Source organism: Pseudoalteromonas sp. Of7M-16 (genome assembly GCF_022347805.1).
In the GTDB taxonomy this organism is placed as follows: Bacteria; Pseudomonadota; Gammaproteobacteria; order Enterobacterales; family Alteromonadaceae; genus Pseudoalteromonas; species Pseudoalteromonas luteoviolacea_F.
The window spans coordinates 1-57,671 of the sequence record NZ_JAKRFY010000015.1 but is presented as its reverse complement, the minus strand read 5'-3'; the positions used below and the strand labels follow the sequence as shown (position 1 = coordinate 57,671).

Sequence of the window (57,671 nt, the reverse complement as noted above, 5' to 3'; positions counted from 1 at the left end):
TACACGCTCTGGGTGCGGCATCATGACTGTTGCACGACCATCCGTTGAGGTAATACCTGTAATACCTTCTGGTGAACCATTCGGGTTGTTCGGGTATTGCGTTGTAGGCTGACCAAAGTTATCAACGTATTGAACCGCCACTGTGCCAGACTCAAGTGCCGCCTTAACAGCTGCGTCGTTTGCAAACTCAGCGTGACCTTCACCGTGAGATACTGCGATTGGCATACGAGAGCCAGCCATTCCTTGGAAGAATACAGACGGGCTTTGTTGTACTTCAACAAGGCTGAAACGCGCTTCAAAACGCTCTGACTTGTTAGTTACAAAACGTGGCCAATGTTCAGTGCCAGGGATAAGCTCTTTCAACGTCGATAACATTTGACAGCCGTTACATACACCCAAGCTGAATGTGTCTTGACGCTCAAAGAATGTTTGGAACTGATCGCGTGCCATGTCGTTGAATAGGATTGATTTAGCCCAACCTTCACCGGCACCTAGTACGTCACCGTAAGAGAAGCCACCGCATGCTACAAGACCTTTGAACTCTTCTAGCGTTAGGCGACCTTCAAGGATATCGCTCATGTGTACGTCTACCGCTGCAAAACCTGCACGATTAAATGCGGCTGCCATTTCAACGTGTGAGTTAACACCTTGCTCACGTAGAATTGCCATCTTAGGCTTAGCACCTGTTGCGATATAAGGCGCTGCTACGTCTTCATTTAAGTCGAAGCTTAGTTTTACATTTAGACCTGGATCTTTTTCGTCAAACTTGGCGTCAAATTCTTGCTTAGCACACTCAGGGTTATCACGAAGTGCTTGCATCTTATAAGTCGTTTCAGCCCAGATAGTACGTAGTTCAGTACGTGTATTTGCAAGTACTGTTTCACCGCCACGGTTGAAGATAACTTTGTCTTCCGTGTTTAGTGCACCGATAGTGTGGCTGATAGCCGCAATGCCATTATCAGCTAACACAGCTTCAACTGCTGCAAGGTCGTCATTGCGAACCTGAATGACTGCACCCAGTTCTTCGTTATAAAGTGTTTCGATGTCAGACCCTGTTAAGCTATCAAGGTTTACTGTGACACCAGTGCGACCTGCAAATGCCATTTCAGCTACAGTTGTGAATAAACCACCGTCTGAACGGTCGTGGTAAGCAAGTAACTTCTCATCAGCCACTAGTGCTTGCATCGCGTTGTAGAAACCTTTTAATAACTCAGGGCTGTCAACGTCAGGTGTCTTATCACCAAGCTGCTTGTAAACCTGTGCAAGGCTTGATGCACCCATGCGGTTTTGACCAGCACCTAAATCAACTAAGATAAGGCTTGAGTCACCTTTGTCAGTACGAAGCTGAGGCGTTACTGTTTTACGAATGTCTTCTACACGGCCAAATGCAGTGATAACGAGTGAAAGAGGCGCTGTAACCGCTTTGTCTTCACCGTCGTCTTGCCATGTTGTCTTCATTGACATTGAGTCTTTACCAACTGGGATAGTTAGACCAAGTGCTGGACATAACTCTTCACCGACAGCTTTAACCGCTTCGTAAAGACCTGCATCTTCACCTGGGTGACCAGCTGCTGCCATCCAGTTTGCAGATAGCTTGATGTTTTCAAGACCGCCAATGTTTGCACCAGCAATGTTAGTTAACGCTTCTGCTACTGCTAAACGTGCAGAAGCACCATAGTTTAGAAGTGCCGCAGGTGTACGCTCACCCATTGACATTGCTTCACCGTGGTAAGTGTCAAACGCCGCTGCGGTTACAGCACAGTTTGCCACTGGTACCTGCCAAGGGCCAACCATTTGATCACGTGCCACCAAACCTGTAACCGTACGGTCACCGATAGTGATAAGGAATGTTTTCTCAGCGATTGTCGGTAGACGAAGTAAACGCTTAGCGGCATCGAGTACGTCGATGCTATCAGTGTTAAGTGCTTCACCAGATACTTTCTTTGACTCAACGTCACGGTGCATCTTAGGAGCTTTGCCAAGTAGTACTTCAAGTGGAAGATCTACTGGGTTGTTATCAAAGTGGCTATCCGCAACGGTTAAGTGACGCTCTTCTGTTGCCTCACCAATTACGGCGTATTGCGCGCGCTCACGCTTACAGATCTCTTCAAAACGGTCGAAATCTTCTGCCGCTACTGCAAGTACATAACGTTCTTGTGATTCGTTACACCAGATCTCGTGTGGTGCCATGCCCGGCTCATCATTCGGGATATTACGTAGTTGGAATTTACCACCACGACCACCGTCGTCTACCAATTCAGGGAATGCATTTGACAGACCACCCGCACCCACATCGTGGATAAATGCGATTGGGTTTTCGTCACCTAGCTGCCAACACTTGTCGATAACTTCCTGACAACGACGTTCCATCTCTGGGTTTTCACGCTGTACAGAAGCAAAATCTAAGTCTTCGTTTGACTGACCTGATGCCATTGATGATGCAGCACCACCACCTAGACCGATGTTCATTGCAGGACCGCCAAGTGCAACTAGCTTAGCACCTACTGGGATCTCACCTTTTTGTACATGCTCAGTACGGATGTTACCCAGACCACCTGCAAGCATAATTGGCTTGTGGTAACCACGTACTTCTTCACCGTTGTGGCTATTAACTTTTTCTTCGTAAGTACGGAAGTAACCAAGTAGGTTAGGACGGCCAAATTCGTTATTGAACGCCGCGCCACCTAGTGGGCCATCGATCATGATGTCTAGTGCATCAACAATACGACCTGGCTTGCCGAAGTTAGTTTCCCACGGCTGTTCAAAACCAGGAATGCGAAGGTTAGATACAGTAAAGCCAACTAGACCTGCTTTTGGTTTAGAACCACGACCTGTAGCTCCCTCGTCACGAATTTCACCACCAGACCCTGTCGATGCGCCTGAGAATGGTGCAATAGCAGTTGGGTGGTTATGCGTTTCAACCTTCATCAAGATTTCAATGTTTTCTTGATTGTAGCTGTACTCACCATCTTTATTTGGGAAGAAACGACCCGCTTTAGAACCCTTCATTACCGCTGCATTATCTTTATAAGCAGACAGTACGTTTTCTGGGTGCGTTTCGAATGTGTTCTTAATCATTTTGAACAGCGACTTAGGCTGCTCTTCACCGTCGATTGTCCAATCGGCGTTGAAAATCTTGTGACGACAGTGCTCTGAGTTCGCCTGAGCAAACATAAATAGTTCGATGTCGTTCGGGTTACGGCCTAGTTTTTGGAAGTTTTCAACTAGGTAATCTATTTCGTCGTCTGCCAATGCAAAACCTTGCTCTACGTTTGCAGTAACAAGTGCTTCACGGCCACCACCTAAAATGTCTACAGATGACATTGGACGAGGCTCTTCAACGCGGAATAACTGACCTGCATCCTCAAGGTTGCTGTGAACTGACTCAGTCATACGATCATGAAGTAACTTAGCTACATCAGCTAGCTGCTCAGCGCTTAGCTCGCCCTCAACGTAGTATGCAACACCACGCTCAACACGGTGAACTTTATCTAGACCACAGTTGTTTGCGATGTCAGTTGCTTTTGAAGCCCATGGAGAAATAGTACCAATGCGAGGCGTCACTAAAATAAGTGCACCCTCAGGCTTGTGCTCGACGGCGGTAGGCCCATACTTAAGAAGCTTGCTCAGTTTGTCTAACTCTGTCTCTGAGAGCTCAGCAGTTACATCAGCAAAATGCATAAATTCAGCATATACGCCAGTGACAGGTAACTCTGCATCCGCGCAGCTTTTAAGGATCTTTTGGACTTTAAAATCAGAAAGTGCTGGTGCACCACGTAGGATTAACATAGATATTTCATCCGGGGTTAGGGATTGAACGATATTTTGGGCCGCTATTATAGTCGAATTGGCGCACAGATTTAACTCAAAATTGTCAATTATCGAAAAAAACCCACTTCACAAATACATATATACTTGAGAGCATAGAGTTTAAAACGAAAATTTGAATTAATCGTCTTCAAACCTTGATTGTAAACACCCTGTTTTTTAAGAAAAAACTAACACATAAATCAGGCTCATTAGTGGAAAAGGCATGATAGAGAACAAGCTACATAGTGTACTAAGTTTATTGATGGCCTTGCTGTTACTCAGTGGTTGTGACAAAGCTCCACCAAGTCAGCTACAGCAAATAAAAAATAGCAATGTATTGCGAGTTGGGATCTTGGTCGGACCTGCAACCTACTACCAAGGCCATACTGACGAAGAGGGATTTGAATACGAGCTTGCAGGTATGTTTGCAAAGGAGCTTGGTGTCGAGTTAAAGGTTATTCCTTTTTTCAATCTAGACAAGCTATTTGAAAACCTTGAACGAGGTGATTTAGACATCGTAGCCTCTGGGATCAGCTATCATTCCAAGCGAACTAAAGCTTTTCGTTTTGGACCTTTTTATCGCGAAATTAGTCAAAAACTAGTCTATAAACAGGGTAAAAAACGCCCGCGGCACTATGGTCAATTATCAGGCCCGGTTACAGTGCTGGCTAATAGCCATCATTTACTTTCGCTACAAGCAGCCAAAAATGACTACCCCGAATTGCAATGGCAAACCACGCAGGCCCTCGACCAAGAAGAGTTACTCCAAGGAATTTTAGCTGGCGATATCGACTACACTATTGTCGACTCCCATTCCTTAGCTTTATTCCGTCGATACCACCCCAACCTGAGTATTGCGTTTTCTGTGACAAAATCTGACCCAATTGCCTGGGTGATGAAAAGACAAAATGATGACTCACTGTACGCATTGCTATTGCCATTTTTTGCAAATTTACAATCCAATAATCAACTTGCGACTTTAGAAGAAAAGTATTTTGGCCATGTAGAACAGTTTAATTATGTAAATACCGTCGCATTTGTAGAAGCCAGTAAAGAAGTACTTCCAAAATACGCACCTTGGTTTATCGAATATGCACAGGCGCAAAATTTGGATTGGCGGTTACTTGCTGCTCTGAGCTACCAAGAGTCCATGTGGAACCCGCGAGCCAAGTCACCTACGGGCGTGCGCGGGATCATGATGTTAACGCAAAGTACAGCCAAACGCGTTGGTGTGAAACACCGTCTCAGACCAGAGCAAAACATACGAGGAGGCGCTATATACCTCGCCAATTTAATTTCACGGATACCAGAAAGTGTCTCCGAACCGGATAGAACTTGGTTAGCTTTGGCTGCGTATAACGTAGGGATGGGGCATGTTAGAGATGCATTAAAACTGACAAAACAACAAGGTGGCGATCCCGATAGTTGGGCTGATGTTAAAAAACGACTACCACTACTGACTAAAAAGCGCTACTATCGAAGCACAAGATATGGATATGCGCGTGGCGATGTTGCTGTACATTATGTCGATAATATACGCCGCTACTTTGACGCTCTAGTCTGGTTGGACGAAAACAGAGCGCTCCCTTTCAGTTCCGGCATTTAACGGCATCCCAATCTCGTTGTCATAAGCCTGTCACATAAAGCAGGTATTTCTTTCACGCGTAAGTTTTTTCTCTCACACTAAGGAGGTTCAGATGTTAAGAAGACGTCGAACTCATCAATTCAAACGCAACACGCGAAATACGAATCCAAATCGTCGACGTGTTATGCTTAAAAACATTCATAAAAAAATACTGCTGCGCCGCCGGATATACTCTTTATTACAGCTAGCCGCAGATGCAAAAACGGCTCAATCTTGAGCCGCACTATCCCCTTGCAATTTCCGCGCTTTTTTAGCTGCCTTGTGCTCTTTTCTTCTTCGTCTAAAAAAGTTAGATAGCTTTTCGCTGCACTGTTCACCCAATACACCGGATGTCACTTCTGGCTGATGGTTTAATTGTGGTTCTTGCAATAAATTCATAATTGACCCCGCTGCGCCTGTTTTTGCATCACAGGCACCGTAAACGACACGTTTTACTCGGCTATGTACTAACAATCCGGCACACATAGGGCAAGGTTCAAGGGTTACATACAAGGTACAATCTACCAGACGATAATTTTGCACTTGTTTACCAGCTTCACGTATTGCCATCATTTCAGCATGTGCTGATGGGTCATGACAGCCGATTGAGCGATTCCAGCCAGCAGCGATGAGTTGTCCATCTCGGACAATCACTGCACCAACAGGGATTTCGTTTTCTGCTTCGGCTTTATCAGCATATGCGAGAGCTTGGCGCATCCAATATTCGTCGTGTTCTTGGTTATTCATACTAAAATTAGCAAAGTAAATATGTGGTTCAGTATACCAGCTTGCGAAACAGAAACCCCTTGGTTACAGAATTATTGCTAAAATTACCAAATTACCATGGCTCACCCACATAAAATTAGGCTATAATTCGCCGCTTTTTTTATTTAATGAGCTCAAAACACACGGGTAAAACATGAAATTTCCGGGACACCGTAGGCATAAGCATTATTTTCCGGTGGAAGATAAGGACCCACTTATCAACCACTTAAATGCTGAAGATCGCTTGAAGCGCAATTATATTTGCGGCATCGACCAAATTGTTGTCGACATCGAAGCTAAAGTTGACCAAGCTTTTTTGGATGAATTCCACCTCCAGCGTGGTATGTCACAAGTCATAGACAATGATGTCACCAATGCGCTCTATGAGCGTTTGAAACGTGATGACATGATTGACTACGAATTTGCTGGCGGCACCATTGGCAACACCATGCACAACTATTCAGTGTTAGCTGATGATCGTTCAGTCTTATTGGGCGTGATGAGTGAAAGCATTGAAATCGGTAGTTATGCATATAAGTTTTTATGTAATACATCAAGCCGCGTCGATCTTGATCATCTTCAACCCGTCGCAGGCCCAATTGGCCGCTGCTTCACACTGATAGATGACAGCGGAGAAAGAACCTTTGCGATCAGTGCAGGATTAATGAACTACTTGCGCCCAGAATCGATCAGTCAATCACTGATTGAAAATGCGTCGGCTCTTGTTATTAGCGCTTACCTTATGCGTACTAAAGGTGACGAAACAATGACGCAAGCCACCATGCAAGCGGTGGAGTATGCCAATAAGGCGGGTGTACCAGTAGTCCTGACTTTGGGCACCAAGTTCTTGATAGAGCAAGATCCGCAGTGGTGGGCCGAATTTGTTGAGAAACACGTCGACATTCTTGCAATGAATGAAGAAGAAGGCGAAGCCATTACAGGCTTTGATGATCCCTTATTGGCCGCAGGTAAAGCACTAGACTGGGTCGACTTAGTTATTTGCACCGCTGGGCCAACGGGCTTGTATATGGCAGGTTATGTCGACGATAGTATGAAGCGCGAAACCGAATACCCGCTACTTCCGGGTGCTATCCCTGAGTTTAATCGCTATGAGTTTTCTCGTGCAATGCGTAAGTCGCACTGTGAAAACCCTGTTCGAGTATATAGTCATACAGCACCGTATATGGGTGGCCCAGACACCATTAAAAATACCAATGGTGCTGGTGATTGCGCACTTGCCGCGGTACTGCATGATCTTTCAGCGAATGAATACCACCGTTTAAATGTGCCAAACTCAGCTAAGCACGAACAAGCTGCAATTACCTATTCTTCACTTGCTCAGATCAGCAAATATGCAAACCGCGCAAGCTTTGAAGTATTGGTCCAACACTCTCCTAGACTTTCTAGGGGCTTGCCTGAACGAGAAGACTCACTAGAGCAATCTTACTGGGACAAGTAAACAAATAGTTTTGCGCACACTATTTGTGCGCACAATATGCCGCGCTAGAAAATCGCTGTTCCGAGCTCTTCAGCAAGAAACTCTAGCGCAGCAATACCTGCCACTGAATTGCCCACTTTATCAAGCCCAGGTGACCAGACTGCAATAGTAAACCGGCCCGGCACAACTGCAATAATTGCACCTGACACACCGGATTTACCAGGCATCCCAACACGATATCCAAAGTCGCCAGCAGCATCATACAAACCACTGGTAAATAACAGGGAGTTAAGTTGCTTGATTTGCTTTGCGGGTAATACTTGTTGCTGGCTTTGTGTACATACACCACCATTCGATAGGTAGGAGAAACACTTTGCCAATTCCGACACATTCAGCTCAATTGCGCAAAAGTTAAAATATGACCACAACACCTCTTCGACTTCGTTATTAAAATTGCCAAAAGATTTCATTAAATACGCCATCGCCGCATTTCGATAACGGTGTTCATACTCGGACTGCGCAACAACTTTATTTACACCCAGTTTAGGGTTTCCAGTTTGCAATCGATAACTTTCTAGCATGGTATGGATTGGCGCACTCAGACGCGAGTATAGGGCGTCACAAGTAACAATTGCACCCGCATTGATAAAAGGGTTTCTCGGTATGCCATTTTCAAACTCTAACTGAGTCAATGAATTGAAAGCAGTGCCTGAGGGCTCTTTCCCTACTCGTTGCCACAAATCATCGCCATAGCGTTGCAATGCTAAGGTCAAAGTCATTACTTTTGATACTGACTGCACGGTAAATTTGGCATCACAAGCGCCCGCACCGTATGTCTCACCCGTTTGCGTTTGAATTGCTATCGCGAACTGACCTAATTGCTGTTCAGCTAACGCTGGAATGTAATCCGCTACTTTGCCATGGTGTAATATCGGCTGAACATGTTGCACAGTGCGTTCTAGAATTGATTGATAGTCTGTCATACAAAAAATGCATAAATCACAATGTGCGGAGTGTAACAAAAGCGCTGAATCGCGGCCATAAAAAAGCCGCCGAAAACCAAGCTTTCGGCGGCTTATAAATTACTAGCAACAGTTACTTTGCAAATAGTTCTTTGATATTTGCCAGATCTGATTTACCTGCAATCAATTCATCCGGCGTAAGCCCGGATAATTCATGCGGGAATACCAACCACTCATCAGACTCATGGATGTAGTAATCTGGTGTCATTGGCACTTTTTTGTTGGTTGGCTTGTAATAAGGACAGGCAACACGAATGTCTTTTGGTAGATTAAGACGCATTAACTCTTCTAGCTTCTCCCTTAATGCGTAAATACTACGGCCTGAATCAAACACGTCATCGACAATCAACAATGAATCACCTGCGTTCGCATTTTCAATGATGTAGTGAAGGCCGTGCACCTTAATTTCTTTCGATTGTTTACCGATGCCATAATAAGACGACGTACGCACTGCGATATGATCCGTCTCTATGCCCTTGTAGTCATAGTACTCTTGCACAGCAATGCCGATTGGCGCACCACCTCGCCAAATACCGATGATAAAATCTGGACGAAACCCATCTTCATAAACTTGAGCAGCCAGACGGAATGAATCCTCTAAAAGCTGTTGCGCTGTGATATAGCACTTATCAGACATATAAACCCCGTATTGTCAGTGCGAGTGCCACCTCGCTAGGTGTCACTCTGAACAAGAATAACTTATAACCGTGTATTCTAGCTGAGTCGGATAGAAATTGCTTGCGGTACATCAGGGTTTTTTACTGCATAATGACAGAAAAAAGATCACTTAATGAAGAATACAGTAAAGAATTACACAAAGGACTAGCTGGTAAGCGGGGCTTGCCCGCTCACCAGTTGGGGGCTACTCTTGAATATCGACTTCAATATCGTCTTGTTCGATTAATTCAATTTCAAAGTTATCAACACGTTGCAGACCTCTCGGTAACTTATTACCACGCCTGCCTCGCTCACCAGAATAATGCTCCAGATCTGCGCTCTTCAAAGTTAACTTACGCTTGCCTGCATAGAGCGTCACCGCTCTCCCTTCAGGCACAACAGCCAGTACTTTGACAAACTCTTCTCTAGATTGCACTTTCGCACTTGGAATAGAAATAATCTTGTTCCCTTTACCCTTAGCAAGTTTCGGTAAATCCCTGAGTGGGAATAACAGCATACGTCCTTCATTGGAAATAGCCATACAGCGATCTGTCGCTACATCGTTCACCGAAATAGGCGCGATTAACTCCGCCCCTTTAGGAATGCTTACGAGTGCTTTACCATTTTTGTTCTTACTAACTAAGTCGTTAAATTCCGCGATAAACCCGTAACCTGCATCCGTTGCCATCAGATATAACTCTTGCTCTTCTCCCATCACCACGTGCTCAAAGTTCACACCTGCTGCAAGGTTAAAGCGGCCTGTCATCGGCTCACCCTGGCTTCTAGCTGAAGGCAAACTATGTGCGTCTGTGGCAAATGCTCGGCCAGAGCTATCAAGGAAAACCGCAGGCTGATTACTTTTCCCTTTGGCTGATGCTTTATATTCATCTCCCGAGCGGTAATTCAGACCCTCCGCATCAATCTCATGGCCTTTGGCAAAGCGTGCCCATCCTTTTTCGGATAACACCACCGTCACAGCCTCAGATGGGATCAAATCTTTTTCACTGAGCGCTTTAGCTTCTTGGCGTTCAATCACCGGAGAACGTCTTTCATCACCATAAAGTTCCGCCGCTTCTTGAATCTCTTTTTTCATCAAAGTCGACATACGACGTTCTGAGCCAAGAGTCAGTTCAAGCTTGTCACGCTCTTTGCTTAATTCGTCCTGCTCACCACGGATCTTCATCTCTTCCAACTTGGCAAGATGACGAAGTTTCAGATCTAAAATGGCTTCGGCTTGAGTTTCGGATAAACCAAATCGCTTGATTAACTCAGCTTTTGGATCATCTTCATTTCTGATAATTTCTATCACTTCATCGATATTCAAAAAGGCTATCATCAAACCTTCTAGAATATGTAAACGTGCCAACACCTTATCTAATCGATACTGCAACCGTCTACGTACCGTTTCACGGCGGAAAATCAGCCATTCAGACAAAATCTGCTGTAGATCTTTAACCTGAGGACGACCATCAAGTCCGATCATATTGAGATTAACCCGGTAATTTTTCTCAAGATCTGTGGTAGCAAACAAGTGTGCCATTAACGGTTCTGATTTAACTCGATTGGAACGCGGAACGACCACAATGCGAGTTGGGTTTTCATGGTCTGATTCATCGCGCAGATCCGCAACCATTGGCAGTTTTTTCGCGGTCATTTGCGCAGCGATTTGCTCTAACACTTTGGCACCCGATGTTTGGTGCGGCAAAGCTGTGATAACAATTTCACCTTGCTCTTCATGAAACACCGCACGCATCTTAATCGAGCCGCGACCGGTTGTGTAAATCTTGCGGATATCATCTTTAGGCGTGATGATCTCAGCTTCTGTTGGGTAGTCTGGTGCTTGAACGACTTCGAGTAACTCCTCTAACGTCGTTTTCGGCTTATCCAACAGCATACAACATGCAGAGGCCAATTCGTTGACATTATGTGGTGGAATATCGGTCGCCATACCGACTGCGATACCGGTAACACCATTGAGTAGAATGTGTGGCAGGCGCGCAGGCAGAACCTCAGGCTCTTTCATGGTACCGTCAAAGTTTGGAACCCAATCAACCGTGCCTTGGCCAAGCTCTTTTAAAAGTACTTCTGAAAATTTAGATAAGCGCGCTTCGGTATAACGCATTGCAGCAAACGATTTGGGATCATCCGCAGCACCCCAGTTACCCTGTCCATCAACCAAGGGGTAACGATAAGAAAATGGCTGTGCCATTAGTACCATCGCTTCATAACAAGCGCTGTCACCGTGCGGGTGATATTTACCTAATACATCACCGACCGTACGGGCTGATTTTTTATATTTTGCGGCCGCAGATAAACCCAGCTCACTCATTGCATAGACAATGCGTCGCTGGACAGGCTTTAAGCCATCACCAATATGTGGCAAGGCCCTATCCATGATCACATACATGGAATAATTTAAGTAGGCGTCTTCGGTAAAGCGCCCCATTGGTAATTGTTCTATGCCCTGTAAAGAGAGGGCCTGTGGATCAGTCATGACACACCTTACTTCTTGTTATACCTCGGCTTTATCGCCATGTTGCTCTAACCAAGCCTTTCTATCACCAGAACGTTTTTTCGCTAACAGCATGTCCATCATCTCTAGTGTTTGCTCTTGCTCATCCAATGTTAGCTGTACTAAACGTCGTGTATTAGGGTCCATTGTCGTTTCCCGTAACTGCATTGGGTTCATTTCGCCTAACCCTTTGAAACGCTGTACATTAACTTTTCCGCGCTTTTTCTCAGCTTCTATCCGATCCAAAATGCCACGCTTTTCGTCTTCATCAAGGGCATAAAAAACTTCTTTACCGACATCAATCCTAAATAGTGGCGGCATAGCAACATAAACATGACCAGCTTTAACTAACGTGGGGAAATGTTTTACAAACAAAGCACACAATAACGTCGCGATGTGAAGACCATCAGAATCAGCATCCGCAAGAATACACACTTTTCCGTATCGCAGTGTCGATAAATCGCTTGAATCTGGGTCTATACCTAGTGCCACTGAGATATCATGCACTTCTTGTGACGCAAGGATCTGCCCAGAGTCCACTTCCCATGTATTCAAAATTTTACCACGTAGCGGCATGATCGCTTGAAACTCGCGATCTCGAGCCTGCTTAGCAGAGCCGCCCGCTGAGTCACCCTCAACAAGGAATATCTCAGAACGCTCTGTTTCACTGCCCGAGCAATCTGTTAATTTTCCAGGCAAGGCCGGGCCACTGGTGACTTTCTTGCGCACCACTTTTTTTGCTGCTCGGAGTCGTTTTTGTGCATTGCTGATACAAAGCTCAGCCAACAACTCGGCAGTCTCTGTATGTTCGTTTAACCATAAACTAAACGCATCTTTCACGATGCCAGAGACAAACGTTGCACAAGAGCGTGATGATAATTTCTCTTTGGTTTGACCAGCAAATTGTGGGTCTTGCATTTTTACAGATAAAACATAGCTACATTTATCCCAAACATCATCAGGCGTAAGCTTCACGCCTCTTGGCAATAAGTTGCGGAATTCGCAAAACTCGCGCATCGCCTCAAGTAGACCTTGCCTTAAACCGTTTACATGGGTGCCGCCTTGTGCTGTTGGGATCAAGTTTACATAACTTTCAGCAATCGACTCGCCACCTTCAGGCAGCCAGTGCAAAGCCCAGTCGACCCCTTCCGTTGAACCACTAAAGCTCCCGGTAAAAGGTGATTTAGGGAGAACTTCCAAATCCTTAGCACTGTCACTTAGATAATCTTCTAGGCCAGATTCGTAGTGCCACTCTTGGGTTTCTTTGGTTTGCTTGTTAATAAAGCGAATGCGCAAGCCAGGGCAAAGTACAGCCTTAGCTTTGAGCAAATGATTGAGCTTAGTCAGTGAAAAGTTAGCTGAGTCGAAATAGCTTGCATCAGGCCAAAACTGAACAGACGTTCCGGTATTGCGTTTGCCAACACTGCCCGTTACTTCCAAGTCTTGTACTTTATCACCGTTTTCAAAGGCTATTTCATATTGCTGAGCATCGCGCTTAACCGTTACTTCTACTCGTGTAGATAACGCGTTTACCACTGAAATACCGACACCATGCAAACCGCCCGAAAACTGGTAATTTTTATTTGAAAATTTACCACCTGCGTGCAGCTTAGTCAGGATCAATTCGACACCAGGGATCCCCTCTTCAGGGTGAACATCCACTGGCATGCCTCGACCATCATCAATCACTTGCAATGAGTTGTCTTCATGCAAAATAACGTCGATCTTACTCGCATGCCCAGCTAGCGCTTCATCCACACTGTTATCAATAACCTCTTGACCTAAGTGGTTGGGCCGGGTGGTGTCTGTGTACATCCCAGGACGGCGTTTCACCGGCTCTAAGCCATTCAACACCTCAATGGCTTCTGCGTTATAATTTTGCTGACTCATAAATGCTACTGACTAATTTTTAGTTCTAACTGTTTTATTTAATTTTAAGAAAGTTGGCAAGGCGATTAAAGTGCCTTTCAAAGCCAATGAAACTGTGATCACCGCCAAACTCAATGATTGACGGGCAGTCTCGATAATAATTCACAGCATCTTGATAAGGCAGTACCTCATCTGCTGTTTGTTGTAATAACAAAAGGTTGCTTGGCTTAGATAGCTTTTCAATATGCATACGCCGCAACGCCGTCATATGTTCTATTGTAAGTTCATAATTCAGATCTTGATAGGGATTATACTGGGGACCCAAGTAATCCCATAGCAATTTGTCTGGTCGTACCGCTGGATTGATCACAACCGCACGCAAATTAAACTGTTGAGACAAGCATGTCGCGTAAAATCCACCTAAAGAGCTGCCAACCAAAACACAACGCTCATCTACAGCTTGCTCAAGCTGAAGCATGGCAATACGCGGATCATAATGTAACCGAGGAACAACGTATTCACAACGGTCTTTGAAGTACGTGCCGAGTTGCTGTGCTTTATATGACTGCTCTGAACTATTAAACCCATGGACATAAATTACTTTGTCAGCCATTTCACCTCTGTATTCAGCGCAGCTTCGGTCCAATTAATCAAACGATACCCAGCACCCAAATTCTCTTGTTGCCAAGCTTGAGTCTGTTTTTTGAATTGAATGGACGTGGCGGGTGTTGCATAGACGCTTAAACCTCTAAAGCTAAATTCATAGTCATGGTGCACATGGCCGTGAAAAAGCGCCATTACACATTGCGAATTGACTAAACAATTAAGCACTTGAGGACCGTTCTCAAGCATATGTTTGTCCAGATACCCTTCTATCGGTAACGGATTATGGTGGCAAAACACGATGCTGGGTTCACTGCAATGCGCTTCGATTTCTTGCAGGTGCTCCTTAGCAACCCAACCAGCAGGCGTTGGGCCTTTACTATTGAGTAAAAGTATTTGCCCATGCTCAAATTGAATTCTTTTTGCGGCTACGATTTGGCCCTGGCTTATTTCATGTAAGTAATCCAAGTCATCGTGGTTTCCCGGCAGCCAAAATATCGGGCAACTCAAAGCTGATTCAGCAACCAAGGTTGCAAACAACTCGTAAGAAGCAAATGTATGGTCCTGAGTCAGGTCCCCACCGAACACAACTGCATCCAAATTTGCTTGCGCTAAGCTTGCCAAAACACGTTTAAAATGAGCCGCCGTGTTCACGGTAAAATACTCTCCATTTGTGTTTTCAAACAGATGGGTATCGGTAATGTGGGCTAACTTTAATTGCGCTTGATTAAATAGATAGATGTCTTTAAACCAAGCCATTATTTACATCCCAATTTAACGGCACTCGACCACTTTCTACGCAAGCGGATAGCCAATCACCTAAAAAAGCGTTGAGCTGATACTTTTCGTCTTTGTGGTGCATACTTGGGTTCGGGTAACCATAAGATGGCTTAACACGTTGATGGTAATTGTGCTGGATGACCTCAGCCACTTTAGCGTCATGATATAGCCTCACCGCCAATTCAAACTGACCTAAGTGACTACTCAAGCTATGTTGCTGAGTTATTTTTATGTCGGTTGTGTACTTCTCAACGCTTTCAATTAAGATGAAGAAATCCATTGTCCCGATTTTTATCTGACGACGGGCACCTACTTCCTCTTCAGGCAACACTTTAAGTGCGCGCAAATAATTACGCTCACACAACGTGATGTATTTAGGTAAAGACTGTACATACCCCCGTATGCTGTCTTTGCCACCGTGCTTAGTATGATGCATCAAGTCAGACAAAATGATTCCTGTTTACAGCTTAAAAGAAAGTTTCGATTTATTTAGCGCTAACCATTGTAGACTAATCACTGTCGCAGCGTTATCTATTTCCTCAGATTCTAATCTTTGCATAGCTTCAGAAAACGGCATAACATGCGTTTTGATATCTTCACCTTCCTCTGGTAAACCAAAAGTTCCCCCCTGATAATCGCTCAAATCAACTTCCGCAAGATATAAGTAAAGTCGCTCTGTCGTGCCTCCAGGACTCGAAAGGTAGGAACACATATAATGTAGATTAGTTAGCTCAAGCCCCGCTTCTTCTTGGGCTTCTTTTCTTGCAACCGCTTCTAAATCCTCACAGCCTTCAGCCATACCGGCAATACACTCTAGCAACCAAGGGGATTCTTTAGTCGCAAGCGCACCAATGCGGATCTGTTCAATAAGTAGAATTTGCTCTGTCACAGGATCAAAAGGAAGTACCGCCACAGCATGACCACGCTCTAAAATTTCTCTACGGATCGGTTCACTGACCCCACCGGCAAATAATGCATGCTCAAAGATATACTCCTCGATTTTGAAGAAACCATTGTAAAGCACCTTATTTGGGGACGTTTTTAGCATCACATGGCGGCGCTCGAACTGGTTAATTTCTTTCATATTTCATCCTACATTCATTAAACGGGGTTTAATCTAGGTTATTTTATCCCCATATTGCTTTTAACTAACGTGAACCCTCTTAGTGTGTGAACTCACTAAGTTTTATATTCTGTTACACTTGTTTTGTTTTATCTCTAGCTAGCCATTGGGATTTTGTTTTAAAACAAGGTAACATGCTGACATCAAAATTGTCTAAGGACTGCACAAATAATGAAAAAAACCATTCTATCTATGCTGGTTGGCTTGACGTGTGCTTTGTCAAGTAATAGCTCTCACGCAGAAGACTTACTGCAAGTATATGATATTGCAACAGCTAATGATCCCACTGTTTTGCGTGCTAAGGCAAGTGCCGATGCTCAAAAATATGCACAAGACAGCGCGCTCGGCGAATTACTACCGTCTCTCGGTTTAACATTTAGCTACGCTGACTCAGACTCTACGGGTGCACCAGCTTTTCAGACTGATGAAACAGGTTATCAATTAGCTGATAGCTATAGAGACTCTTTCACACGTACACTGACACTAAACCAAACAATCTTTAACATGAGTATTTGGGAAAGCTTGTCCATTGCAGAAAAGCGTGCAATGCAGTCTCTAACACAGTATGAACAAGAAAAACAAAACTTAATCGTTCGTATTGCTGAAGGCTACTTTAATGTTTTGAGTCAATTGGATAACCTTGAATTTGTACAAGCAGAAAAACGTGCAATCGAGCGCCAACTTGAACAGACAAAACAGCGTTATGAAGTAGGTCTAACTGCAATTACTGACGTACACGAAGCGCAAGCACAGTTTGACCGCTCAGTAGCGAACGAAATTGTTGCTCAAAACGACGTTGAAACAGCACGTGAAACTCTGCGTACTATCACTGGTAAATACCACTCAAAACTCAATACGCTGAATACTGAAACGTTTTCAACGGTTAAGCCTAATAAAGAGGTTGGTGGTTTTATTGATATTGCCAAAGAGAAGAACCTAGCTCTACAAGTTGCACAGTCTGCGCTTGAAATTGCTCAAGACCAAATTGACCAAGCAAAAGCAGGACACTACCCTACGCTATCGCTTCGAGCGACTCATGAAGATTCACTTGTCAATAGCGACGGCAGAGAACTTGCACCACGCGGTGATACAACCACAATTGGTTTAAACTTAAACATCCCAATTTACTCTGGTGGCCGCACTGTAGCTGCAACTGACCAAGCTAGAGCACTTTACGTAGCTGCAAGCGAAGACCTTGAAGCATCAATGCGTAACGTCACACGCTCAGTCATTACGTCATATAATCAAGTCATGTCAAATGTGGCAACTTACCGTGCACTTGAGCAAGCAGTTGTCTCTGCAGAAAGTGCACTACAGGCGACTGAAGCTGGCTTTGAAGTTGGTACTCGTACTATTGTTGACGTGCTAGTTAGTACGCGTAACTTGTACAGCGCGAAAAGAAACTTAGCCGACTTGCGCTATCAGTACATCAATTCTACGTTGCAACTGAAACAAGCGGCAGGTGAATTAAGCCGAGCTGATCTAGAAGCAATCAATAAAGGCCTTCAAGCCACTCGCTAAATCATACTTTTCAGACCAGCACTACTTCGCTGGTCTGATATTATTGCATCAAAACGCACCGCCACTTGAGCATCTAAGTCGTTCTAGATAAACTACGCTCCTTTATAGCTGTACGAGAGCATCTCACTTGGTTCACAATCCCAAATTTCAACTGCAATTTTTGGCGCCTAAGTTCTGGTTAACTTGGTTAGGTGTTATCGTTTTATATTCTTTATCTTGGTTACCGCAAAGTATGCAGTTAATGCTAGGTAGGTTGCTGGGCAGAATAGTTCACCGCTTTTTAAAGAAACGCCGCAAGATTGCCGAAGTTAATTTAAAGCTATGCTTTCCTGAAATGGATGAACAACAGCGCAATGCAATGGTGCTACAGAATATGGAAAACACTGGCATTGCAACTTTTGAAACCGGGATGGCTTGGTGGTGGCCAGAATGGCGAGTTAAGCGCGCCATTGGCTCCATAAAAGGTGTAGAGCACTTTGAGACCGCTCGTCAAAATGGTCGAGGTGTATTGCTGCTAGTTCCTCACATGTTGCACCTAGAAATGTTGGGGCGGGTACTTGGTACTCATACTCAGGGAATTGGGTTTTATCGCCCTCATAATAACCCACTAATGGAATATTTCATGACCAAAGGTCGTTTACGTTCCAATGAATTTCTAATCGGCAAGCGTGATGTTAAAGGGCTATTAAAAGCCTTACACAATAAAAAAGTGTGTTACTACTTACCAGACCAAGATTATGGTAGAAAACGCTGCGAATTTGCGCCGTTTTTTGCCGTTCCTGACGCAGCAACCACTACTGGCACTTTATTATTTGCATCAAGTGAAAAGTGTGAGACATTAAGTTTAGTAGGTGTGCGTGACAAACAAGGTAAATATCATATTACCATTGAACCAGCGATGACAGAGTTCCCCAGTGACAACGAAAACCATGATGTCACCCGCGTAAACAAACGTATGGAGGACTCAATTATGCATGCGCCTGAGCAGTATATGTGGCTTCATAGGCGTTTTAAAACAAGGCCGGATGAAAACGCACCTTCACATTATTCGTAGTTAAATTAACTGACATCGTAAAAAAAATGGCTAGAAAAAATAAAAAACGATTATCGGCAATGTGGTTTTGGACCAGACACCTGTCTTTGGGTGTGCTTCTGGTGTGGGCAGCCTATTACTTCTTGTATGGTAATATTCCTAAGATGGAGTTCAAAGAAACAACAAATGCGGCAGCTCAAGGTCTTTCTCAGTTTTATGCAAACTTTAGAAATCGTGTCAATGAGCGCGATACCGAACGAGAAAAGTTTGTTATGGAAATCGGCAAGCCAACTTTCCCGCTGGATGATGCCTTAGCACAACGCGAACTTGTGGTTAAACCAACACACCAACGGTGGACGGGTGAAAGTCAACCAAGACGCTTTGAAATGGGAAACACCCTAAAAAGTGTGCTGACCAATTACGCTAAACAAGAAGACATTGAGTTGTTCTGGTACTTAAGCAAAGACTACGTGGTCAAACAAAACTTTCGCGTCGACTCCGACTTTGTCAGTGCACTTTATCAGGTTGGCCGTGCGATTAACGATGACTTTGAATTTGAAGTATACACCTTCTTTTGTCACCGCCAACGCGCCGCCGTAATAACTGAAAATCCTTCTACCTTTGTCCGTGAAAACTGTCGACGTCTCACTAATTAAGCACGTCCTAATAGGCCTACTCGAAGTAGGCCTGCCAGATTTCCCTAACGTCGTCACTTTGCTCTGCCAATAACTTGGCATTCACAGTTTTACCCTTTCCATTTAAGCTATTTAGGTGGTAGTGCTCTCTCAGTTGGCAATAAGCTTGAGTCAAGGTACTTTGTGACTGTGTACTGATGACAGACTCTTTACTCGCAAGCTCAAAAATACGGATATTGTCCGAATAACGCGTTAGTGCCGGATAGTCAAACGCACAAGCCAGTACCAGATACTGGGCTAAAAACTCGATATCAGTCATACCACCAGCTCCCTGCTTCAAATCAAACTCTGACGTCGAGTCTTTAGATAAATGCTGACGCATTTTTTCTCGCATTTTGACAATATCATCTTTCAATTCATTGGTTGATCGCTTTTGGCATAAAATGTCGTGGCGGATTGTATGAAAGCGTTTTACAAGCACCTCTTCGCCGACAATCATTCTGGCTCTTACCAATGCTTGGTGCTCCCATGTCCACGCTTGCTGTTGCAAATATTGATAATAACTTTCGATGTTGATTGCCAACAAACCTGAATTTCCCTCGGGCCTGAGACGCGTATCCAATTCATACAAAATACCTGACAGCGTCCGAGTATTGAACAAATGCATTAACCGTTGGGCGAGCTTGAGATAAAACTGCCTAGACGAAATAGACCTTTCACCTACTGTTTTGCTCTGTCCATCACTGTTATGTACAAAGACAAGATCTAAATCCGAGTCATAACCCAACTCGAATCCACCCGCTTTTCCATACGCAATAACTGCAAACCCTTTAGCTTCATTGGACGTTCCCTGCGGCGCACCATACCTAGATATCATTTGCCCCCAAGCAATATCAACGGCTTTAGCCACGATTGACTCTGCCAACGCAGTTAAATGATCGCTTACTTTCATGATATCTAATACACCAGTCGCATCAGCTGCCGCAATGCGTAGCTGCTGAGTTTGTTTGAACTGACGAAGCGCCTCCATTTGCAGCTCTAAGTCTTCAGGATCTATGCGTAAAAAGTACTGTTGTATCTCATTGTAATAAGCGTTGAGCGGTAGTGGTCGATACAGTACAGCTGGATCAATCAACTCATCTAATAAAATCGGATATCTTGCAATTTGTTGTGCGATCCACACACTGTGGGAGCACAGTTTGATCAGCTGCTTTAAGGCACCTAAATTCTCGTAAAGAAGTTCAAGGTATGCAGTGCGAGAAGCGACTTTTGCTATGATATCAAAAACACGCTGCAAAACTTCTGGTGCTTTGAGTGGAGTAACTTCACTTAATACCAGTGGCATCAATTTATCGAGTACATCTCGACCACGTACCCCAATTTGTTTTTTAGTAATATCTGCATAAAACGCCGTCAATGTTTCTTGCCATCGACTTTGCAATTCCTCACTGAGCGTCATATCAAGGTAACTAATATCTTGGTATTCCCAAGCTGAAATAAAACATGCTTTTAAACTTTGCGTGTCGTGTGCTTCTTCACCGATCACTTGAGAAAACTCGTAACGAATTTCTCTTTGCACCTGTTCTATGTGGCTTACTAACTCATCGTACTCAGAAAACCCAAAGAGTGTCTGCAACCTCAACTGATTGAGCCTATCCTCTGGTAGGGTTTGCGTTTGCTCATCATTGAATGCTTGCAGATATTGTTCGACACGACGTAAATATAAATATTGCGTCTGTAGTGCCGCTGCCGCACTTGCAGGGATCACCTCTTGGCTTGCTAAAACACATAGTGCGTTTAACAACGATGGGGTTTGTAGATCTGGTTCTCGGCCACCACGGATCATTTGCAGTGCTTGCACAATGAACTCCACTTCGCGTATTCCGCCAGCACCCAGCTTTATGTTGTTTTTAAGGCCTTTTCTTCTCACTTCTTGGGCGATCATGTGCTTCATTTTTCGCAGGGATTCAATCACGGAAAAGTCAATGTATCGACGGAACACAAAGGGCCGTATCAACGCTTTAAACTCATCCCAGTACTGGTTTTTTTGGCCGAGTAATCGAGCTTTAAGCATGGCATATCGCTCCCACTCCCTACCTTGATCTTGATAGTAATCCTCCATTGCAGAAAAGCTCATAACCAATGGGCCACTTTCACCAAATGGTCTCAACCTCATGTCAACGCGAAAAACTTGACCATCGGCAGTGCGCTGATCCAGTGCCGCAATCAGTTTTTGCGCCACCTTAGTATAAAAAACTTGTGCATCGATACTGCGCCTACCACCTGATGTTTTGACACTAAGCGGGTAAGTAAATATAAGGTCAATGTCGGAAGAAAAGTTGAGCTCTTGACCGCCAAGCTTCCCCATGCCCAACACCAACATTGGCAGCGGCTCTAGTGATCCGTTGACGGGTGCGCCATTGCTCTTGGCAACCTGTGCAAATGCCCATTTATTTGCGCTATCTATCAACTGCTCACTGAGCTTTGATTGATATGCCACACTGTCAGCAATGTCGTTTCCCTCCACCAGATCTAGCCACATCAGCTTGAGCCAGTAGCGCTTGCGATATAGGCGCAATTTGGCAAAGCACTGTGCATCACTTAATGCTTCGATATCCCCCGTTAGCACAGGCTCAATGTCACGCAGCGCCATAGCTTGTTCATCTAACAGCCAGTGGAGCCACTGCGGATGTTGAGCAAGTATACGGTAAGCGAAGTCACTGAGCGCCAACAACCGTAATGCTTGCGCATTTTTAGTTTGTCCTGGAAAAAGTTCAGCAAAGCGCTGCTCGGCTAACGCTGATAATTCGGGACTTAATTGGCCTTGTTCCATGAAAAACCTCCAGTGCTTTGTGGCTCATTTGTTGTGCAGTGTTATAGTAACGCTAAATAACAACAACCTTACACCGAGCATGAGTTATTTGTCTTTAGAAAACAGTAATTTTTTCGTCCTACTAAGTGGTCTAACAATCGCCTGCATTGCTTTGATGTCACTGCGTTTAATTGTGCAATTCAGAGCAAAAAAGCTATTGCAAAAGGAGTTGGCTCAACATGACAACTTTGCATTGGGCATTAACTATGCGGCAAAAGTCGCGGTCTTATGCGGCAGCATCGGCTATTTTTTTGGTCATTTAAATACCTTTGACAGCGCCGCCATACACACGCAAGTTTTGTTGCCCATCGCCTTGATATGGTTTTACATTTGTCTTGGTCAGGCAATTCATAGAAAATGGATTTTATATCGCTTTAACGAAACTCAAGCGATACTCAAACAGAATGTCTGCGCTGCGCTGGTCGATTCTGGTATGTTGGTTGGCAATAGCATCTTAGTCCTTGGCCTCTATCACTGGCTTGAGCCAAAAACATGGCAAGCTTTACTGATCGTCAGCATCTGTTTTATTTTTTTACAAGGTGTATTTGCTTTAGATAGCAAGCTACGAGAATCTCGCTTTGCGAAAAAGAATCAAGGAGCCTCCTTGCAATATAACTTCAGCTTGGCAAACACCTCGATTGGGATCCGTTATGCAGGTAAAACAATCGGGCTCGCACTTGCTATCTATGCAGGTTTACATAGTGCGCCAAGCTACCCGAGTAAAATGGTTGATAACTTGCTAACAGTGGTCGTGCACTCAGTGTTTATGTGGTTTCTTTTATATGTATTTAGCCGTCTTATGATCCATATCGTATTACCAAAAGTAGACATAGGTCTGGAGGTTGACCACCAAGATAATATTGGTATTGCCTGCTTAGAATTTGCTGTTTTTTGTAGCATGGGCTATTTACTAATAAACATGTTTTCAATTTAAACGCCGAGCTAAAAGATGGATATCTTAGCTCTGGAGACTTATATCTTTGAAATTAGATAACTTTTTACTTGTTGACAGCAACTGGGAGTTCAGTCAGGAATTCGTCGAGTTTGTAAAATCTCTCTCTCCTGACACCCCTAGTCAGCTAATAATTGCTGGAGACAATACAAAGCAAATGCTCAAAATGATGTTTAAAGACCAAATCAAAGATTACAGTTACTGTGACTTTGACAATGAAATAAGCGTCTCGGAGCTTGCAACTTACCTACATGAACACCATAAAATTCAAGGTGTTCTTATCTACGCGCTCGACTACAACCTCGCTGACGAGAAACAAAAGTTTATCTTCAACTCCCTGCATGCAGACAGGTTTACCATCGAACAATTGGCAAATGGTTATGACTATCATCGTATTAGCGATCCATTTAACAACAACCATCTAACCTGTAATTCAAGTCTTGCGGCAACAAAACATGACACCTTCAGCGAATTTGTGGTGTTAAAAACAGATACCGCAGATTAGAGTGCATGCATTGACCATGATGTGTCGCATTCTATAGACTCACCGCCGTGAAAACCTTAACATGAGCGCATATCCAATTTAGACTTTCAACACTATGCGTATTCCACATATTTACCAACCTTCAGAATTGGTAGTGAATCAACCAGCCACTTTGAATGATGACGCTGCCGGGCATATCGCGCGCGTACTAAGAATGAAAGAAGGTGAACAAGTCAGTTTGTTCAACGGACAAGGTGGCGAATATCTCGCAAGAATTACTGCTATTTCCAAAAAAACAGTTGAAGTGACCCCTATTGAATTTGTCGATAGGTGTGTTGAATCTCCATTAAATGTGCACCTAGGGCAAGGCATTTCTCGGGGTGACAAAATGGATTTCACCATTCAAAAATCGGTTGAACTGGGAGTCAGTGAAATCACGCCTTTATTTACTACTCGATGCGGCGTAAAGCTCAGTGGTGACCGATTAGCCAAAAAGCACCAGCAATGGCAAAAAATAGCGATATCCGCGGCAGAACAATCAGGTAGAAACTTCATTACCAAAGTGCACCCTCCAATTTCGTTAGAAGAGTGGCTTGGCCAACAGAGTGACGAATTAAAATTAACATTACACCCCAGAGCAGATCACTCTATAAAGACGTTACCGGCACCAGATCAGGGAGTGCGCTTTTTAGTGGGTCCTGAAGGCGGTTTTACTGACGAAGAAATGTCCAATACCACTGAACAAGGCTTTATTGATATCAAAATTGGGCCAAGAGTCCTTCGTACCGAAACAGCTGCATTGACAGTTTTAAGCGCACTGCAATTGCAGTTTGGCGATTTAGCTCTTTAAAATCGAGCGACTAGTCCACATATAAACTGTGGTTAGCAACACATTGTGCTAACCACATTAGTCATACTCACCCAAAATAACACATAAGGTAAAGGCGATGGCAGTCAAACTTGGGATTATCTCAGATCCAATCAGTGGATTTAACATTAAAAAAGATACCGGCTTTGCCATGATGATGGCAGCGCAACAGCGTGGCTTTGAATTGTATTACATGGAAATGGACGATTTATATCTATACCAAGGTGAAGGCCGAGCGACAGCCGCCAAAGCACGTGTATTTGATGATGAAAGTCACTGGTATGAATTGGCTGACAAACAAGATATTGCGCTCAGTGATCTGGATGTCATTCTGATGCGAAAAGATCCGCCTTTTGACACTGAATATATTTACGCAACCTATATACTAGAACGTGCCGAACTTGCCGGTACATTAGTGGTAAATAAGCCTCAAAGCCTCAGAGATGCCAACGAAAAGTTATTTACAGCATGGTTTAGTGAGCATACCCCTGACACCTTAGTTACAAGAAATGCAAGCCAAATTAGAGCATTTTTAGACAAACACCAAGACATCATATTGAAGCCTCTTGATGGCATGGGTGGAGCATCAATTTTTAGAGTACAGCACGACGATCCCAACATCGGTGTTATCTGCGAAACACTCACCGAGCATGGTAGCCGCTTTGCCATGGCACAAAACTATATTCCTGAAATAAAGCAAGGTGATAAACGCGTTTTGGTTGTTGACGGTGAAGTGATCCCTTATTGCCTAGCGCGCATTCCTCAAGGTGGCGAAACACGCGGTAATCTTGCGGCTGGAGGTCGCGGTGAAGCGAGACCAATCAGTGAAAGCGATAGAAAGATTGCAGAAGCGGTCGCACCAACCTTAAAAGAGAAAGGATTACTGTTTGTTGGCTTAGATATCATTGGCGACAAACTAACAGAAATAAACGTGACTGCACCAACTTGCGTTAAGGAAATTGAAGCAGCGTACGATATATCTATTATGGACAAGTTTTTTGATGCGATTGAAGCAAAACTCAACCATACTGAAAGTTAAATCATAGAAGGGGTCTCGCATGCAATCATTAGCTAATCACTTTCTTATCGCAATGCCGAACTTGCAGGACCCGATGTTCAAACGCTCCGTCACCTACATCTGTGAACACAATGAAGAAGGCGCTATGGGGTTGATTGTCAATCACCCCATTGACGTTACTGTAGGCGAGTTACTCGACCAGATCGAAATCGACAATGACAAAGGCAGCAGTGCTGCGGATCAAACTGTTTTTGCTGGTGGGCCGGTGCATACGGACAGAGGGTTTGTATTACATACGCCCAAGATTGGTTATGCCTCGAGCAAAGAGCTCAGCTCTGACATCATGATAACAACTTCAAAAGATGTGCTTGCCTCTCTTACTTATCACGATAGCCCAGATGCATTTATCATAACGCTTGGCTATTCAGGGTGGGAAAAAGGCCAACTCGAACAAGAGATCTTGGAAAACTCTTGGCTGATAATTCAGGCAGATCCCGAGATTATATTTAGTACGCCGCCAGAAAAGCGCTGGGAAAAAGCCGTAAGTATGTTAGGTATCGACATCGCACAACTCAGTAATCAAGCAGGACACGCATAGAAGTATGAGCAATAAAAAACCAAAGACTCCTAAAGGTCAACGTACTGTAATGGGGTTTGATTTTGGTACACGTAGTATTGGTATGGCCATTGGCCAGGAAGTAACGGGAACAGCCACCAGCTTAGGCGCAGTCAAAGCGCGAGATGGCATTCCCAATTGGTCCGATATAGAACAACAAGTGAATGAATGGAAACCTGATTTACTTGTTGTCGGCCTGCCTCTGAATATGGATGGTACAAATCAGCAGGTTACGTTCGCAGCCAAGAAATTTGCCAATCGCCTGCACAATAATTACCGCCTTCCCGTCGAAACACAAGATGAACGTCTGACTACGACCGATGCCAAAGCCAGATTATTTGATCAAGGTGGCTATCGCTCTTTGGCAAAAGACAATGTTGATGGAATGTCAGCGGTCATTATTTTAGAAAGTTTCTTTGAACAACTGTGGGAAACAGAGTAATTACTACTTGTCTCCACCTGCGGCAGCATTGAGCTGCTGGTAAACCCTCATATCAGGGAACAGTCCTGCTTGGCGATAAGCCTGTTCGATTTTTCCCTGACGCCTCAGCTTCTCTAGCCCTTTTTGCAATGCTGCAAAAGCGCGCTCGCCTTGAGGGTGTAGTTTAGACACCACAAAATGACGGCTACTGTCCAATAAAACCACCCATTTGGGATGAGAAACTAGATTTATGTTTGCCAATTTAAAATCATTCCCCATCACCGGCATTAAATGGATCAACATAAAATCAACCCATTGCTTGTTCACAATCTGCGCTTGCGCTGACCAAGTTTGTTCATCCACCAAGCGTTTGAGAGGCAAACGACTTAAAGTGTGCCAGTCTACCAACCAGCGACTTGAAGACACCGCACTCAGCGTGCTTAGATCTTCAAGGGACTGAATATTTGCAACCCGTTTGTTCTCTTTGGCAAAATATAAACCAGCAAAAAATTCACCCTTTCTGATCACAGGTTCACTAATATACAGCTTATCAGCTTTTTGTTGTGCTTCTTCCAGCCAAAATGTATCGAAGCTGAGTAACTGCTTACCTTGCTCTAGTAAATTAGAATCTCTGAAGTTGACGTTTCCAGGTCGGTATTTAAACGGCTTGTCAAAGCCGCCTAAAATTAAAGCTTGATGCAACAGCACCATGTCGACAACATCACGCCGCACAAACTGCCCACCAAAGTTATCTACTTCCAACGGTGAGCGGCCAGATAAAAGAGCTTTGTAGTTTAAATATACGTCATCTCTGATATAAATATCGACATAACTAGACTGAGCCCAACAAAGTGTTGTCAGGCTCAGATGACAACATACAAGCAAGCAAAACAGATTAGTTTTTCTTGCTGTCCAAGCCATCAATGGTGACCCCTTGCAAAAACCCTGCACCTTTTTGTTCATTGTTTTGCAATTTAATCATTAGACGTAAATCATTAGGCGAGTCAGCATGATGCAGAGCATCTGCGTAATTAACCCGCTGGGCTTTATAGAGTTCAAATAAAGCTTGATCGAAAGTTTGCATGCCCATCTCTTTCGATTTAGCCATGGTCTCTTTGATGGACCCTATATCTCCTTTCTTAATCAATTCAGAAACCATCGGTGAGTTCAGCAGTATTTCTATCGCGGCAACACGCCCCTCACCTTTTGACGTAGGCACCAGTTGCTGTGCGACTATTGCTCTGAGATTTAGTGCCAAATCATATTTCAGTTTGTCATGCTTTTCTTTCGGAACTAAGTGCATGATACGGTCAATCGCTTGGTTAGCATTGTTTGCGTGCAATGTCGCAACACATAAGTGCCCAGTCTCAGCAAAGCTCAGGGCATATTCCATAGTTTCTTGGGAGCGAATTTCACCAATTAAAATAACATCTGGGGCTTGTCGCAATGAACTTTTCAGCGCAGCTTCAAAGCTCTCGGTATCTAGACCAACTTCTCTTTGGGTAATGATGCTCTTGCGATGTTCATGCACAAACTCTATGGGATCTTCTATTGTCAGGATATGGCCGCGCTGATTGCGATTACGGTAGCCCAGTAGTGCAGCCAAAGACGTCGATTTACCCGTACCTGTACCACCAACAAACAGTACTAGACCACGCTTTGACATGATCACATCGGTCAATACCGAGGGTAAACCAAGTTGGGTAACGTCAGGAATATCCGTCACAATTCTCCTGATCACCATGCCTGCACAGTCTCGCTGCCAAAATGCGGAAACCCGGAAGCGGCCAACATCATTAGCAACCGCAAAGTTACACTCCTTTTCAGCGTGAAACTGTTGCTTTTGCCTATCTGTCATCGCCGACTCAACCATAGTCAACGCACTGTCACTATCCAGTACTTCTTCGTCTAGTGCCCTTAATTCACCATCAATTTTGGCGCTGACCGCCAAACCAGATGAGACAAATAAGTCTGATGCTTCTTTGTCTACCATCAATTGTAAATAATCTATCAATGCCATTGTTTAAAACCTTGTATTAAAATCCTGCGGCACCAAATTGGTTTTTATCATGTGCTTTAGTGTGCGCATCTTGGGTTGTGATCAAACCGTGGTTCACTAAGTTCATCAAACACTGATCCATGGTCTGCATACCGTGTAGGGCGCCCGTTTGAATAGCTGAGTACATTTGAGCAATCTTATCTTCACGGATCAAATTACGTATTGCAGGCACACCTAACATGATTTCATGTGCCGCAACTCGCCCTCCACCTACTTTTTTAATCAGTGTTTGTGAAATCACCGCCTGTAACGACTCTGACAACATAGAACGAACCATATCTTTTTCTTCACCGGGGAATACATCAATAATACGGTCAATGGTTTTTGGTGCCGATGTGGTGTGCAATGTACCAAATACAAGGTGACCCGTTTCTGCTGCTGTCATGGCTAAACGAATCGTTTCCAAATCACGTAACTCACCCACAAGAATAACATCGGGATCTTCACGCAGCGCACTTCGCAATGCTGCATTAAAGCTGTGAGTATCGCGGTGAACCTCACGTTGGTTAATCAAACTCAGTTGATTTTGATGAACAAATTCAATGGGGTCTTCTATTGTCAAAATATGATGATGCTTGCTGCTATTGATATAGTCGACCATGGCCGCGAGCGTCGTTGATTTACCCGATCCCGTCGGCCCAGTTACAAGTACCAGCCCGCGCTGGTTTTCTGCTATTTTTTTAAAAATATCTGGCGCACCTAATTCATCTAGGGTCAATACGGTACTTGGAATAGTACGAAATACAGCGGCAGGCCCGCGACTCGTGTTAAACGCATTGACACGAAAACGTGCTAAATTAGGTACTTCAAACGAAAAATCCACCTCAAGGTTTTGCTCATAGTCCTTGCGCTGGTTATCATTCATAATATCGTAAATTAAACTATTTACATCCTTCGCTTCTAAAGCGGGAATATTTATGCGGCGTACGTCACCATCAACACGGATCATTGGAGAAACTTCCGAAGAAAGGTGTAGATCCGACGCTTTATGCTGCACACTAAAGGCTAATAATTCAGTAATATCCATCTATGACTCCACAACGAGCAAACAATAATATGGTTACAATAGCAGAACGGCTAAATAACGCCTACGATCGCATTACAAAAGCAGAGCAAAATTGTCATATTTCTGACCCTGTGCAACTTTTGGCTGTGTCTAAAACCAAACCAATCGAACTTATCCAACAAGCGTATGACGCTGGCCAACGTCTATTCGGCGAATCTTATGTGCAAGAAGCCGTCGACAAAGTCATGCACTTCAAACAGTACAAAGACATTGAGTGGCACTTTATTGGCCCTATTCAATCGAATAAGTCGCGGCATATTGCTGAAAATTTCAACTGGGTGCAAAGTGTCGACCGAATCAAAATAGCGAGACGCTTAAGTGAACAAAGGCCAACAAATCTAAAACCGCTCAATGTGCTTATTCAAGTGAACATTAGCCAAGACGAGAAAAAATCAGGCTGCCTCCCCGAAGAGCTGTCTGACCTTGCTCAATTTATCAGTGAAACAAAGCAACTCTCGCTGAGAGGTTTAATGACGATAACCGCACAAACAGATGATGTTGACAAGCAACTGCAATATTTTCAGCAAATGAAACATTGCTTTGATAAACTAAAGACCCAATATCCACATATCGATACCCTTTCAATGGGCATGAGTGGCGATTTAGAACCCGCCGTTGCAGCTGGCGCCACCATGGTGAGAATTGGGACCGATATTTTTGGTAAAAGACAATAAAGGCCACACAGATAATATGTCTAATAAAACAATCGCATTTATTGGCACTGGAAACATGAGCTATGCCATCATTGGCGGCATGCTTAAAAACGGTTTCAGCGCCCGCAATATCATTGCTACTAATCGCAATCAAGAAAAGCTAGACAAAGTTGCACAGGATTTTGCTGTTCAAACAACCAGTGACAACATAGACGCCATTAAACGTGCTGATGTCATTGTACTATCTGTTAAACCACAAATGATGGAAGCCTTGTGCGAAACCTTTCGCTCAGCAAGTATCGACTTGAGCAACAAAGTAGTGATTTCAGTCGCAGCGGGTATTACCCTTGCTCGTTTAAAAGAAATGCTCCAAAGCGACGCCAAACTTGTACGCTGTATGCCTAACACACCATCATTAGTGGGGCTTGGCGTATCTGGATTATTTAGCCAAGATATTGATGACCAAGAACAAAGATTTATTGACCAAATTTTCAGCGCCACGGGAGTGACTGTCTGGCTTCAATCAGAAAGCCAGATAAATGACATTATCGCAGTGACAGGCTCTTCCCCAGCCTACTTTTTTCTTTTCATGCAAGCCATAGAGGAAAAAGCAAAAGCACTTGGGTTCAATGAACAACAAGCACGGCAACTGGTGCAGCAAACAGCTCTTGGTGCAGCACAAATGGCCGTATCTCAACCAGGCGTCAGCCTTGAGCAACTTCGTGCCAATGTCACGTCAAAGGGTGGAACCACCCATGCCGCTATTGAGTCAATGAAAGATAATCAACTTCCTCTAACCGTCGCAAACGCAATGGATGCATGCATCGCACGCGCAGAGGAAATGGAAAAACAAATTTAAGGACCTAAAATGAATGCAATGTATTTTTTAATTGAAACCATTTTTAATCTATTCTTAATGGTGGTGCTGCTACGTTTTTGGATGCAGTGGGCACGTGTTGATTTTTACAACCCAATTAGTCAGGCAGTTGTAAAAGCGACCTCATTTGCTGTCAACCCCTTACGTAAGATTATTCCTGGTTTTGCAGGTATTGACGTGGCATCGCTGGTGCTTGCATTTATCGTCGCTGGCGCAAAAGTATCCGTATTGATGTTGGTGTTTAGCGGCCATTGGGATGCCGCTACAGCAGCTATAGGTGGGTTGTTAACCGTACTACGAGAAGCCTTTAGTTTGGTTTTTTGGATTTTAGTGATCCGCGCACTATTGAGTTGGGTGGTACAGGGTTATAACCCCGCAGCAGCTGTTTTTGAACAATTAACTGAGCCACTACTGCGCCCAATTAGAAAGATTATCCCACCACTTGGCGGGCTCGACTTGTCCATTATGGTGGTTTTGTTAGGCATGATGTTCTTACAACATTTGGTGATGGACTTCATGCGCTAAGCATATGAAAGTGAGGTACTATGCGATTCTATCTTTTCGTAATTTTACTTGTATTGGGCGCTTTTCACACCCAGGCGAATAACTCAGAGTCCGGTGGACAATTTAAAAACTTAGGTAATTGGGAAGTGCACTACATTGCCTTTCCATCAACCTTTATCCAACCCAGCGTGGCTAAAGTTTATGGTGTGGTTCGCAGCGAAAATAAAGCTTTAATCAACATTTCGGTGCTCGCTAAAGATCAATCCAAAACCGCACAAGAAGTGCAAATATCTGGTTTCGCAAAAAACTTACTGGGCAATAAAAAGCCACTGACATTTAAACAAGTTATTGAAGGCGACGCCATTTATTACCTCGCACAACTCGATTATTACAATGAAGATGTTTATCGTTTCGAGTTAAACATCCAACAAGGCAATAATCGTCAATTATTAAAATTTCAACAAAAGTTCTACGTAGATTAAAGATATGACAAAACAAATCGTGCTTGCCACAGGAAACCAAGGCAAGGTCAGAGAGTTAGGCGGTATGCTTGAAAGCTTGCAAATTGAAGTCTTGCCACAGAGCCAATTTGACGTTTCTGATGTGGAAGAAACAGGCACTACTTTTGTAGAAAATGCCATTATTAAGGCTCGACACGCAGCAAAAGAAACAGGCCTACCCGCCATTGCTGATGACTCAGGCTTAGAAGTTGATGCACTCGATGGAGCACCAGGCGTATACTCGGCGCGCTTCGCTGGTAGCGGTGCAAGCGACCAGCAAAACATCGATAAATTACTGGTTGATTTAGAAGGTGTAACTAACCGCACCGCCCGCTTTTGGTGTGTGTTAGTTTATATGCGACATGCCAATGATCCTACACCCGTTATTTGCCAAGCAAGTTGGGAAGGTGCAATTGCGGCAAAGCCGCACGGTGATGGCGGCTTTGGTTACGATCCTGTTTTTTGGGTCGAGAATCTACAGCGTATGGCGGCTGAATTGAGTAAGGAAGAAAAGAATACCGTTAGTCACAGAGGAAAGGCACTCCAACAACTCATGACACATTTTAAGAGCATCCAGTGAACCTTCCTTCTTTAAGTTTATATGTGCACGTACCTTGGTGCGTGCAAAAATGTCCTTACTGTGATTTCAACAGCCATAGTCAAAAAGGCACCATTCCTGAGCAAGAATACATTGGTCATTTAATTGATGACCTCAAAGCAGACCTACACCTTGTACAAGGGAGAAAGCTGCATAGTATATTTGTCGGCGGCGGCACACCAAGTTTGCTTTCTGGCGATGCTTACGTTGACCTTTTACAGCAAATAGAAGCTCTAATTGGCTTTGAAGACGATATTGAAATTACCTTAGAGGCCAATCCTGGCACAGTTGAGAGTGATCGCTTTAAACATTATGTACAGGCTGGCATAAATCGAATCTCAATTGGTGTGCAAAGTTTACAAAGCGATAAACTTAAGGCACTGGGTCGCATACATGGTGAACATGAAGCCCTCAATGCTGCCGCTGAAGCACATGATGCAGGGTTAAATAGCTTTAATATGGATTTGATGCACGGTCTACCCAATCAGTCTTTAGATGATGCTCTGAGCGATTTAAGACGCGTAATTGAGCTGAATCCTCCGCATATTTCTTGGTATCAATTAACCATTGAGCCAAATACTCAATTTGCATCAAAGCCCCCTAAATTACCTGAAGACGAAACCCTGTGGGCAATACAAGAAGCAGGACAAGCGCTGCTGGCGCAGCACGGATATCAGCAGTATGAGATATCCGGTTATTCAAAATCAGGTTTTAAATGCAAACATAATCTCAATTATTGGCGCTTTGGTGACTACCTTGGCATAGGCTGTGGCGCTCATGGCAAGATCACACAACCCGAACAGCAACAAATTTTGCGTACCGTCAAAGTGAAGCACCCTAGAGGGTATATGGACTTGACCAAACCGTACATATACGACAGCTGGCAAGTCAATTTAGAAGACCAAGCATTTGAGTTTTTCATGAATACGTTTCGCCTGTTAGAAGCAACCCCAAAGGCTAACTTTGAAGCCTACACGGGATTACAAGAGGCCGATATACAAACGCAGCTAAACCAAGCAATTAAACTAGGTTTGTTGGAAGACTTAGGTGATTCATGGTTTGTAACAAATAAAGGGCACAGATACCTTAATGACCTGTTAGAATTGTTTGTCTAATTTGGGGTACATTTATTGCAACTTTGCATTCAACCAAAGAATTTGGTCGCTAGCTGTTGCGTGCCATATAATAACCTACACTAAGAGAGGCAATCTCTTGTGGGCTCATATATCTGAATATATAAAATAAGAAGGGTAAAACATGCGTAAACTTACCATTATCGCTGCTGCAATTTCAGCGACGTTATTGGCAGGCTGCCAGCAAACAGCTGAACAACCAAAGCCTGTAGCTCCTGTGCAACAAGTTGTTCAAAGTGAAGTAGAAAAAGCAAATGCTCTGTTCGAAGAGTCATTTAATCGCAGTGTCATGCGTAGTCCTATTTACCAAACTTATTTGGGTATTAAAAAAGACTATGACAAGTGGGACGACGGTTCAGAGGCACGTCAATTAGAAGACCTTGAATTAACTAAACAAGATCTTGCGGCGATCAATGCCATTGACCGCAGTAAACTAGACCCTCAATCTCAGGTAAGCTACGACTTGTTTAAACAGGGTCTTGTTGAAGAGATCGAAGACTTTAAATGGCGTCGTTACTCTTACCCAGTCAATCAAATGTTTGGCACACATTCAATGATCCCGGCATTTTTGATTAACCAACACCAAATTGCTGACGTTAAGGATGCAAAAGCCTATATCTCTCGTCTTAACGGTGTCACAACTGTGTTCGACCAACTAGTCGAAGATCTAGAAAAACGTGCAGAAGCTGGCATCATAGCGCCTAAGTTTGTGTTCCCTCATGTTATTGAGTCGAGCAAAAATATTATCAAGGGCGCACCTTTCTCCAAAGGTGCAGACTCTACACTTTTGGCTGACTTCAAGAGAAAAGTTGCCAAGTTAGAGATCGCACAAAATGAAAAAGACGCACTTATCACAGAGGCTAACAACGCCCTGACATCTGCTGTAAAACCATCTTATAGCAAGTTAATCAACTATCTAAATAAGTTGGAAAAACGTGCGGACAACCGCGACGGTGTTTGGAAGTTCCCTGAAGGTGAAAAGTTCTTCAACGTTGCGCTTGAGCGTACAACAACAACCAAGCTTTCTGCCGCTGAAATTCATAAGATTGGTTTGCAAGAAGTTGCTCGTATCCATGACGAAATGCGTGAAATCAAAGACAAAGTTGGTTTCAAAGGTGACTTAAAAGCGTTTATGGAGTTCATGAGAACCGATAAGCAGTTTTATCTTCCAAATACAGAAGAAGGCAAAGCAAAATATCTAGCTGATGCGACGGCGATGATTGACAACATGAAGTCTCGCTTAGACGAGCTGTTCATTGTTAAGCCAAAAGCAGACATGATAGTTAAGCGTGTTGAAGCATTCCGCGAAAAAGCAGCTGGTAAAGCTTTCTATCAGCAGCCAACGCCAGACGGTTCTCGCCCGGGCATTTACTATGCAAACCTTTATGATATGGAAGCAATGCCAACCTACCAAATGGAAGCGTTAGCCTATCACGAAGGTGTACCTGGCCACCACATGCAAATTGCCATCGCGCAAGAACTTGAAAATATGCCGAAGTTCCGTAAGTTTGGTCGCTACACAGCTTACACAGAAGGTTGGGGCCTATACTCTGAGCTAGTACCTAAAGAAATGGGCTTATACGAAGACCCATATTCAGACTTTGGTCGTCTAGCAATGGAGCTTTGGCGTGCATGTCGTCTAGTGGTTGATACTGGTATCCACGCAATGAAGTGGACACGCCAAGAAGGTATCGATTACTACGTAAATAACACACCTAATGCAAAATCAGATGCTGTTAAGATGGTAGAGCGCCACATTGTGATGCCAAGCCAAGCAACAGCATACAAAATTGGTATGATCAAAATTGTTGAGCTTCGCGAAGCGGCTAAGAAAGAGCTTGGTGATAAGTTTGATATTCGTGAATTCCACGACGTAGTACTTAAAAACGGCCCTGTTCCTCTAAATGTTTTAGAGCAGTTCGTTGATCAGTGGGTTGCTAGCAAACAAAGCTAATCCGCGTCTAAGCGAAACGCCGTATTCGCTAGAATGATATGTAAACAAGCCCCGCCATGTGCGGGGCTTTGTATTTTTACTTCCCCACCTAGCTTCTGTGTTACTAAGTTATAGATAATGCTCAAGCCGAGCCCGATGCCACCTTGACTTCTCTGTGTTGTGATAAAAGGCTCAAAAATAACAGGCAACAGTTCTTTATCTATTCCTTTACCGTCATCTTTGATATACAAGTGAATATAATTATTGACGACCAACGCCGAAATGACGATATTTAGCAACTTACCTTCTTGTTTTGCATGCTGAATACAGTTGTTGAAGCTGTAAGTTAATACTTGCACAAACACGTTTGGATAGCTGTTTAACATTAATTGCTCAGGTATTTCTACTTCGATATGGTAGTCAGGTTGTTTTAGTTCGTGTTGATAACAATCTAACACCCCACTCACCAATGCAGTGAGACTAAACTCCTGCACTTCATCATACTCTTGCTGAACTGAAACTTTTTTAAAATCATCAATCAAGGACGCAGTTCTCAGTAAGTTGTTCTCCAACAAAGACAGCGCAGACTCAGCTTCGGCGATCAGGTTAGTTAAAGTTTGCTTTTGCAACCGCCCAGATTCTAAGTCTTTTTTAAGCACTTCAACTTGTTCTTTTAAGTGCGATTGACTGGTAATTGCGACACCAAGAGGTGTATTTAATTCATGTGCAAACCCACTCACCATATTGCCTAAACTGGCCATTTTGGCCTCTTCGATCAATCTTTGCTGTGCTGCCGTAAGCCTATCAAGCAAAGTCTCAATAAACGCAAGTAAACTATCCAAATGATGCGCTATCTGTGCGATTTCATCTTCACCATCAATGTTTACCCTCATTGAGAAGTCTTCGTGTTGAGCAACATTTTTTAGTACGCGGCTTATTGAAATAATATGCTCTGAGATACGGGTGTTAAGCACAAACAGTAACAATAAACTGAAACAACTGATAGAAACGATGATCACTAAACAGGTCAAAATTAAGCTTTGCTTTTCACTCAGTGCTTCATTAAAAAGCTGCTTTGATACCACTTCAAAATGATTTCTAATAGAAATCTTCAACTGATGTAATTCCGATCTCACACCTTGGCTATGATCCAACCCTTGTTTCTGTAGTACGCTGATATAAGTATTAAAGCCGTGTTGGTATTGATTAAGAATAGAGAGTAGCTCCTGTGATTTGTTAGGAAACTGCGCAGATATCAGCAGCTCTGTTCTGCTTAATAAATCTTGATGGATGAGCAAATAGTTTGGTTCGAGCCTAAGTAAAAAATCTTTCTCTCTGCGTCGCAGCTCCAATAGCAAAATCTCTAACTGGGGATGCTGGGTTTGTCTAGCAATATCTTGCAGAGCATGAGCTTGACGCCGAAAGTTGCCATAGACCCCCTCTTCTTTGTCATAACCCAACAATGCCTGCATAGATGCTAGCTGCTCATACTTGAGCGCAAAGCGCTTAACTTCCTCGTCTAGTTTAAAGAGTAAAGTAAGATCCCGCTGTTGAGCCACCAGCATATTTAACAATTGGCTATAACTCTTGCGATAGGATGCTCTATCATCTTCAATCGATGCAAGACTCTCACGCTGACGTTCTATCAAAAACCGTTCTTCCTGATCCAGTAGACGCTGTATCTGAGTCTGAAGTTGAAAAAGGTGATCATTCAGAGTTCGGGTTTGCTGTAGCTGAACGTACAAAAACCAGCTTGCAACCATAATCACAATCGCAGAGCCCACTGCGGCTGTTTTAAAAAGTAAAAGTGACTGCTTTAACTGCACAAAGTTACCCAATAATGTATTTTGCCCCAACTAAAGTCTAGTCGAAGATAAGTATTATGGTATCCCCTCTGCGGATAGTTAGTTTTGATTCATAACCCCGCGAATAAAGGTATAAAGCACTTTTTATGAACTATTTTATGCCAACTATTGTCATCATCCCTATTGAATTCAATCAGTGAGAGTCAAAATGGAAATTTTCATTACAATATTCGTTTTATTAATACCAATTGTGCTAGCCGCGATTTACATTGTCTATATTCAAATGTCGACTCGCAATAAAGTGCGCCTAGCTGACTCTATTATTTATATGATAAAACATGACGAACCCGTCAATATAGATATGGAAATATTGGAAGGATTAAAACTCTCACCAAAAGAGAAAAGCTACCTACTTAACGTGTATAAGGCCCCAGCAAAACTCCACAAGTAATACCTCTACATACGCCGCAGATTAGAATTCGTTTGTCTGAAAATAGAAACCGGGTGCTATTCGCACAAGAAATCAGAAAGTAGGATAAAAGCAGAAATAAAAAAGCCCCAGAAATCATTCTGGGGCTATAAAAAGTGGTACCAGTGGGCGGACTTGAACCGCCACGCCCGAAGGCAACGGATTTTGAATCCGTCATGTCTACCAATTCCATCACACTGGCATCATTTTTCTTTAATCTTCTAACTTCGAGAAGATAAAGAAAAACCACTTTGAGCTTAGGCTTTTTTTATTTGCCCTCGTCTCTATGCCCTGCATTATACAAATATGTGACAGCCCCGCAAGCAGTTTTTTTAATTAATGTGTTCAAGTGCTGAGTATTTGACCAAAATCATAAAATATCGAGGTTTGATAAATAAGCGCCTATATTGTGTGTAGAATATTGTCATATCGTTTTATATGGGTTTTTACATGTCATCATTTCCCCGCGCAGGTTTTATTAGAAGGGTTGCATCATTAATATACGATGCATTAGTCGTCGTAGCCTTTGCGATGCTCACGACAATTGTTTTCTTAGGCTTGGTACAAGGTATGCTTTCTATGGGCTGGTACACCCTTGAAGGCCATGAGGATGTCTCCGCTCTCATTCAAGCAACACCTACGCTATACTACAGCCGTACAGTGTTGTTGGTATTGGTCTCTGTTGCCTTTTTTGCTTACTTTTGGACTAAAAGTGGACAGACAATCGGAATGCGAGCATGGCGCTTAAAAGTCCAGAGCACCGAAGGCCAATTACTCACTTGGCCTCAAGCCATTGCGCGCAGTTTAGCTGCCCTATTGGGGTTAGGAAATTTACTCGTATTAATAGACCGGAAACACAAACGAGCTCTTCAAGATATGTTGAGTGGCAGCGAAGTATTGTTGCTCAGCAAAGAAGAGAATAAAAAAGTGTACGATAGCTTAGATTAACTATCGTAAAAAAGGCGCCGAAGGCGCCTTTTTTATTGTCTTCTTTGTAAAAAGTACATCGCTAGCAAAGTAAAAATGATACTCGGCATTACTGCACCAACTAAAGGTGGGATCTGATATACCATGACAATGGGGCCAAACACTTCATTGCTAAGATGGAAGGTTAGGCCCGTGACTACACCCATAATAATCCTCGCCCCCATACTTACTGAACGTAGAGGACCAAAAATAAAAGACAGCGCAACTAGCAACATGACAGCTATCGTGACTGGTTGCATCACCTTACGCCATAAAGCCAGCTCATAATTACTGGTATCTTGCTCGTTTTGTTCCAGATAATTTAGATAAGATACGAGTCCGCTGAATGACAAAGACTCAGGTTCAAATGAAGATACCCCTAACCTGTCTATTGTGAGCTGCGAGTCATAGACCTTTGATTGTGCATAATAGGTACTCACTTGCTGCTCAGTGATATGGATCTCTTCTACTGCTTTGAGCTCCCAACCTTGCTCGGTAGTCATCGCTGATTGCGCCCTTGTAATTTGGCCTAAGGTTAGATCATCCTCAAAGTGATATATATTGATGTCTGTCAGTTCACCTGACTTTTCAACATTCGCAATATTGATAAAATTATTGCCATCTTTGGCCCACAGCCCTTTTTGTGCATCGTAGACATCTCCGCCGTATATAGCTTGATTACGTAGCTGTTTGGCTGTGCGCTCCGCCTCAGGAGCTCCCCATTCGCCAAGTGCCATCATGCATATCGCCAAAATAATAGCGGTTTTCATAACAGAGCCTATGATTTGCAATCTCGACATACCAGCGGCTTGCATAACCACTAACTCACTGCTGGAGGCCAAAGCACCCAATCCTGTTAATCCGCCGATCAAGGCTGCCATCGGAAAAAACACCACAATATCGCTTGGCACACTGTATAACGTGAATAGTAATGCATCCGATACTTCATAAGTGCCGCGTCCCACAGAGCGCAGCTGTTCAATAAATTTGATTAAGGTATTGATCCCCACAAACACCAGTAAAGCAAAACTGGTAGTTTGTAAAATACTACGGCCCAAATACCAATCAAGCATTTTCATCATGCCGCTGCCTCCTTATTTTTAAGGATAGATCTCAGCCACACGCCAAAAGGTCGCCCTTTCACTATCAGATAAGCCCCTATAAATAACACCGATAAGTGGATCCACCACAATCCAACAGAAGGCGGAATTTTACCTTCAGCCACAAGATATTTACCGGCATTGAGCAAAATAAAATACCCCAAATATATACCTATTGCGGGAACCAGTTTTGCAAATTTTCCCTGCCTAGGGTTAACCACGCTCAAAGGCACTGCTAGCAGTGTTAAAAGAATGATTGAGATAGGTGTTGCGATCCGCAATTGAAATTGTGCAGCAGCTTCGGGCGTATTTAATTCTAACAACCTACTTGAAGGTAAGTCTTCTAACTCTCGTCTTCGACGTTCAATTTCTTGCTCTTGGATCTGAACTTGATAACTGCCGAATTCGGTTTTGTTCAACGCTTGACTAAATCCATCGGTTTCATAGCGCTTGCCATCTTTCAAAATCAGCTGCTGCTCTCCGGACTCACCTTCTGCCACTTCACCTTGTTGTGCATAGACGATCCGCGCCGCATTATTCGATTCTTTTTCTGGCAATTGCGCCACAAACACCTTATTTAACACAGAGCCTTGCTCACTGGTATTGTGAATAAATACAACAGCTTTCTCATTACCTGTTTGCTGAAACCGCCCTGCTCGCAATTGAGTTAACCCGGACTCTGCATTGGCTTGCTCTCTCAGTTGGTTTTGCTTTTCCCCAGCCCAAGGCGCTATATGCAAGCTCACAGCCCCCGCAATTAATGCGACAAAAAAACTCGAGATGAGTGTTACACGAACAACATACCACTCACTGACACCGCAGGCTTTTAGTACAGTCATTTCACTGTCAGCATAAATACGGCTATACGCCAAAATAATGCCCAAAAATACACTGAGTGGCAGAATATATACGGCTAATTTGGGTAAATTAAGCGCTAAAAATGACAACACGAGTTTTCCTGGTATTCCTCCACCTGAAGCTTCGGCTAAAATTTTGACAAATTTTTGCGAGAGAAAAATCGTCATTAGAGTAAGGAAAACGGCGACCTGCGATTTTAAAACTTCAGCAGTCAAATATCGAAAAATTAGCAATGTTCGCCCCTATAAAACGTCTCATTTCACTGGAATAGTAGGAAATTTTGAGTAAACTGGTTATTTTAGTCACTTTATTATATGCCATCAAAATCAAATATCCTACTAGTGCAGCAGCACTAAAGTAACTTAGTTAACTTGATGTAATGTGGCATTTAAAGTTTGAAATGGCATAACTTAGACTTAGGAGTCGCAATGGAATTCAGCGTTAAAAGTGGTAGTCCAGAAAAGCAACGCAGTGCTTGTATTGTTGTTGGGGTGTATGAGCCACGACGTTTATCGCCGGTTGGTGAGCAGCTGGATAAAATCAGCGAAGGCTATATTTCCAATTTATTGCGCCGTGGTGACCTAGAAGGTAAACCAGGGCAAGTACTGTTGTTACACCATGTACCAAATGTATTGAGTGAACGCGTTTTATTAGTTGGTTGTGGTAAAGAGCGAGAGCTCGACGACAAGCAGTACAAACAAATTATTTCAAAAACCATCAATACCTTAAATGAGACCGGCTCGATGGAAGCTGTATGCTTTTTAACTGAGCAACATGTTAAAGGTCGAGATACATATTGGAAGGTAAGACAAGCAGTTGAAACCACACAAGACTGCTTATACACCTTTAATCAACTAAAGAGTAAAAAGAGCGAAGCAAGACGACCACTGCGTAAAATCGTCTTCAATGTCCCTACTCGCAGAGAGTTAACAATTGGCGAAAACGCCATTGAACACGGCTTAGCAATTGCCGCAGGTGCTAAACTGTGTAAAGACGTTGCCAACATGCCGCCTAATATTTGTAATCCTCGCTACTTAGGTGAGCAAGCGGAGTTACTAGCCAAAGAGTTTGACAATGTTAAGGTCAATTTAGTTGGCGAAAAAGAAATGGAAGAGCTGGGTATGCACTCATACTTAGCAGTGGGAAGAGGCAGTGACAACGAGTCTGTCATGTCAGTGATCCACTACAACGGCGCTTCAGATAAACAAGCTCCAATTGTCTTTGTTGGTAAGGGTCTAACTTTCGACTCAGGTGGTATTTCGATCAAACCAGGCGAAGGCATGGATGAAATGAAGTACGATATGGGCGGCGCAGCGGGCGTGTTAGGCTTAATGCGTGCGGTTGTTGAAATGCAGCTACCTCTTAACGTGATCGGTGTATTAGCTGGCTGTGAAAATATGCCTAGCAGCCGAGCATACCGACCTGGCGATATTCTCACCACCATGTCTGGACAAACGGTAGAAGTTCTAAACACCGATGCTGAGGGCCGCTTAGTATTATGTGATGCATTAACATACGTTGAAGCGTTCGAACCAGATACTGTCGTTGATGTCGCAACTCTGACTGGAGCCTGCATTATCGCACTTGGTCATCATGCATCAGGGTTGTTATCGAATCATAACCCACTTGCACATGATTTATTAAAAGCATCTGAGCAAAGTGGTGATAGGGCATGGCAACTGCCTCTGTGGGATGACTATCAAGAGCAACTGAAAAGCCCATTTGCAGATTTCACCAATTTAGGTGGACGCCCTGCTGGCACCATCACAGCAGCTTGCTTCTTATCGAAGTTCACCAAAAAGTACAATTGGGCACATATTGATGTAGCAGGTACTGCTTGGAGAAGTGGCGCTAATAAAGGCGCAACTGGACGACCTGTACCAATGCTCATGCAATATTTACTTAATCGAGCAAATTTGACCGAAGGGCTGCAAGATTAAACACCTTATGCAAATATGTATAGATTTTTGAAGCTGTGTTAAATAACTCACTTCAAAGTCTACTGTAGATTGATGGGAGCCGTATTCTGTGTCAGAATGCGGCTTTATTTTGAACGCTGATCAGACACAAAGTATTTTTACTCTGTGTATCTCAATCAGTACTGAAGATAAGTCACATGCCATGTCAATCAACGCACACTTTTTGGTGTTAAAGCATGATCAAGAGCCTAGTACGCAAATCCCGGCTCATTTTGATCTTGCAGCGCGAAGTGCTGCAAAACTGTACCGTGCAGGGCAACGTGTTTTCATTTACGTAGATACGGTAGAAGACGCCCATGCAATTGACGAACATTTGTGGCAGTTCGACGCTGATAGTTTCGTACCACACAACCTACAAGGAGAAGGCCCTAAAGGTGGCGCTCCTGTAGAAATTGGCCAGATGCCCCCTGTAGGGCGACGTGCGATACTCATTAATCTTGCCACACATATCCCGGATTTTATCCGACGATTTGAGCAAGTATACGACTTTGTCCCTGTCGAGCCGATGGCCAAACAGGCTGCCCGGGAAAGGTTCAAACAGCTGCGCACCATTGGCGCAAATATTTCAACAAAAGAAATTGATAACTAAAGTATTTTTAAAGGTTCTGTGTAATGGATAAAACCTATAACCCACAAGATATTGAACAGTCTTTATACCAAGACTGGGAAGAAAACGGCTACTTTAAGCCTTCAGGGGAAGGCGACGCATACTCAATCATGATCCCGCCGCCAAACGTCACGGGTAGCCTACACATGGGCCATGCGTTCCAAGATACCATAATGGACACCTTAACGCGTTATCAGCGTATGAAGGGGAAAAATACTTTATGGCAAGTGGGTACCGATCACGCTGGTATTGCAACGCAAATGGTTGTTGAGCGTAAACTGGCAGCTGAAGAAGGTAAAACAAGGCATGACCTTGGCCGTGAAGAATTTATAGATCGTATCTGGAAATGGAAAAATGAGTCTGGCGGCACCATCACTAAACAGTTGCGTCGTTTGGGTGCTTCTGTGGATTGGGAACGTGAGCGTTTCACCATGGATGAAGGCTTGTCTGAAGCAGTTAAAGAAGTTTTTGTTCGATTATACAAAGAAGACCTAATTTACCGCGGAAAGCGCCTTGTTAACTGGGATCCAAAACTACATACAGCGATTTCTGACCTTGAAGTCGAAAATAAAGACAAACAAGGTCACATGTGGAATCTTCGCTACCCGCTAGCTGATGGTATAAAAACGAAAGATGGCAAAGACTACATTATCGTAGCAACCACACGACCAGAAACCATGCTAGGCGATACAGGTGTCGCAGTTAACCCTGAAGATGAACGCTATCAAGACTTAATTGGCAAAGAGATTTTATTGCCTATCGTTAATCGCCGCATTCCAATTGTTGCAGATGAGCATGCAGATATGGAAAAAGGCACTGGTTGTGTAAAGATCACGCCAGCACACGACTTTAACGACAACGAAGTTGGCAAGCGCCACCAGCTTCCAATGATCAACGTCTTCAATAAAGATGCAGCAGTCCTTGCACAGGGCGAAAGCTATACTTTTGATGGCAAAGAGCTTTCTCTAGATGCGCCAATTCCTGAACGTTTCCACGGCCTAGACCGTTTCGATGCAAGAAAGCTGATCATCGAAGAGTTTGAGCAAGCAGGTCTATTAGAAAAAATTGACGATCACAGTTTAACAGTGCCTTATGGCGACCGTTCAGGTGTCGTTATTGAGCCACTATTAACTGACCAGTGGTATGTTCGTGTTGCGCCACTTGCAGAGCCTGCAATTAAAGCCGTTGAAGACGGTGATATTCAATTTGTACCTAAACAGTATGAAAACATGTACTTCTCTTGGATGCGTGACATTCAAGATTGGTGTATATCTCGCCAACTTTGGTGGGGTCACAGGATCCCTGCTTGGTACGATGCAGAGGGTAATGTATACGTAGGCCGTGATGAAGCCGAAGTACGCAAAGAAAATAACCTAGCTGATGACGTTACCCTATCTCAGGACGACGATGTATTGGATACTTGGTTCTCCTCTGCCCTTTGGACATTCTCAACGCAGGGCTGGCCAGAAAATACCGAAGACCTTAAAGTCTTCCATCCATCTGACGTACTAGTAACTGGTTTTGACATCATTTTCTTCTGGGTTGCCCGCATGATCATGATGACTATGCACTTCGTGAAGAATGACGACGGTACGCCACAAGTACCATTCAAAACTGTTTACGTTACTGGCCTTATCCGTGATGAGAACGGCGATAAAATGTCAAAGTCAAAAGGTAACGTACTAGATCCTCTTGATATGATTGACGGTATTGATCTTGAAAGCTTGGTTACCAAACGCACTGGTAACATGATGCAACCTCAATTAGCGAAGAAGATCGAGAAAAATACACGTAAAACCTTTGTTGATGGTATAGAAGCGCATGGTACAGATGCATTACGTTTTACGCTTGCTGCAATGGCGTCTACTGGTCGAGATATCAACTGGGATATGAACCGTTTAGAAGGCTACCGCAATTTCTGTAATAAGTTGTGGAATGCAAGCCGCTATGTACTGATGAATACCGAAGAGCAGGATTGTGGTTTTAATGATGCACCTAAGCAATACTCGCTAGCAGATCGTTGGATCCTAGGTCAATTCCAAAATACTGTTCAAACTTTTACTGAACACCTGGATAATTACCGTTTCGATTTGGCTTCTACTACTATTTATGAGTTCACTTGGAACCAGTTCTGTGACTGGTATCTAGAGCTAACAAAACCGGTACTATTCAAAGGCAATGAAGAGCAACAGCGTGGCACTCGTCACACTTTGATCACCGTATTGGAAGGCCTACTGCGCTTAATGCACCCATTAATGCCATACATTACAGAAACAATCTGGAAACGTGTTGCCCCACTGGCAGGTATTGAAGCCAATACAATTATGCTTCAAGCATTCCCTGAATTTGATGCCAATACCGTTGATGAGCAGGCTATGGCCGACCTTGAATGGGTTAAACAGTTTATCCTTGCTATCCGTAATATCCGCGGTGAAATGGACATCAGTCCAAACAAGCCTCTAAGTGTGCTATTAGCAAATGTAAGCGAACAAGATCAGCGTCGTCTAGATGAAAACCAAGCATTCTTGAGTTCACTGGCAAAGTTAGAAGAGTTTACTGTACTAGCAAGCAAAGATGATGCGCCAGCATCAGCAACCGCGTTTATTGGTGATCTAGAAATTATGATCCCAATGGCGGGTCTGATTGACGTGGAAGCTGAATTAGCTCGTATTGCCAAGCAGCTTGAAAAAGCAGAAAAAGGCTTATCACAAGTAGAGAAAAAATTAGCAAACGAGAAGTTTGTTAACAATGCACCTGCCGCAGTACTTGAAAAAGAAAAAGCAAAACTCGCTGAGTTTAGTGATGCAAAAGCAAAACTACTTGAGCAAAAGACAAAGATTGAAACTCTTTAAATTTTGTTTATAAGTTCAATAAAAAACCACGCTATCTAGCGTGGTTTTTTATTATCAAACTTCACAAGTAAGTTTTACGAATTGCAATTAATACCCAATATTAAGCACACAGAGACGTGGTCTTTACGTTGTTGTGTATTTTTAAATCAAATTTTTAATAATGGTATCTAATATTACAATTGCTCAAACAGGCTATCTGTACTTAGCCCTTCATGTTGCAAAATATCTTTAAGCCGACGCAATGCTTCCACTTGGATCTGTCTTACCCGCTCACGAGTTAAGCCAATTTCCCGGCCAACGTCTTCAAGCGTTGATGGTTCATAGCCCAATAAACCAAAACGACGAGCAAGCACTTCACGCTGCTTTGGATTAAGCTCCCCAAGCCAATCAACAATATGTCGATTAATATCTTTATTCTGCACTTCACTTTCAGGTTCATAGCCCCTTTCATCCGCGATAATATCTAAAAGTGCCTTATCATTATCACCGCCAATTGGCGTATCCACGGACGTGATTTTTTCATTTAAGCGCAGCATTTTACTGACATCCTCAACGGGTCTGTCAAGGCACTCAGCTATCTCTTCAGCTGTTGGTTCGTGGTCAAGCTTTTGAGTAAGCTCTCTTGCTGTTCTCAAATATACGTTCAATTCTTTGACAACATGAATTGGTAGGCGAATAGTGCGGGTTTGGTTCATGATCGCGCGTTCAATGGTTTGTCTAATCCACCAAGTCGCGTAGGTAGAAAATCTAAAACCCCTTTCAGGATCAAATTTTTCCACAGCTCTTATCAGGCCTAAATTACCTTCTTCAATTAAGTCAAGCAATGCAAGACCGCGGTTGTTGTAACGACGAGCAATCTTCACAACCAATCTTAAGTTACTTTCAATCATTCTCTTACGAGAAGCTTCACAGCCCTTAAGGGCCTTTCTCGCAAAATATACTTCTTCTTCAGCACTAAGCAGCGGTGAAAAACCAATCTCTCCGAGATATAGCTGAGTTGCATCTAAGTTCTTAACTGAATCATCTTTGGCAAATATCTCTTCTTCACTATCGATATCTTCCAAAAGTTCTTCATTTGGACCATCTTCATTATCCCCGTCAAACTTATCGTCTAATTCCGGGTTCACTTTACTTTTCTGTTTTGCTGTTTGAGCCATAAGCATCCTCCCAAGCGAATAAGTGATAGTGTTCCATCAATACGTCGATACGCTATTTTTTAGGCAGATACCTTATTGGGTCTACGGATTTTCCTCTGTACCTTACTTCAAACCTCAAAGCTACCGAGCTTGCATCCGAACTCCCCATTTCGGCAATCTTCTGCCCCACTTTAACCTGCTGCTGTTCTCTTACTAGCAATTTGGAATTGTGGGCATAGGCACTAAGATAATCATCTGTGTGTTTCAAGATAATTAAATTGCCATAACCTCGTAATGCACTCCCTGCATAAACAACAATGCCACTTGCCGCAGCTTTTATCGATGTCCCTGTTTTGTTTGTGATCTGTATTCCCTTGTAGCCATTTTCTTTAATAGAAAAGCGTCTTGTCACTTTACCTACTGCGGGCCAATTCCACCGTACCTTTTTATTCAACAAAGCATTGGTGTCATTGGTTTTTTTACTGGCTTGACTTTGAACATACTCTCGTTGCTTAGGGGGATCAAGCTCTTTTTTTGAGGGTTTGTTATTTAAAGGTTTATTAGTTGTATATTTTTTGGTTTTTTGCGGTGGTTTTTTAGCCGTTTTGTTAGATTTTTTAGGATAGGTTAGTAAAATAGTTTGACCAGGATAAATGGTGTAGGGAGGCTTAATTTTGTTGATTTTGGCAACTGATCTAACATCTTTATTTGCACTAAATGCAATGGAAAATAATGTATCACCTTTTTTCACCTTATAGCGATTATTTTTGATATGAATTTTTTTTGACGATGTGGTCTTACCTTTACTCAGGTTGACTACTGGTGCAGGCGTATGAACAGATGAACAAGCTACGAGTGAACTACAAAGTAGACCTACTATTAAAAAGTTCGAACGTCTCACCCACATCCCATTAAATTCCATTATTTACATGCATGTGTACTTAAAAGTACTAATAAAAATCAATTTATCAGGGTTACCAATAATTTTCCTCATTTATTTACGTAATCGGTCCAGCAACAAGCGGAACAAACCTAACTGGAGCGATTGCCTGACGCGTTATTTGACCTTCTTGCTTCGTAAATAAGGTTAGCACTTGTTCTTCAACTCCCAGCGGAATAACCATCGCACCGCCATCTGCAAGTTGTGCTAGCAGAGGCTCAGGAACGACCGCTGCAGCCGCAGTAACAATAATACCGCTGAAAGGCGCCTTAGACTCCCACCCCTGCCAGCCGTCCCCATGTTTCATAGAAACATTGTACAAATCTAGCTGATGAAGGCGTCTTTTCGCCTGCCACTGTAACGCTTTAATTCTCTCTATACTGCACACAGTGTCAAACAGCTGTGCAAGAATCGCCGTTTGATAGCCAGATCCAGTCCCAACTTCGAGAATTTTATCTTGGATACCGAGTTGACGTAATACTTCCGTCATTTTTGCTACTATGTAGGGCTGAGAAATAGTCTGCCCTTGCCCTATCGGTAGTGCTGTATTTTCGTACGATTTATGCTTTAGCACATCGTCGATAAATATATGCCTAGGAGTATTGGCCATGATGTTTAAAACCGCTTCATCTTGTATACCTTGCGATCTCAAGCTTTCAATGAGCTTACTGGCACTGCGTTGATAGTTATTCAGCAAAACAGTTACTCCTGAGAAGACAGCCAAGTTGCTAGGCGTTCAAGACTCTCATGTGCCGTCATATCGACCGTCAAAGGTGTTATCGCTGCATACCCTTGTTTAACAGCATGAAAATCAGTCCCCTCACCGGCATCACTTTCAGTTCCAAGTGTTCCATACCAATAAATATCTCGGTTCCACGGATCTCTTTGTTTAGTCATTGTATCAGCCTTGTGTCGTGAGCCTAAACGCGTCACTTTAAACCCTTTCAGTTCAGACAAAGGAATATCTGGTACGTTGATATTAATGATTTGATCCTTGGGTAAAGGGTGACTATCCAGTGCTTTAATAATCTTCAGGGTCACAGCTGCTGCTGTTTCGTAGTGGGCTTCCTGTTTTGAGCAAAGGGATACAGCAATCGCAGGTAAACCTAAGTGTCGCCCTTCGGCGGCAGCGGCAACAGTTCCTGAATACAAGGTGTCGTCTCCTAAGTTTGCCCCATTGTTAATACCTGCTACGACAAGATCTGGTGGATCTTTAAGTAACTGATTGACACCCAAGTGAACACAATCTGTTGGCGTACCATTCACTGAAATAAAACCATTGTCTAATGTCGTTGTTCGTAACGGATTCAAAAGAGTCAGCGAATTACTTGCACCACTGCAGTTTCGATCAGGTGCCACTACGGTTACTTCCGCAAGTTCACTTAATGCTCTGAAAAGCATCTCAATGCCTTTAGCACTTACGCCATCATCATTGCTCAGCAGTATTTTCACGTTTCTAGTTCTCCATTCTGTGGCTTCTCAATCAAACTTACGTCTTTGTGTTCGATAAGCTCCCTGAGTACCGATGTAGCATAACACCCTTTTGGTAACTCAAAGCTCAATTGCAGTGTCTTGGTATCGATTGTTTTAACTTGCAGATCTTTTGGTACGACTCTCAAGCTCCGACGTTCATTTTTCAAGCCAAGTGACGCCAGGCCTTGATGCCAATCTGCAAACTCTTCTAGCCAAACTCGCTCAATCTCCGTGAGCCCTTTTTCGCCTTTTCCAACTAACGGCGCAGACAATAAAATATCGCCTTGGCTCAATCGCTCCACGATCTCGTCATTTAAATCGTCTTCAAAAAAAGCATTGCTTCCAGAAAGTAAGAAAACTTCTCTATGCCAAGTCTTAGCAAGGCCATGCTCTTTGACTCTGTTAGAGACAATCTGATTAAAAATGTATGACCTAGCAGCGGAAATAACAATACCACGCAGTTTTTTATCTCTAATATGCTCACCAGCAAAAAGGCGCTCAGCCATAGTCAAATTATGACCATCATGGCCAAAGCGTTGCTCGGCAAAATAATTTGGCACACCTTGCCTAACCGCATTGATGCGAGATAATACGTCTAAATGATTGGTGACGTTTCGTAAGGTGATCACGAACTGGTTACCTTTGTGGCAACCCGTCTTCAATTTCCGATTGTGTCGTATTTGATTGATGACCACCATGGAATCGGAGTTTAACTGCGAAAAGTCTATATGCTTTTTAATAGGCACAGGAACACTAAACCACTGTGTGCAAACACCGTGACGATCTTTTAGCCCAGCATAACTGACATCCCGTGGCGCAACGCCTGCAAACTTAGCGATTTGCTTAGCTAGGTAAGCTGTATTTTCACCGCGTTTTATAACTTGCAAGCACACGTGCTCGCCCTCTCCTGTAAACTCTATATCAAGTACTTCTTCTACGACAAAATCTTCTGGATTTTGTTTGAAGTCACCTTGAGCTTGCGGCTTACCGTAGAGGTAGTTCAAAGAAGCAATAACATCAAGCACTTATCTACACCTTAAAAAGTAATACAACGGCGTGGCTCGAAATGCCTTCTTTGCGACCCTCAAAGCCTAGTTTTTCAGTAGTGGTTGCCTTGACATTGACTTGTTCTAATTCGATTTGACAATCTGATGCTAAATTGGCTCTCATAGCATCAATATGCGGTCGCATTTTTGGCGCCTGAGCAACAATTGTTACATCCAAATTCCCTACTTTATAACCTTTAGCCGCCACTTGCTCAATCACTCTGCGTAACAGAATACGGCTATCGATATTTTCAAACTCATTGTCGGTATCGGGAAAATGTTTACCGATATCACCAAGGGCCAATGCTCCCAATAACGCGTCACACAGGGCATGTACTGCTACATCGCCATCGGAGTGTGCTATAAAGCCCTGCTCAAATTCTATTTTTTCACCACAAATAACCAGAGGCCCCTGGCCGCCAAATTTGTGTACATCAAAGCCATGACCAATTCTAAACATACTAAATACTCTTTTGCTGTTGTTCCATTAAGAAACATGCCAGCGCATGATCTTCTGGAGTGGTAATTTTTATATTGTCGGAGCGACCGGAAACTAACTGGACTGGCTGATTTGCTCTTTCCATTGCTGACGCTTCATCAGTTATCAACGCACCTTCTTCCAGTGCACCTTCCAACGACTGCAACAGTGCCTGATAGGGAAATAATTGGGGTGTTAAGGCTTGCCATAGTTGATCTCTTGGCACCGTGCATTCACTGTGCGTGTTACCTTTTTTAATTGTGTCCTTAACCCGACAGGCTAATATGCCACCTTCACCCGCTTTAATGCAGCTAGTAAGCAAGTTGTCGATATCAGTAACATCAACAAGAGGTCTGGCCGCATCATGCACCAATACCCACTCAGGAGGGTTGCTTTGCATTGATTTGAGGGCATTGAGCACCGAATCTGCGCGCTCTTTCCCCCCAGATACTCGAGTAACATTCAAATCAGCCAAGTTTAAATTCTCGAAATAACCATCTTCGTCACTAACAGCAACATATATTTGATTAATAATTTCAACTTGCGACAACTTGCTTAATGTATGCTCTAAAATGGTCTTGTCGCCGATTTTCAAATATTGTTTTGGATGGCTTAGCCCCATTCTGGAACCTACACCGGCCGCAGGGACTACTGCCGCTAATGATATTGCTTTATTCATAGTGTTTCTTTGGTAATACACGGATAAAAGTTTCATCAGGTTTGATCATACCCAACTCATGGCGCGCGCGTTCTTCAACACCTTCCAAGCCCAACTTGAGATCCTCAATATCCGCTTTCAGTAATTTATTTCTTTTGAGTAGTTCAGCGTTCATCTGTTGGTGAGTACTTACTGTCTCAGTTATTCTTCTATAGTCTTGTAAGCCATGATGACCAAACCATAGCTTATATTGAATGTAAGCACATAGGCAAAACAGCGCTAATTGAAATAAACGCATAAAACATACCTTAATATATAAACGCTGTAGTCATGTCGCCAATTGCGAGAATGTTAACTTGATACTATTTTCTTTTTTGTTACATTGCGCCAATTAATGCTGCTAGCTAGTAGCATCTCTCTTAGGCCAAGTAATCTCGGAGTTGCTATTTTATGATATTGCCAACGGTGACCACAACAGGCTGCTGTCATTAAAGCTTTACTTGGCTTCAATAAAGTGGAGTTTTTATCCTGTTCACCCCGACCTGCAAGCTCAAACCATCCAAACTGATTACAGTGAATTTGCGAAGGCTTTATTTGATCAATCATATCAATGCAGAGTCGTGTTTCATGCTCAACCGTAAGCATCACAGGAACTACAAGTCCAACTTCTGCATGCTGCTGATAATACCGTTGGACCACCGCTTGTTCTTGTGAAGGTATTTTTTTCTGGGTCGCAACCCAACAACCATTATGGCTGTCCAATTGCAATGGTACTTCACCCAATACAATGTGCGTTGCAGCTCGCTCTACATAGTAGGGTAAGCTTGCAAGCAATCTTTTTAGCCTTCCCGGATCGGACTCATTGGACAGAGTGTTGATTTCTCTTGTATAAAACACATTTACAAGCTCTGCAAAGACAAGCCGTGAAGCTTCATCTTGCCAGATCGTTGTTTGTTGCTTGCTAGTGTTACACTCTTCCAAAATCCCTCCTATATGAGGATTTTATATCATGGCATCACTTCTAAATACAGCCAATCCAGCAAAATAACAAGGCGGCGATTTAATTTCCTTTAGGTCGCTGCCCCAACTTAGCCTCTCCGGACTCTAAAAACTGTACAGCTGCATCACGTTTTTTACCGAGTAATAAGCTACCATCAACTAAAAACATGAAGTTTTGCCAGCAGCGTTTGAACACACCAAACTGTGTCTCAATAACATGCTCCCTCGACAGGCAAAAATAGACGGTTGTATTGTCTTCCCACTGCAAATATTCTGTGATCTCTGCAGGTAATAGTGGTTCCCCTTCCTCCCACTTCCCTTCCCAATCAACGACCTCTTCCCAGTTATCTTCTTTACCAGCCCAATCTGTGGGTGTAAAAAAGTCAGGGTGATCTTGCTCTCGGCTAACCATAGTACTCCAAAGAACAGCCGCACGCTGTGCTGTCATGGGTTTAATTTGGGCCAAGTCCTCCTCTTCAATCGGGAGGTCCTTATGTCTGAAAACCCATGCTTTCTTGAAATCGCCAAGCGCAATATAATTCATGTATTAAAACCTTACTTCATAGATAAACGAGCATACACACTCGCTTTTGAATAAACCAATTATACCCAGTCATATAAGGACTCAACAATGCCTAACCAAGTTAAAAAAGGGATATACCGTCATTACAAGGGTAAAGAATACCAAGTATTGTTTGTTGCAACCCATAGTGAAAGCGAAGAACCCCTTGTGATCTATCAAACTCTATATGGAAACTATGACCATTGGGCAAGACCACTAAACATGTTTACTGAAGATGTCATTGTTGATGGTAAAACACAGCCTAGATTTCAATTTGTGCGTGATGAATGAAATTTGATAGTGAAAATAGATATGTGGCAAACTGACATCATGATCTCCTCAGACCACAATAAATAATGTTCAAAGGCACAAGTACATATATAGCAACAGCTGCACTACAGCAGGCGGTTAATGCCGCCATTCTTTTGGAGAAACCACTGCTTATTAAAGGTGAACCAGGTACAGGCAAAACCTTGTTAGCAGAGGAGCTCGCACAAAGTTTAAACACAGAATTAATTCAATGGCACATCAAGTCTACAACCAAAGCTCAGCAAGGCCTTTATGAATATGATGCGGTCTCGCGTCTGCGTGATAGCCAGTTAGGCGATGAACGTGTTCATGATGTCAATAACTACATAATAAAGGGCAAATTGTGGCAGGCCTTTTCGGCAAATAAACGACCCGTTCTCCTCATAGATGAAATAGACAAAGCCGACATTGAATTTCCAAACGACCTCCTGCTCGAACTCGATAAAATGGAGTTTCATGTTTATGAAACACAACAACAGGTAAAAGCGAATATTCGACCTATCGTCATCATTACGTCAAATAATGAAAAAGAGTTGCCAGACGCGTTTTTGCGCAGATGCTTCTTCCACTACATCGACTTTCCATCAGCTGAAGAAATGAAAGCCATTGTGGATGTGCATTTTCCAGACATAAAGGCAACGTTGTTAAATCAAGCTCTGGAAGTATTCTTCAATTTGAGAGACATAAGAGGCCTTAAGAAAAAGCCCAGTACCAGTGAGTTATTAGACTGGTTAAAGTTACTCCTTGCCGAAGATATCGACGCGGCAACACTGCAAGATAAGACACACCAAGGTGGTCTTATGCCTTTATTTGGCGCTTTGTTGAAAAATGAGCAAGATGTCACCTTAATTGAAAAGCTCGCTTTTATGAGTAAAAGATAATGCTCATTGAGTTCTTGTTTACTCTGAGACGACACGGCATTAAGGCAAGCCTAAGAGAGCTATTGGATTGCCTAGCTGCACTTGAAAAAGGGCTATGCTTTGGTAACGTCGATGATTTTTATACGCTCTGCAAAGTGATCTTTGTTAAAGACGAAACTTTGTTTGATAAATTTGACCGTGCGTTTGCTGAGTACTTTGAGGGTGTTGCGCAAGTAGACCCTGCCAGTGCACTTCAACAACAAGCCTTGCCCGCAGACTGGTTGAGAAAAGAATTCGAGAAACAACTTAGCGCTGAAGAAAAAGCAAAACTCAAAGCATTAGGTGGTTTAGATAAGCTTATGGAAGCACTTAAGAATCGCCTTGAAGAGCAGCAAAAACGGCACGCAGGCGGCAACAAATGGATCGGCACAGGTGGTACATCTCCGTTTGGGGCATACGGATATAACCCTGAAGGAGTTCGTATTGGTCAACCTGAAAGCCGCCATCGACAAGCCGTGAAGGTGTGGGACAAACGGCAATACAAAAACCTCGATAAAGATGCAGATCTCAGTAGCCGAAATATGAAACTAGCGATTAAACAGCTGAGAAAGTTTGCTCGCAGTCATGAGAGTGAGGAGCTTGACCTTAACAACACTATTGAGGCGACAGCAAAACAAGGTGGTCTGTTAGATGTTAAAATGGCGCCTCAGAGACACAATACCATCAGCGTACTCATGTTGTTTGATATCGGTGGCTCAATGGACGATCACATCCAAATTTGTGAACAGCTTTTTAGCGCAGCTCACAGCGAGTTTAAACACTTAGAGTTTTTCTATTTTCATAACTGCGTATATGAGCACGTTTGGAAAGACAATGAGCGATTAAACGACTCACTGCTTGATACCTACCAACTTATTCATAAATTCGGCAAAGATTACCGTTTAATATTTGTTGGGGATGCGACGATGGGCCCGTACGAAATTACCTACCCAGGTGGGAGCGTAGAGCATTGGAATCAAGAACCAGGCAGTGTGTGGTTGCAACGCCTAACCGATCATTTCGACAAAGTCGCTTGGCTAAACCCGCAGCCAAAAGACTATTGGCCTTATTATCAATCTATTGAGCAAATTGAAGGGCTCATGGAGAAAAGAATGTACCCGCTAACACTGGAGGGTATTGCTCAAGCCGTAAAAGCACTGACATAACAACAACCCTTTTCCATTAGAAGGCCCGTGTATCAATACCATTGCCCGGGCTAAATCTAAGAGATGATGACTACAAATTTTTTGACCATGGCTGATACACCTTTATATTACAAATGAGTTTGTTGAGGTATTAGAAGAATTAATAGGAGAACAAGAAATAGGGCGTAAGCTTAAAATCCTAAAAACGTCAGTAAAACATGCCGAACAGAGAGTATCTCGTTACACTGTTATCGTTAGAAATGTGGTTATGCCTCCATAGGTGAAACAGACTTAATGTATTTAAAATCACGGCTAAACAATCTGCTGCCGGAACTGCCCAATAATCTAAGACAAGCTAAAGTTAGCCGATATATCGCATAACCGCATGATTCAAAGGCCTCTATATCAAACAATTAAAACGTCTTATTTAGACATGAATTCAATCGGTTTCCTCAAAACCTTCGAACTTATTAAGTCGAGTCTTTTCGGCGATATGAAAAATAACCTCTGGAGCATCTCGTTCAATTTGAAATTCGATGCTTGACCTTTTCAGACATAAAATAAGCAATAAGTTACATAAGTTTCAATACATAATCATTGTTGAGGCGACTCTTATTAGAGCCTAACTTAAAAGTTTGTGAAAAACATAACCGAGTCTGCGCGATAAACTTCCTTTTCCCATAAAAATGATCTGAGCGGACAACAATCATGAACTTCAATTTTGAAAACTCTCTTCGTAATTCAGAACTAATTTCAGGAACTGAAGTGCTAAAGGCTACCGACAGCGAGCGCAGTGAGCACGGTTCTTTTACATAAGATAAATAACGTGCAAAATGTAACGTCTGCGAGCGAAGTGAGTGCGTTCAGTTTGCGCAAGGTGAATATCGTGCAAAGTGTTAATGACAATGAGCGAAGCGAATACGTTTACTTTGCGCAAGGTGAAATGAGCCATTTTGACCATTGCTAAGGCAATCACCTCTAACACCTAGCTAGTATCATAAAACATGGATCCTGAAGCGAGTTCAGGATGGCGGTAGCAAACAACGCGATTGTTCCCACCCTCCTCGTCCCCCTGAACTTGATTCAGGGTCTAAAGTGCAAAAGGTTACCGACAGCGAACGCAGTGAGTACGGTTCTTTTTCGCAAGGTGAATAACGTGCAAAATGTAACGTCTGCGAGCGAAGCGAGTACGTTCAGTTTGCGCAAGGTGAAGTGAGCTGTTTTGACCATTGCTAAGGCAATCACCTCTAAAACCAAGCTACATCAGAAACCATGGTTCCTGAAGCGAGTTCAGGATGACATCGTGCAAAAGGTTACCGACAGCGAACGCAGTGAGCACGCTTCTTTTGCGCAAGGTGAAATGAGCCATTTTGACCATTGCTAAGGCTATCACCTCTAAAACCAAGCTACATCAAAAACCATGGTTCCTGAAGCAAGTTCAGGA

At 43.2% G+C, this 57,671-nt stretch carries 56 protein-coding genes and 1 tRNA gene (1 of these 57 running past the window's edge); 29 read left to right on the top strand and 28 right to left on the bottom strand.

The genetic code is table 11. The features are described 5' to 3' along the window. Positions 1-3,789: the 5' portion of a phosphoribosylformylglycinamidine synthase gene (gene purL / locus MHN81_RS15850; RefSeq protein WP_023399500.1), read on the bottom strand. 96 nt of this gene lie to the left of the window's left edge; 3,789 of the gene's 3,885 nt are visible here — the first part of the coding sequence; its start codon is at positions 3,787-3,789; its stop codon lies beyond the left edge, outside the window. A 244-nt stretch (positions 3,790-4,033) separates the two neighbouring features. On the opposite strand from purL, the gene mltF reads away from it, so the two are divergent. Next, entirely contained in the window at positions 4,034-5,416 is a 1,383-nt protein-coding gene (mltF, locus tag MHN81_RS15845) for a membrane-bound lytic murein transglycosylase MltF (protein ID WP_023399499.1), read from the top strand. 91 nt (positions 5,417-5,507) lie between these two features. Continuing rightward, positions 5,508-5,672 carry a hypothetical protein gene (locus MHN81_RS15840; RefSeq protein WP_023399498.1) on the top strand — a complete coding sequence of 55 codons (165 nt, stop codon included), beginning with the start codon at positions 5,508-5,510 and terminating at the stop codon, positions 5,670-5,672. Here MHN81_RS15840 and tadA read toward each other — a convergent pair. Continuing rightward, positions 5,663-6,181: a tRNA adenosine(34) deaminase TadA gene (gene tadA, locus MHN81_RS15835; RefSeq protein WP_239426195.1), complete on the bottom strand. Its 519-nt coding sequence runs from the start codon at positions 6,179-6,181 to the stop codon at positions 5,663-5,665. The two genes, MHN81_RS15840 and tadA, sit on opposite strands and share 10 nt — an antisense overlap. A 172-nt stretch (positions 6,182-6,353) precedes the next feature. On the opposite strand from tadA, the gene MHN81_RS15830 reads away from it, so the two are divergent. After that, entirely contained in the window at positions 6,354-7,658 is a 1,305-nt protein-coding gene (locus MHN81_RS15830) for an inosine/guanosine kinase (RefSeq protein ID WP_023399496.1), read from the top strand. Between the two features lie 44 nt (positions 7,659-7,702). Here MHN81_RS15830 and glsB read toward each other — a convergent pair whose 3' ends face one another. From glsB to MHN81_RS15790, 8 genes are all read right to left on the bottom strand, one after another. Further along, positions 7,703-8,620 carry a glutaminase B gene (glsB, locus tag MHN81_RS15825; protein WP_239426194.1) on the bottom strand — a complete coding sequence of 306 codons (918 nt, stop codon included), beginning with the start codon at positions 8,618-8,620 and terminating at the stop codon, positions 7,703-7,705. Between the two features lie 112 nt (positions 8,621-8,732). Next, positions 8,733-9,296: a phosphoribosyltransferase family protein gene (locus MHN81_RS15820; RefSeq protein ID WP_023399494.1), complete on the bottom strand. Its 564-nt coding sequence runs from the start codon at positions 9,294-9,296 to the stop codon at positions 8,733-8,735. A gap of 225 nt (positions 9,297-9,521) precedes the next feature. Continuing rightward, positions 9,522-11,810 (bottom strand): DNA topoisomerase IV subunit A, encoded by a 2,289-nt coding sequence (gene parC, locus MHN81_RS15815; RefSeq protein ID WP_023399493.1) that lies wholly within the window; start codon positions 11,808-11,810, stop codon positions 9,522-9,524. A gap of 18 nt (positions 11,811-11,828) precedes the next feature. Then, positions 11,829-13,718: a DNA topoisomerase IV subunit B gene (parE, locus tag MHN81_RS15810; RefSeq protein WP_023399492.1), complete on the bottom strand. Its 1,890-nt coding sequence runs from the start codon at positions 13,716-13,718 to the stop codon at positions 11,829-11,831. A 34-nt stretch (positions 13,719-13,752) separates the two neighbouring features. After that, positions 13,753-14,310, bottom strand: a complete 558-nt coding sequence (locus MHN81_RS15805; RefSeq protein ID WP_239426193.1) for a YqiA/YcfP family alpha/beta fold hydrolase — start codon at positions 14,308-14,310, stop codon at positions 13,753-13,755. Beyond that, the gene (locus tag MHN81_RS15800) at positions 14,295-15,059 is read right to left on the bottom strand and encodes a metallophosphoesterase (protein WP_239426192.1); all 765 of its coding nucleotides are present in this window, start codon (positions 15,057-15,059) and stop codon (positions 14,295-14,297) included. Before MHN81_RS15800 ends, MHN81_RS15805 begins: the two co-directional genes overlap by 16 nt. Beyond that, positions 15,046-15,516, bottom strand: coding sequence for a DUF1249 domain-containing protein (locus MHN81_RS15795; protein ID WP_239426225.1), 471 nt, complete (start codon positions 15,514-15,516; stop codon positions 15,046-15,048). The genes MHN81_RS15800 and MHN81_RS15795 overlap by 14 nt, the downstream gene beginning before the upstream one ends. A gap of 24 nt (positions 15,517-15,540) precedes the next feature. Next, positions 15,541-16,164 carry an NUDIX domain-containing protein gene (locus MHN81_RS15790; protein ID WP_023399488.1) on the bottom strand — a complete coding sequence of 208 codons (624 nt, stop codon included), beginning with the start codon at positions 16,162-16,164 and terminating at the stop codon, positions 15,541-15,543. Positions 16,165-16,374: 210 nt separating this feature from the next. Between MHN81_RS15790 and tolC the strand changes: the two genes are divergently transcribed. The 3 genes from tolC to MHN81_RS15775 all read left to right on the top strand — a co-directional run bounded on the left by tolC (position 16,375) and on the right by MHN81_RS15775 (position 19,413). Continuing rightward, positions 16,375-17,724 carry an outer membrane channel protein TolC gene (tolC, locus tag MHN81_RS15785; protein WP_239426191.1) on the top strand — a complete coding sequence of 450 codons (1,350 nt, stop codon included), beginning with the start codon at positions 16,375-16,377 and terminating at the stop codon, positions 17,722-17,724. Between the two features lie 127 nt (positions 17,725-17,851). After that, the gene (gene lpxL, locus MHN81_RS15780) at positions 17,852-18,778 is read left to right on the top strand and encodes an LpxL/LpxP family Kdo(2)-lipid IV(A) lauroyl/palmitoleoyl acyltransferase (protein WP_023399486.1); all 927 of its coding nucleotides are present in this window, start codon (positions 17,852-17,854) and stop codon (positions 18,776-18,778) included. A gap of 26 nt (positions 18,779-18,804) precedes the next feature. Then, complete coding sequence (locus MHN81_RS15775; protein ID WP_063383306.1) at positions 18,805-19,413, top strand: TcpQ domain-containing protein; 609 nt, start codon at positions 18,805-18,807, stop codon at positions 19,411-19,413. 16 nt (positions 19,414-19,429) lie between these two features. Here MHN81_RS15775 and glnE read toward each other — a convergent pair whose 3' ends face one another. Continuing rightward, positions 19,430-22,225, bottom strand: a complete 2,796-nt coding sequence (gene glnE, locus MHN81_RS15770; protein WP_239426190.1) for a bifunctional [glutamate--ammonia ligase]-adenylyl-L-tyrosine phosphorylase/[glutamate--ammonia-ligase] adenylyltransferase — start codon at positions 22,223-22,225, stop codon at positions 19,430-19,432. 79 nt (positions 22,226-22,304) lie between these two features. Here glnE and MHN81_RS15765 point away from each other — a divergent pair, with 79 nt between their 5' ends. The 6 genes from MHN81_RS15765 to ruvX all read left to right on the top strand — a co-directional run bounded on the left by MHN81_RS15765 (position 22,305) and on the right by ruvX (position 26,644). Next, positions 22,305-23,198, top strand: coding sequence for a hypothetical protein (locus MHN81_RS15765; RefSeq protein WP_239426224.1), 894 nt, complete (start codon positions 22,305-22,307; stop codon positions 23,196-23,198). A 40-nt stretch (positions 23,199-23,238) separates the two neighbouring features. Then, the gene (locus tag MHN81_RS15760) at positions 23,239-23,721 is read left to right on the top strand and encodes a hypothetical protein (protein WP_036976278.1); all 483 of its coding nucleotides are present in this window, start codon (positions 23,239-23,241) and stop codon (positions 23,719-23,721) included. A gap of 94 nt (positions 23,722-23,815) precedes the next feature. Next, positions 23,816-24,550: a 16S rRNA (uracil(1498)-N(3))-methyltransferase gene (gene rsmE, locus MHN81_RS15755; protein ID WP_239426189.1), complete on the top strand. Its 735-nt coding sequence runs from the start codon at positions 23,816-23,818 to the stop codon at positions 24,548-24,550. Positions 24,551-24,647: 97 nt separating this feature from the next. Next, the gene (gene gshB / locus MHN81_RS15750) at positions 24,648-25,607 is read left to right on the top strand and encodes a glutathione synthase (protein ID WP_023399480.1); all 960 of its coding nucleotides are present in this window, start codon (positions 24,648-24,650) and stop codon (positions 25,605-25,607) included. 19 nt (positions 25,608-25,626) lie between these two features. Further along, positions 25,627-26,184: a YqgE/AlgH family protein gene (locus MHN81_RS15745; RefSeq protein WP_023399479.1), complete on the top strand. Its 558-nt coding sequence runs from the start codon at positions 25,627-25,629 to the stop codon at positions 26,182-26,184. Positions 26,185-26,188: 4 nt separating this feature from the next. Further along, on the top strand, positions 26,189-26,644 hold the full coding sequence (ruvX, locus tag MHN81_RS15740) for a Holliday junction resolvase RuvX (protein WP_023399478.1): 456 nt from the start codon (positions 26,189-26,191) through the stop codon (positions 26,642-26,644). A 3-nt stretch (positions 26,645-26,647) separates the two neighbouring features. Here the strand turns inward: ruvX and MHN81_RS15735 are convergent, their stop codons facing one another. From MHN81_RS15735 to MHN81_RS15725, 3 genes are read right to left on the bottom strand one after another with little or no spacing between them, the layout of a single operon-like run. Further along, positions 26,648-27,544: a hypothetical protein gene (locus MHN81_RS15735; protein WP_239426188.1), complete on the bottom strand. Its 897-nt coding sequence runs from the start codon at positions 27,542-27,544 to the stop codon at positions 26,648-26,650. Then, on the bottom strand, positions 27,519-28,643 hold the full coding sequence (locus MHN81_RS15730) for a PilT/PilU family type 4a pilus ATPase (RefSeq protein WP_023399476.1): 1,125 nt from the start codon (positions 28,641-28,643) through the stop codon (positions 27,519-27,521). The genes MHN81_RS15735 and MHN81_RS15730 overlap by 26 nt, the downstream gene beginning before the upstream one ends. Before the next feature lie 16 nt (positions 28,644-28,659). After that, entirely contained in the window at positions 28,660-29,709 is a 1,050-nt protein-coding gene (locus MHN81_RS15725; protein ID WP_023399475.1) for a type IV pilus twitching motility protein PilT, read from the bottom strand. Positions 29,710-29,711: 2 nt separating this feature from the next. Here MHN81_RS15725 and MHN81_RS15720 point away from each other — a divergent pair, with 2 nt between their 5' ends. From MHN81_RS15720 to MHN81_RS15690, 7 genes are all read left to right on the top strand, one after another. Next, positions 29,712-30,422 carry a YggS family pyridoxal phosphate-dependent enzyme gene (locus MHN81_RS15720; RefSeq protein WP_275447010.1) on the top strand — a complete coding sequence of 237 codons (711 nt, stop codon included), beginning with the start codon at positions 29,712-29,714 and terminating at the stop codon, positions 30,420-30,422. A 16-nt stretch (positions 30,423-30,438) separates the two neighbouring features. Further along, a complete protein-coding gene (gene proC / locus MHN81_RS15715; protein WP_036976332.1) occupies positions 30,439-31,260 on the top strand; it encodes a pyrroline-5-carboxylate reductase in 822 nt (273 codons plus the stop codon). Positions 31,261-31,269: 9 nt separating this feature from the next. After that, positions 31,270-31,803, top strand: a complete 534-nt coding sequence (locus MHN81_RS15710; protein WP_023399472.1) for a YggT family protein — start codon at positions 31,270-31,272, stop codon at positions 31,801-31,803. A gap of 20 nt (positions 31,804-31,823) precedes the next feature. Further along, positions 31,824-32,264 carry a DUF4426 domain-containing protein gene (locus MHN81_RS15705; protein WP_239426186.1) on the top strand — a complete coding sequence of 147 codons (441 nt, stop codon included), beginning with the start codon at positions 31,824-31,826 and terminating at the stop codon, positions 32,262-32,264. A gap of 4 nt (positions 32,265-32,268) precedes the next feature. Further along, positions 32,269-32,862, top strand: coding sequence for an XTP/dITP diphosphatase (locus MHN81_RS15700; RefSeq protein WP_023399470.1), 594 nt, complete (start codon positions 32,269-32,271; stop codon positions 32,860-32,862). Further along, on the top strand, positions 32,859-33,995 hold the full coding sequence (gene hemW / locus MHN81_RS15695; protein ID WP_239426185.1) for a radical SAM family heme chaperone HemW: 1,137 nt from the start codon (positions 32,859-32,861) through the stop codon (positions 33,993-33,995). Before MHN81_RS15700 ends, hemW begins: the two co-directional genes overlap by 4 nt. Positions 33,996-34,137: 142 nt before the next feature. After that, positions 34,138-35,967, top strand: a complete 1,830-nt coding sequence (locus MHN81_RS15690; protein ID WP_023399468.1) for a DUF885 domain-containing protein — start codon at positions 34,138-34,140, stop codon at positions 35,965-35,967. Here the strand turns inward: MHN81_RS15690 and MHN81_RS28260 are convergent. Further along, entirely contained in the window at positions 35,964-37,772 is a 1,809-nt protein-coding gene (locus tag MHN81_RS28260) for a HAMP domain-containing sensor histidine kinase (protein WP_239426184.1), read from the bottom strand. The two genes, MHN81_RS15690 and MHN81_RS28260, sit on opposite strands and share 4 nt — an antisense overlap. Before the next feature lie 187 nt (positions 37,773-37,959). On the opposite strand from MHN81_RS28260, the gene MHN81_RS15680 reads away from it, so the two are divergent. Continuing rightward, the gene (locus MHN81_RS15680) at positions 37,960-38,202 is read left to right on the top strand and encodes a hypothetical protein (RefSeq protein WP_023399465.1); all 243 of its coding nucleotides are present in this window, start codon (positions 37,960-37,962) and stop codon (positions 38,200-38,202) included. 135 nt (positions 38,203-38,337) lie between these two features. Here the strand turns inward: MHN81_RS15680 and MHN81_RS15675 are convergent. Continuing rightward, positions 38,338-38,422 (bottom strand) — tRNA-Leu (locus MHN81_RS15675). A gap of 248 nt (positions 38,423-38,670) precedes the next feature. Here MHN81_RS15675 and MHN81_RS15670 point away from each other — a divergent pair. Continuing rightward, positions 38,671-39,168, top strand: coding sequence for an RDD family protein (locus tag MHN81_RS15670; protein WP_036976270.1), 498 nt, complete (start codon positions 38,671-38,673; stop codon positions 39,166-39,168). A 32-nt stretch (positions 39,169-39,200) separates the two neighbouring features. On the opposite strand, the gene lptG is transcribed toward MHN81_RS15670, so the two are convergent. Both lptG and lptF read right to left on the bottom strand, forming a co-directional pair. Continuing rightward, a complete protein-coding gene (gene lptG, locus MHN81_RS15665) occupies positions 39,201-40,268 on the bottom strand; it encodes an LPS export ABC transporter permease LptG (protein ID WP_023399463.1) in 1,068 nt (355 codons plus the stop codon). After that, entirely contained in the window at positions 40,265-41,377 is a 1,113-nt protein-coding gene (gene lptF / locus MHN81_RS15660) for an LPS export ABC transporter permease LptF (protein WP_239426183.1), read from the bottom strand. The genes lptG and lptF overlap by 4 nt, the downstream gene beginning before the upstream one ends. Positions 41,378-41,572: 195 nt before the next feature. Between lptF and pepA the strand changes: the two genes are divergently transcribed. The 3 genes from pepA to MHN81_RS15645 all read left to right on the top strand — a co-directional run bounded on the left by pepA (position 41,573) and on the right by MHN81_RS15645 (position 46,582). Beyond that, entirely contained in the window at positions 41,573-43,084 is a 1,512-nt protein-coding gene (gene pepA, locus MHN81_RS15655) for a leucyl aminopeptidase (RefSeq protein WP_023399461.1), read from the top strand. Positions 43,085-43,265: 181 nt separating this feature from the next. After that, positions 43,266-43,712 (top strand): DNA polymerase III subunit chi, encoded by a 447-nt coding sequence (locus tag MHN81_RS15650; protein ID WP_036976329.1) that lies wholly within the window; start codon positions 43,266-43,268, stop codon positions 43,710-43,712. A 23-nt stretch (positions 43,713-43,735) separates the two neighbouring features. Then, positions 43,736-46,582, top strand: a complete 2,847-nt coding sequence (locus MHN81_RS15645; RefSeq protein WP_239426182.1) for a valine--tRNA ligase — start codon at positions 43,736-43,738, stop codon at positions 46,580-46,582. A 173-nt stretch (positions 46,583-46,755) separates the two neighbouring features. Here the strand turns inward: MHN81_RS15645 and rpoS are convergent, their stop codons facing one another. From rpoS to MHN81_RS15595, 10 genes are all read right to left on the bottom strand, one after another. After that, on the bottom strand, positions 46,756-47,739 hold the full coding sequence (rpoS, locus tag MHN81_RS15640) for an RNA polymerase sigma factor RpoS (RefSeq protein WP_023399458.1): 984 nt from the start codon (positions 47,737-47,739) through the stop codon (positions 46,756-46,758). A gap of 52 nt (positions 47,740-47,791) precedes the next feature. Further along, positions 47,792-48,625 (bottom strand): peptidoglycan DD-metalloendopeptidase family protein, encoded by an 834-nt coding sequence (locus MHN81_RS15635; protein ID WP_023399457.1) that lies wholly within the window; start codon positions 48,623-48,625, stop codon positions 47,792-47,794. A 91-nt stretch (positions 48,626-48,716) separates the two neighbouring features. Then, on the bottom strand, positions 48,717-49,355 hold the full coding sequence (locus MHN81_RS15630) for a protein-L-isoaspartate(D-aspartate) O-methyltransferase (RefSeq protein WP_023399456.1): 639 nt from the start codon (positions 49,353-49,355) through the stop codon (positions 48,717-48,719). A gap of 5 nt (positions 49,356-49,360) precedes the next feature. Further along, positions 49,361-50,110 (bottom strand): 5'/3'-nucleotidase SurE, encoded by a 750-nt coding sequence (surE, locus tag MHN81_RS15625; RefSeq protein ID WP_023399455.1) that lies wholly within the window; start codon positions 50,108-50,110, stop codon positions 49,361-49,363. Next, a complete protein-coding gene (locus MHN81_RS15620) occupies positions 50,107-51,144 on the bottom strand; it encodes a tRNA pseudouridine(13) synthase TruD (RefSeq protein WP_036976323.1) in 1,038 nt (345 codons plus the stop codon). The genes surE and MHN81_RS15620 overlap by 4 nt, the downstream gene beginning before the upstream one ends. Positions 51,145-51,160: 16 nt before the next feature. Next, positions 51,161-51,637, bottom strand: a complete 477-nt coding sequence (ispF, locus tag MHN81_RS15615) for a 2-C-methyl-D-erythritol 2,4-cyclodiphosphate synthase (RefSeq protein WP_023399453.1) — start codon at positions 51,635-51,637, stop codon at positions 51,161-51,163. A 1-nt stretch (position 51,638) separates the two neighbouring features. Next, entirely contained in the window at positions 51,639-52,334 is a 696-nt protein-coding gene (ispD, locus tag MHN81_RS15610) for a 2-C-methyl-D-erythritol 4-phosphate cytidylyltransferase (protein WP_023399452.1), read from the bottom strand. Next, the gene (ftsB, locus tag MHN81_RS15605; protein WP_023399451.1) at positions 52,327-52,611 is read right to left on the bottom strand and encodes a cell division protein FtsB; all 285 of its coding nucleotides are present in this window, start codon (positions 52,609-52,611) and stop codon (positions 52,327-52,329) included. Before ftsB ends, ispD begins: the two co-directional genes overlap by 8 nt. A gap of 53 nt (positions 52,612-52,664) precedes the next feature. Further along, positions 52,665-53,294, bottom strand: a complete 630-nt coding sequence (locus tag MHN81_RS15600; RefSeq protein WP_023399450.1) for a hypothetical protein — start codon at positions 53,292-53,294, stop codon at positions 52,665-52,667. 79 nt (positions 53,295-53,373) lie between these two features. Continuing rightward, entirely contained in the window at positions 53,374-53,856 is a 483-nt protein-coding gene (locus MHN81_RS15595; RefSeq protein WP_239426181.1) for a DUF2947 domain-containing protein, read from the bottom strand. An 87-nt stretch (positions 53,857-53,943) separates the two neighbouring features. Between MHN81_RS15595 and MHN81_RS15590 the strand changes: the two genes are divergently transcribed. The 5 genes from MHN81_RS15590 (at position 53,944) to MHN81_RS15570 (ending at position 57,611) form a co-directional block, all read left to right on the top strand. Then, entirely contained in the window at positions 53,944-54,165 is a 222-nt protein-coding gene (locus tag MHN81_RS15590; RefSeq protein WP_023399448.1) for a DUF1653 domain-containing protein, read from the top strand. Between the two features lie 65 nt (positions 54,166-54,230). Continuing rightward, positions 54,231-55,064: a MoxR family ATPase gene (locus MHN81_RS15585; protein WP_023399447.1), complete on the top strand. Its 834-nt coding sequence runs from the start codon at positions 54,231-54,233 to the stop codon at positions 55,062-55,064. Next, the gene (locus MHN81_RS15580; RefSeq protein ID WP_023399446.1) at positions 55,064-56,248 is read left to right on the top strand and encodes a VWA domain-containing protein; all 1,185 of its coding nucleotides are present in this window, start codon (positions 55,064-55,066) and stop codon (positions 56,246-56,248) included. Before MHN81_RS15585 ends, MHN81_RS15580 begins: the two co-directional genes overlap by 1 nt. An 805-nt stretch (positions 56,249-57,053) precedes the next feature. Continuing rightward, the gene (locus MHN81_RS15575; protein ID WP_239426180.1) at positions 57,054-57,194 is read left to right on the top strand and encodes a hypothetical protein; all 141 of its coding nucleotides are present in this window, start codon (positions 57,054-57,056) and stop codon (positions 57,192-57,194) included. Between the two features lie 255 nt (positions 57,195-57,449). Beyond that, positions 57,450-57,611, top strand: coding sequence for a hypothetical protein (locus tag MHN81_RS15570; RefSeq protein WP_239426179.1), 162 nt, complete (start codon positions 57,450-57,452; stop codon positions 57,609-57,611). Positions 57,612-57,671: the final 60 nt, after the last annotated feature.

What these genes read in the sequence shown, in the direction of transcription:
- ruvX (WP_023399478.1), top strand. Translation starts at nt 26,189, where the DNA reads ATGAGCAATAAAAAACCAAAGACTCCTAAAGGTCAACGTACTGTAATG.
- mltF (WP_023399499.1), top strand. Translation starts at nt 4,034, where the DNA reads ATGATAGAGAACAAGCTACATAGTGTACTAAGTTTATTGATGGCCTTG.
- MHN81_RS15820 (WP_023399494.1), bottom strand. Translation starts at nt 9,296, where the DNA reads ATGTCTGATAAGTGCTATATCACAGCGCAACAGCTTTTAGAGGATTCA.
- glsB (WP_239426194.1), bottom strand. Translation starts at nt 8,620, where the DNA reads ATGACAGACTATCAATCAATTCTAGAACGCACTGTGCAACATGTTCAG.
- ispF (WP_023399453.1), bottom strand. Translation starts at nt 51,637, where the DNA reads ATGTTTAGAATTGGTCATGGCTTTGATGTACACAAATTTGGCGGCCAG.
- MHN81_RS15840 (WP_023399498.1), top strand. Translation starts at nt 5,508, where the DNA reads ATGTTAAGAAGACGTCGAACTCATCAATTCAAACGCAACACGCGAAAT.
- MHN81_RS15580 (WP_023399446.1), top strand. Translation starts at nt 55,064, where the DNA reads ATGCTCATTGAGTTCTTGTTTACTCTGAGACGACACGGCATTAAGGCA.
- MHN81_RS15800 (WP_239426192.1), bottom strand. Translation starts at nt 15,059, where the DNA reads ATGGCTTGGTTTAAAGACATCTATCTATTTAATCAAGCGCAATTAAAG.
- MHN81_RS15790 (WP_023399488.1), bottom strand. Translation starts at nt 16,164, where the DNA reads ATGAAAGAAATTAACCAGTTCGAGCGCCGCCATGTGATGCTAAAAACG.
- MHN81_RS15710 (WP_023399472.1), top strand. Translation starts at nt 31,270, where the DNA reads ATGAATGCAATGTATTTTTTAATTGAAACCATTTTTAATCTATTCTTA.
- MHN81_RS15650 (WP_036976329.1), top strand. Translation starts at nt 43,266, where the DNA reads ATGTCAATCAACGCACACTTTTTGGTGTTAAAGCATGATCAAGAGCCT.
- lptG (WP_023399463.1), bottom strand. Translation starts at nt 40,268, where the DNA reads ATGATGAAAATGCTTGATTGGTATTTGGGCCGTAGTATTTTACAAACT.
- MHN81_RS15735 (WP_239426188.1), bottom strand. Translation starts at nt 27,544, where the DNA reads ATGGCTTGGACAGCAAGAAAAACTAATCTGTTTTGCTTGCTTGTATGT.
- MHN81_RS15585 (WP_023399447.1), top strand. Translation starts at nt 54,231, where the DNA reads ATGTTCAAAGGCACAAGTACATATATAGCAACAGCTGCACTACAGCAG.
- pepA (WP_023399461.1), top strand. Translation starts at nt 41,573, where the DNA reads ATGGAATTCAGCGTTAAAAGTGGTAGTCCAGAAAAGCAACGCAGTGCT.
- proC (WP_036976332.1), top strand. Translation starts at nt 30,439, where the DNA reads ATGTCTAATAAAACAATCGCATTTATTGGCACTGGAAACATGAGCTAT.
- ispD (WP_023399452.1), bottom strand. Translation starts at nt 52,334, where the DNA reads ATGAATAAAGCAATATCATTAGCGGCAGTAGTCCCTGCGGCCGGTGTA.
- MHN81_RS15595 (WP_239426181.1), bottom strand. Translation starts at nt 53,856, where the DNA reads ATGAATTATATTGCGCTTGGCGATTTCAAGAAAGCATGGGTTTTCAGA.
- glnE (WP_239426190.1), bottom strand. Translation starts at nt 22,225, where the DNA reads ATGGAACAAGGCCAATTAAGTCCCGAATTATCAGCGTTAGCCGAGCAG.
- MHN81_RS15680 (WP_023399465.1), top strand. Translation starts at nt 37,960, where the DNA reads ATGGAAATTTTCATTACAATATTCGTTTTATTAATACCAATTGTGCTA.
- parE (WP_023399492.1), bottom strand. Translation starts at nt 13,718, where the DNA reads ATGAGTCAGCAAAATTATAACGCAGAAGCCATTGAGGTGTTGAATGGC.
- gshB (WP_023399480.1), top strand. Translation starts at nt 24,648, where the DNA reads ATGGCAGTCAAACTTGGGATTATCTCAGATCCAATCAGTGGATTTAAC.
- MHN81_RS15805 (WP_239426193.1), bottom strand. Translation starts at nt 14,310, where the DNA reads ATGGCTGACAAAGTAATTTATGTCCATGGGTTTAATAGTTCAGAGCAG.
- MHN81_RS15590 (WP_023399448.1), top strand. Translation starts at nt 53,944, where the DNA reads ATGCCTAACCAAGTTAAAAAAGGGATATACCGTCATTACAAGGGTAAA.
- rsmE (WP_239426189.1), top strand. Translation starts at nt 23,816, where the DNA reads ATGCGTATTCCACATATTTACCAACCTTCAGAATTGGTAGTGAATCAA.
- MHN81_RS15670 (WP_036976270.1), top strand. Translation starts at nt 38,671, where the DNA reads ATGTCATCATTTCCCCGCGCAGGTTTTATTAGAAGGGTTGCATCATTA.
- MHN81_RS15720 (WP_275447010.1), top strand. Translation starts at nt 29,712, where the DNA reads ATGACTCCACAACGAGCAAACAATAATATGGTTACAATAGCAGAACGG.
- MHN81_RS15635 (WP_023399457.1), bottom strand. Translation starts at nt 48,625, where the DNA reads ATGTGGGTGAGACGTTCGAACTTTTTAATAGTAGGTCTACTTTGTAGT.
- MHN81_RS15690 (WP_023399468.1), top strand. Translation starts at nt 34,138, where the DNA reads ATGCGTAAACTTACCATTATCGCTGCTGCAATTTCAGCGACGTTATTG.
- tolC (WP_239426191.1), top strand. Translation starts at nt 16,375, where the DNA reads ATGAAAAAAACCATTCTATCTATGCTGGTTGGCTTGACGTGTGCTTTG.
- MHN81_RS15725 (WP_023399475.1), bottom strand. Translation starts at nt 29,709, where the DNA reads ATGGATATTACTGAATTATTAGCCTTTAGTGTGCAGCATAAAGCGTCG.
- MHN81_RS15795 (WP_239426225.1), bottom strand. Translation starts at nt 15,516, where the DNA reads ATGCATCATACTAAGCACGGTGGCAAAGACAGCATACGGGGGTATGTA.
- MHN81_RS15765 (WP_239426224.1), top strand. Translation starts at nt 22,305, where the DNA reads ATGAGTTATTTGTCTTTAGAAAACAGTAATTTTTTCGTCCTACTAAGT.
- MHN81_RS15730 (WP_023399476.1), bottom strand. Translation starts at nt 28,643, where the DNA reads ATGGCATTGATAGATTATTTACAATTGATGGTAGACAAAGAAGCATCA.
- rpoS (WP_023399458.1), bottom strand. Translation starts at nt 47,739, where the DNA reads ATGGCTCAAACAGCAAAACAGAAAAGTAAAGTGAACCCGGAATTAGAC.
- MHN81_RS15830 (WP_023399496.1), top strand. Translation starts at nt 6,354, where the DNA reads ATGAAATTTCCGGGACACCGTAGGCATAAGCATTATTTTCCGGTGGAA.
- ftsB (WP_023399451.1), bottom strand. Translation starts at nt 52,611, where the DNA reads ATGCGTTTATTTCAATTAGCGCTGTTTTGCCTATGTGCTTACATTCAA.
- MHN81_RS15705 (WP_239426186.1), top strand. Translation starts at nt 31,824, where the DNA reads ATGCGATTCTATCTTTTCGTAATTTTACTTGTATTGGGCGCTTTTCAC.
- MHN81_RS15745 (WP_023399479.1), top strand. Translation starts at nt 25,627, where the DNA reads ATGCAATCATTAGCTAATCACTTTCTTATCGCAATGCCGAACTTGCAG.
- MHN81_RS15645 (WP_239426182.1), top strand. Translation starts at nt 43,736, where the DNA reads ATGGATAAAACCTATAACCCACAAGATATTGAACAGTCTTTATACCAA.
- tadA (WP_239426195.1), bottom strand. Translation starts at nt 6,181, where the DNA reads ATGAATAACCAAGAACACGACGAATATTGGATGCGCCAAGCTCTCGCA.
- parC (WP_023399493.1), bottom strand. Translation starts at nt 11,810, where the DNA reads ATGACTGATCCACAGGCCCTCTCTTTACAGGGCATAGAACAATTACCA.
- MHN81_RS15775 (WP_063383306.1), top strand. Translation starts at nt 18,805, where the DNA reads ATGGCTAGAAAAAATAAAAAACGATTATCGGCAATGTGGTTTTGGACC.
- MHN81_RS15700 (WP_023399470.1), top strand. Translation starts at nt 32,269, where the DNA reads ATGACAAAACAAATCGTGCTTGCCACAGGAAACCAAGGCAAGGTCAGA.